The sequence below is a fragment of the Streptococcus suis genome (assembly GCF_016775005.1).
Taxonomy (GTDB): Bacteria; Bacillota; Bacilli; order Lactobacillales; family Streptococcaceae; genus Streptococcus; species Streptococcus suivaginalis.
In genome coordinates this window covers 1-50,452 of record NZ_JAEUXI010000009.1, presented here as the reverse complement: position 1 = coordinate 50,452, position 50,452 = coordinate 1, and the positions used below count along the sequence as shown (strand labels likewise).

Genomic DNA, 50,452 nt, shown 5'->3' with positions numbered 1-50,452 from the left:
TTGGTGCCAATCGCTTACTTCCCAGCCTTTTAAATAATACTCTCTGCGGGTTTTATCAACTATTCCCTTAACTTTTCTGTACTCTGATGAAAACATATAGTCTACCTCTTCCTATTTTTGTTTTCATTCTACTAACAATATCATCTCCTGAACAGGACATAAATGTCCGATTACTCTTAGATACCAAAAAAACTAAACCTTTACTGGTCTAGTTTTTCTTTTAGAGATTGTAGATAAATTTCTTCCCCATAATCACGCATTTGTAAGCCTTCTTCTGCAAGGATCACTAGTTCTTTTGATAGCTGATGCATCTGAGACTTTGTGGTTGAATCAAGATACTTTTTAGAAAATAAATGACGCATTTGTGGGATATCAAATTTTTGCTCTCGGTACAGCAAATGGTTGGAAATCAATTTTTCTGCCTTTGTACGATTAAAGAGCAGCCCTAATTGAAAGGCAGTTGGTACAAAGCTCTGGTCAAATGGTTGTGCGCAAACACTTCTTAGCTCGACTGTGCTACGGGTTGTTAGCAGCTGATAATGATAGGCTCGATGATATTGGATGTCTTCGTTTTGTGGAATAAGAGCCCTAGTTTGTCCCAAAAGATTTGTAGCTTGGATGCTCTCTGCTTGAAAATAGTCAGAGACGGTCATTGGAGGAAAGTAGTAATCGACCCCGTCTCGTTTGCAGCAAAACATGGCGGACTGATCCAATACATCGAGGTAATCATCCAGCTGATCAAATCCCCAATCAAATGGCCCAACATTTTTGGAAATGACCCCGTGCATCGATTTTTCCCACAAGAAGTCACGTGCAATCGTCAGTCCTTGAACAATCTCATCTTGACCTGAATTGGCAAACAAATAGGCCTTAACAGGTTCCAAAAGGTTAAAAAAATTCAATACCGGCAGGACGGATGTTCGATCCACATCAAATTGCACTTGATTACCATGTATAAAGCCTGCATAGTCTAGAAAGGCATGACAATCCTTTCTAGACTTTCCAAGGGCCAAATAAGCCATTAGAAGCTTGTAGCGGCCTATCGGTATTGGACTGTAATCATTCTCCTTCCAATAAGGATGAAGCCCCTTGCCTTGTAGTTCATAGCCCTTTTCACTTAGAATACCTTGAATAATCGGAAGATAGTCTTGAAATCGATCTGCGATTTGGTGAAGATTACTTGCTTTTTCGAAAGCAATTTCAAGCGTAGTATAAGTGACTTCAAAAACCAGCATGTCTTTTGCTGGCGTCTGAATTCCGATAATATTTCCTGCATCATCCCATGCAGTTGCAATTGCTTGCAAGGGGGCCATCAAGTCACTCAGTAAGGAAACCATGTCTTGGCTCTTAGTTCCTCTACCAGCTTTTGAAACGATGGGAAACTCTAGTTCTACTCCGATGTATAGTTCTTTTTCTTGTGGAATCGGCTGAATGTAACGCTTAAATAATAATTGTTTTGATAGAGACAAGGTCCTCTCCTTACTTAAAAACGCCTGCTTACAAAATCATTCTATTTTAGAGTGATTTCGTAAACAAGCGTTACGTCTATTCTGATGAGTGTTACCGCTGGGCAGAAGCCCAGCAGTAGACCAGAGCTAGACTAAGAATAGCAACTATTCCATCATCATAACACTCAACAAAATTGATGATTATTAAACTAATTCGATGATAGCCATTGGGGCTGCATCGCCACGACGTGGTTCAGTTTTAAGAATACGAGTGTATCCACCGTTGCGTTCTGCATAACGAGGTGCGATTTCTGAGAACAATTTTTGAAGTGCTGTAGTAGAAGTGTACTTATCAGTAGCTTCATCATAGTTTTCAGATGCGATTTCGTTACGTACAAATGCAGCTGCCTGACGACGAGCGTGCAAATCGCCACGTTTACCAAGTGTGATCATTTTTTCAACTGTTTTACGGATTTCTTTAGCACGAGCTTCAGTTGTAACGATTGATTCGTTGATCAAAAGGTCTGTCGTCAAATCGCGCAACATTGCTTTACGTTGTGAGCTAGTGCGTCCTAGTTTACGGTATGCCATGATTTCCTCCTATATTATTTATCTTTCTTCAATCCAAGACCGAGATCAGCCAATTTAACTTTGACTTCTTCAAGACTCTTACGGCCAAGATTGCGTACTTTCATCATTTCTGGCTCAGATTTCTCTGTCAAATCAAATACAGTATTGATTCCTGCACGTTTCAAACAGTTGTAAGAACGTACTGAGAGATCCAATTCTTCAATTGTGCGGTCTAACATCTTATCATCGGAAGCCACTTCAGTTTCTTTCATCACTTCTGCAGATTTTGCAACCTCAGTTAAGTCTGTAAAGAGACCCAAATGTTCCATCAAGATACGAGCAGATAAGCCAAGGGCATCTTCTGGCACAATTGTACCATTGGTCATGATTTCAAGTGTTAGTTTGTCAAAACCATCATTGCTACCAACACGAGCTGGTTCAACTTGGTAATTAACTTTTTTCACTGGCGTATAGATCGAATCTACAGCAAGTGTACCTACTGGTGCATCATCTTTTTTGTTTCCTTCAGCAGGAACATAGCCTCGACCTGAATTTACTTTAAGAACTGCTTTGAAGCTAGCGCCTTCAGCAATAGTGAAGAGATGATGATCAGGGTTTACAATTTCAATATCACTGTCTGTTAGAATATCGCCTGCAGTTACATCTGCTGGACCCACCACATCAAGTTCAATCGTCTTTTCGTCTTCGACATAAGATTTTACAGAAATCCCTTTGATGTTAAGAATGATTTGCATAACATCTTCACGAACACCTGGAACGGTATCGAATTCGTGCAATACTCCCTCGATTTTAATTGAAGTTACAGCAGCACCTGGAAGAGATGCCAAAAGTACACGACGAAGAGAATTTCCGAGAGTTGTGCCGTAACCACGCTCAAGTGGTTCGATTACAAATCTACCAAAATCTTTATTTTCATCAATTTTTGTTATAGTTGGTTTTTCAAACTCAATCATTTCCTACTCCCTCTTAAACGAAAAGCTGTGTATGGTTTGTATGATTATACACGGCGACGTTTTGGAGGACGAGCACCATTGTGTGGTACAGGAGTCACATCACGAATTGCTGTTACTTCAAGACCAGCGGCAGCAAGAGCGCGGATAGCAGACTCACGACCTGAACCTGGGCCTTTAACGGTAACTTCAACTGTTTTAAGACCGTGTTCTTGTGCAGATTTAGCAGCAGCTTCAGCAGCCATTTGAGCAGCAAATGGTGTAGATTTACGAGAACCTTTGAAACCAAGAGCACCAGCTGATGACCAAGCAAGAGCGTTACCATGCACATCAGTAATCATAACAATAGTGTTATTAAATGTTGCGTGAATATGAGCAATACCAGATTCGATATTCTTTTTCACACGACGTTTACGTGTTGGTTTAGCCAATTTTTCTACCTCCTATTTTATTTTTTCTTACCTGCGATCGCAACAGCTTTACCTTTACGAGTGCGGGCATTGTTTTTAGTGTTTTGTCCACGGACAGGAAGTCCACGACGGTGACGGATACCACGGTATGAACCGATTTCCATCAAACGTTTGATGTTCAAGTTAACTTCACGACGGAGGTCACCTTCAACTTTGATTGCATCAACTTCACGACGGATAGCGTCTTCTTGATCAGGTGTCAAGTCTTTTACGCGAACATCTTCTGAAATACCTGCAGCAGCAAGAATTTTCTTAGAAGTTGCGAGACCGATACCGTAAACATAAGTCAATGAAATAACTACACGTTTGTCATTTGGAATGTCAACTCCAGCAATACGAGCCATGTTTTCTCCTTTCTATTTCTTAACCTTGACGTTGCTTGTGTTTAGGGTTTGCTGGGCAAATCACCATAACACGACCATTACGACGAATAACTTTGCAGTATTCGCAAATTGGTTTGACCGATGGTCTTACTTTCATGTTTAATCCCTCCAAGTATTTCGACTATTTAAAGCGGTATGTGATACGGCCACGCGTCAAGTCGTAAGGACTAAGCTCAACAGTTACACGGTCACCGACTAAAATACGGATGTAGTTTTTACGGATTTTTCCTGAAACAGTTGCAAGGACTTGGTGTCCATTTTCCAACTCAACAGTGAACATAGCATTAGGCATAGTATCGACTACTTTACCTTCAATTTCAATCACATCTTCTTTTGCCATGCAAAAGTATCCCCTCTCTAAATTTCGATTTGATGCCCTCTGAACACAGAGGTAACAATTATAAGTCAGACTAGGCTATTTTATCATGTTTGTCAACAAAACGCAAGCCTAATCCCTTTAATTATTTCAAATTTGTTAAAACTGTATCGATTGCAGCAAAAACCACTTCGATATCTTGATCGCCTTCGATATCATGAACCAAACCTTTGTTTCGGTAATGGTCGATGATTGGCTGACCTTGTGCAATATTGACTTCTAAACGGCGTTGTACAGATTCCGGTTTATCATCTTCACGTTGGTAGAAATCCTCTTCTTTATAATCACCAACTGGTGGATTGAAGATTTTGTGGAAGGTTTCTCCCGTTTCTTTATGAATGATACGGCCGCTTAGACGCTCCACCAATTTTGCTGGGTCGATTTCAATGTTAATCACCCCTTGCAATTCAATGCCCAAATCTGCCAAACTTGCATCCAAGGCGTGTGCTTGCTCAATCGTGCGTGGATAACCATCCAACAAGAAACCTTTTTCTTTGATGTCATCTTGTAGCAAACGTTCTTTAACAATACCGTTGGTCACTTCATCTGGTACTAAATCGCCCTTGTCGATGTATGACTTAGCCAAAAGTCCCATTTCAGTTTGATTGGCCATTGCTGCACGGAACATATCTCCAGTGGAAATATGAGCAACATTAAATTTTTCAACAATCTTTGCGGCTTGAGTGCCCTTGCCTGCACCTGGTAAGCCCATGATTAAAAGATTCATGACAAACTCCTTATTTTGTTTTCACATAAATTTGCCACAATTGACAAACTTATCTAAAAACAAAATAGGAGCTAGACGACTAACAATCGTCACTTCAGCTCCTATTTCAAAATTCCCTAAAAGGGAAGTGACTAGCGTACTAGTCTGTAATTTCCATAAAACCTACATATTTTCTCTTAAGAAGGTAGCCTTCCAATTGCTTGATACCTTCGATACTTGTCATGATGACGATGATCAGACTGGTACCAAGGAAAGCGATGTTTGAAGATAATCCAAATAGATTTTGAGCCAAGATTGGAAGAAGGGCAATGAAGCTCAAGAAGAGTGAGCCGATCGCTGCCAATCGTTTCAAGAGGGTTGAAAGATATTTCTCTGTTCCATTTCCTGGACGAACACCGTGGATGTATGCAGCACTCTTTTGCAAACTTTCAGCAGTTTTCTCAGGGTTAACCTGAACAAAAGTATAGAAGAAAGTAAACAAAATGATGAGCAGGGCATAAACAACCATACCTTTAACGGTTGAATAATCAAAGTATTCCTGAATATTCAATAACCAACCAATACTACGGTTTTGACTTGCTAAGAATTGGATGATTGAAGTTGGAATCGCAGTGATGGAACCTGCAAAGATAACAGGGATAACACCAGCTGGATTCAGCTTCAACGGCAAGTAAGAACTAGATGGTGCACCTTGGGCACGTTTGGTGTACTGAATTGGAATTTTGTATTCAGCTTGTTGAACAAAGGTTGTAAAGTAGATTACCACTAAGATCAAAACTACCAAAATCGCTACATAAATCGCAGACTCTACTAAACGACTAGATTCAATGTTGATGAAGCGATCTTCATAGATTTCATAAAAGGTTCCTGGCAATGATGAAATGATACCTGCAAAGATTATCATTGATGTACCATTTCCATAGCCCTTATCAGAAATCAACTCACCCAACCAGGAAACGATAACCGATCCTGTTGTCAGAATAGATCCGATAATGAGATAGGTTTTCCAATCCAAAGGCATGGATGTCAACTTAGCACCTGAGAGGGCATTAAAGCTGGCAGTAATACCGATTGATTGAACAAAGGCCAAAACAACTGAAATGTATCGAGTAGCTTGATTTAGTTTTCGCCGACCGACCTCTCCTTGTCTGCCCCATTCTACAAATTTTGGAAGAATATCCATTTGTAGGAGCTGAACAATGATGGATGCGGTAATGTATGGACTCACTCCAAGTGCAAATACAGAAAAGTTACGCATGGCGTTACCAGAGACCAAACTCAACATGTTCAAAAATGGTACATTTGAGAGGGCCTCTAGGCTTTTTGCATTTACACCTGGAACAGTAATGTGAGTCCCGATTCGGAAGACAAAAAGGATAAACAAGGTAAAAAGAATCTTTTTACGTACGTTTTTGACCTTTAAGGCATCTTTTAAAAGTTTAAAAAACATAGGCTGTCACCTCTTAGATGACTTCTACTGAGCCACCTTTAGAAGTGATTGCTTCTTCAGCTGATTTAGAGAATTTAGCAGCTTTAACTGTCAATTTCTTCGTCAATTCGCCGTTACCAAGAATCTTAATTCCTGATTTTTCAGCTTTAACGATTCCAGCTTCGATAAGCACAACTGGTGTTACTTCTGCACCATCTTCAAAAGCGTTCAATTGATCAAGGTTAACGATTGCGTACTCTTTAGCGTTGATGTTTGTGAAACCACGTTTTGGAAGACGACGGAACAATGGAGTTTGTCCACCTTCAAAACCTGGGCGAACACCGCCACCGCTACGAGCTTTTTGACCTTTTTGACCACGGCCAGAAGTTTTACCGTTACTTGATGATGTACCACGACCTACACGGTTGCGGACTTTACGAGAACCTGTTGCAGGTTGCAATTCATGAAGTTTCATTATTTTTTCTCCTCTTTTTTCAATGCTAGCGCCTGTGGAGACCAAAGAGTCTTCTTCCACAAACTCGCCACTATACTGACAGTAAGTCGCAAAGATTTCTCTATGCGACTTCGTCAATTGTTTAATTATTTAGAAGTTGCACAAACTAGGTTTGGCAAAACCAAGTGCAATGACTTAGTTTACTTCTTCGACAGTTACCAAGTGAGAGATAGCGTTCACCATACCAAGGATAGCTGGGTTATCTTCCTTAACAACTGAGCTGTTCAATTTACCAAGTCCAAGTGCAACAACTGTTTTACGTTGTTCTGGTTTGCGACCGATTGGAGACTTAGTCAAAGTGATTTTAATTTGAGCCATGAGTATCTCCTTTCTTATGCTAAATCAGAAACTGAAATGCCACGAAGTGCAGCCACTTCTTCAGCACGTTTCAATTGTTTCAAACCTTCAACTGTTGCGCGAACGATGTTGATTGGTGTGTTTGAACCAAGTGACTTAGAAGTCACATCTGCGATACCTGCCAATTCGATTACGGCACGAGTTGCACCACCGGCAGCAACCCCAGAACCTTCTGAAGCAGGTTTCAACAATACACGAGCACCGCCAAATTCTGAGCGAACTTCGTGAGGAATTGTTGTACCAACCATTGGTACTTCAATCATGTTTTTCTTAGCAGATTCAACTGCTTTACGGATAGCTTCTGGTACTTCTTGAGCTTTACCAGTACCGAAACCTACGCGACCGTTACGGTCACCAACAACCACAAGAGCTGCAAAACGAAGACGACGTCCACCTTTAACAACTTTTGTAACACGGTTGATGGCTACTACGCGTTCTTCAATTTCAACTGCGTTATCTTTGAATGCCATTTCTTAGTGTCCTCCCTATTAGAATTTCAATCCGTTTTCACGAGCTGATTCAGCCAAAGCTTTCACACGTCCGTGATAGAGATATCCACCGCGGTCAAAGACCACTTCAGAAATACCTTTAGCTACCGCGCGTTCAGCAACGAGTTTACCTACAACAACAGCTTGTTCTGTCTTAGTACCTTTTGAAACTTCTTTATCAAGAGTAGAAGCGCTTGCGAGCGTTACACCCGCTACGTCATCAATCACTTGAGCGTAGATGCCTGTATTAGAACGGAAAATGTTCAAACGTGGGCGAGCAGCAGTTCCAGAGATTTTACCGCGAACGCGACGGTGGCGTTTTTGGCGGATTTTGTTTTTATCTGGTTTTGAAATCACAATATTCACCTCTTAATGTATGATTCTGTTTCTTACGAAACAATTTGAGAAATAGTCAGCCAGGTGGCTAAGCCACCTCAGCAAGCTATTATTTACCTGTTTTACCTTCTTTACGGCGAACGAATTCACCAACGTAGCGGATACCTTTACCTTTGTATGGCTCAGGAGCGCGAAGGCTACGGATGTAAGCTGCTGTTTGACCAACAACTTCTTTGTTGATACCAGACACGACGATTTGTGTTGGTGTTGGAACTTCAAATGTAATACCTTCTGGTGCAACCACTTCATCTGGATGTGATTTACCAACAGCAAGTGTCAATTTGTTACCAGCCAATTGAGCACGGTAACCGACACCACGCATTTCAAGTTCTTTTTTGAAGCCTTCAGAAACACCAACAACCATGTTGTTGAGGTTAGCACGGCTAGTACCGTGAATAGTCTTCATTTCTTTTGAATCGTTTGGACGGTGAAGAGTAACTTCTGTACCTTCCACACGGATTTCAATAGCAGTTGGGAATTCACGAGTCAATTCCCCTTTAGGTCCTTTTACAGTTACCACGCCGTTGTTTTGAGCAAGCTCAACACCAGCAGGCAATGTAATTACTTTATTACCAATACGTGACATATTTCTAAATTCTCCTGTTAAATTATCAAGCCGTCTAGCGACTAGTTTTCACGGGGTGAACAAGATACAAAGCCGTTAAGCAACTCGAAGAAAAATAGGAAACTCGACTGCTGATGCTTGAGCATCTAAGGAGAGTTTATCTTTTTTCAAAGAGTTGTAGGCATGTTCAATTAGTGAATCTTGTTCTAGTTTGGTTTTATGATACCTTTAAATCAGATTATTAGATTTGAACCCGAGCTGTGACCTGTGTGAAAAAGATAAATCAAACTTGAATACAAGTATTCTTCGTTTGATTTCCTATTTTCACTTGGGTCACTACGCTCTTGGTATCATCCAATTACCAAACGTATGCGATAACCTCACCACCAACGTTCTTTTGACGAGCTTGTTTGTCAGTCAAAAGACCTTCTGATGTTGAGATGATTGCGATACCAAGTCCGCTAAGAACTTTTGGAATATCTTCACGTTTTGAGTAAACACGAAGACCTGGTTTTGAAACGCGTTTCAAGTTAGTGATAACTTTTTCACCGTTTGGTCCGTATTTCAAGAATACACGGATGATGCCTTGTTTGTCATCTTCGATGAATTCAACGTTTTTCACAAAACCTTCGTTTTTAAGGATTGTAGCAATACCTTTTTTGATGTTTGATGCAGGTACTTCAAGCACTTCGTGTTTTGCTTGGTTAGCGTTACGAATACGTGTCAAAAAATCTGCAATTGGGTCAGTCATAACCATTTGTTGTTTCTCCTCTTACTAGCAGTTTGATTGGATCACTTGCTAGTTAATTCATGATACAAAGGGCGCTAAAAGCCAAAGTGAAAATAGAAAACTTGACGAAGAAACCTCGTTTCTAGGAAAGTTTGTCTTTTTCACACAGGCTTTCGCCCGTGTTCAAATTGACAAGCAAACTTTGTATCGGGTTTATTTATACAATTGAGTTCGAGCTACAACCTTAGCAAAGAAGATAGATTTTCCTAGAAGTAAACTTCATCGTCAAATCTCCTATCTTCGCGTTGGTTGCTAAACGCTCTCACATCTTATCTTACCAAGAAGCTTTTGTTACGCCAGGAATTTGTCCAAGGTAAGCCAAGTCGCGGAAGCATACACGGCACAATTTGAATTTGCGGTAAACTGAGTGTGGACGTCCACATTTTTCACAGCGTGTGTAAGCTTGTGTAGAGAACTTAGCTGGGCGTTTGTTCTTAGCGATCATTGATTTTTTAGCCATTTATTCTCTCCCTCTTATTTTGCAAACGGCATACCAAGGCCAGTAAGCAATGCACGTGATTCTTCGTCAGTGTTAGCAGTTGTAACGATAACGATATCCATACCGCGAGTTTTATCAACATCGTCGAAGTTGATTTCTGGGAAGATCAATTGCTCTTTCACACCAAGTGTGTAGTTACCACGTCCGTCGAATGACTTAGTTGGTACACCGTGGAAGTCACGTACACGTGGAAGTGAAACTGTAACCAATTTGTCCAAGAACTCATACATACGTTCGCCACGAAGAGTTACTTTCGCACCGATCGCAACACCCTCACGAAGACGGAAGCCGGCGATTGATTTCTTAGCTTTAGTGATAAGTGGTTTTTGACCTGAAATCAAAGCCAATTCTTGAGCAGCTTTCTCAAGGTTTTTAGCGTTAGAAACAGCGTCACCAACACCCATGTTCAAAACGATCTTATCAACTTTTGGCACAGCCATAACTGAAGAATAGTTAAATTGTTCAGTCAAAGCAGGAACTACTTCATTAAGATATTTTTCTTTTAAACGATTTGCCATTATACTTCTCCTTTCCTTCGTGATTAATCAAGCACTTCGCCTGATTTTTTGTTGTAGCGAACTTTTTTGCCGTCTACAAACTTGTAACCAACGCGTCCTGCAACACCATTTTTGTCAAGAACTTGAACGTTTGACACATGGATTGGAGCTTCTTTTTCAACGATAGCGCCTTGAGGGTTTTCGCTGTTTGGTTTTTGGTGTTTCTTAACGATGTTAACACCTTCAACAATAACTTTGTTTACTTTTGGAAGTGCTGTTACAACAAGAGCTTCAACGCCTTTGTCTTTACCAGCGATTACGCGAACTTTATCGCCTTTTTTTACAAACATTTGATTTCTCCTATGATTTCTTACGCCCTAATGGGCACCCTGGTTAGTAATGTAACCAGGGGACTTAGTTTGTTAGATTTTAAATTAAAGTACTTCTGGTGCCAATGAAACGATTTTCATAAAACCGCCATCACGCAATTCGCGTGCCACTGGGCCAAAGATACGAGTTCCGCGAGGGTTTTTGTCTTCACGGATGATAACTGCAGCATTCTCATCGAATTTGATGTATGAACCATCAGCACGACGAGCACCTGTCTTAGTACGAACGATAACGGCTTTAACAACGTCACCTTTTTTAACCGCACCACCAGGAGTAGCTTGTTTTACTGAAGCAACGATGATGTCGCCGATGTTCGCGAATTTACGTCCTGAACCACCAAGAACTTTGATTGTCAAGATTTCACGTGCGCCACTGTTGTCAGCAACTTTCAAACGAGTTTCTGTTTGAATCATGTCAATTTTCTCCTTTCAGGTTGATTAAATGATAACTGCCTCTTCCACAACTTCTACAAGACGGAAACGTTTTGTAGCTGAAAGTGGGCGAGTTTCCATGATACGAACGATATCGCCTTCTTTAGCAACATTGTTTTCATCATGAGCTTTGTACTTTTTAGAGTAGTTAATACGTTTACCATAGACTGGGTGGTTACGTTTAGTTTCAACTACAACTGTGATTGTTTTGTCCATTTTGTCAGATACTACGCGTCCAACAAGAACTTTACGATTATTGCGTTCCATTGAAATTCTCCTTTCCCAATCTATTATTTAGTTTCAGATTGCACAGTCTTGATACGTGCAATTTGTTTCTTCACTTCGTTCAAACGAGCAGTTTGCTCAAGTTGACCAGCAGCAGCTTGGAAACGAAGTTCGAAGAGTTCTTTCTTCAATTCGTTTTCTTTCTTAGCAAGTTCTTCTTGAGAAAGGCCACGAAGTTCTTTTACAAAATCTTTAATTTCTTGAAGTTTCATGTCTTCTCCTTATTCTGCTTCACGTTTTACGAATTTAACTTTAACTGGCAATTTGTGACCAGCAAGGCGGAATGCTTCGCGTGCAATTTCTTCAGAAACGCCAGCTACTTCAAACATAACCTTACCGCGTTTAACTGGAGCTACCCAACCTTCAGGAGCACCTTTACCAGAACCCATACGTACACCGATAGCTTTAGCAGTGTATGATTTGTGTGGGAAGATTTTAATCCAAACTTTACCACCACGTTTCATGTAACGCGTCATAGCGATACGGGCAGCTTCGATTTGGCGGTTTGTAATCCATGAGCTAGTAGTTGCTTGAAGACCGTATTGACCAAAGTCTACTTGTTTTCCACCTTTAGCTTCACCGCGCATTTTTCCACGGAATTCACGACGGTGTTTTACACGTTTAGGTACTAACATTTGTTATTTACCTCCTTTAGTGTTTTTACGAGCTGGAAGAACTTCACCACGGTAGATCCATACTTTGATACCAAGTTTACCGTAAGTTGTCAAAGCTTCTTCCCAAGCGTAGTCGATATCCGCACGAAGTGTATGAAGAGGAACAGTTCCTTCTGAGTAGCCTTCTGCACGGGCAATATCAGCACCGTTCAAACGACCAGAAACTTGTGTTTTGATACCTTTTGCACCAGCGCGCATTGCACGTTGGATAGCTTGTTTTTGAGCACGGCGGAATGCCACACGTTGCTCCAATTGACGAGCGATTGACTCACCAACAAGGTGTGCATCCAAATCAGGTTGTTTGATTTCGATGATATTGATGTGTACTTGTTTACCAGTCAATTTGTTCAATTGAGCACGAAGTGCATCAACGTTGCTACCAGCTTTACCGATAACCATACCTGGCTTAGCAGTGTGGATAGAAACGATTACTTTATTTACAGCACGTTCGATTTCGATTGTTGATGTTGATGCATCAGCCAATTCTTTTTTGATAAAGTTGCGGATTGCAAGATCTTCATGAAGGTAATCCGCGTATTCTTTTTCAGCATACCATTTAGCATCCCAATCACGGATGATGCCAACACGCATACCAATTGGATGTACTTTTTGACCCACGTTTTTACCTCCTTATTTCTCTGCCACAACTACAGTGATGTGAGCTGTGCGTTTGTTGATTGGTGAAGCAGAACCTTTCGCACGTGGACGGAAACGTTTCAACGTTGGTCCTTCGTTTGCGAATGCTTCGCTGACTACCAAGTTAGCTTTTTCCAAACCAAAGTTGTTTTCAGCGTTAGCGATTGCTGAGTTCAAAACTCCCTCGATAATGCCTGCAGCTTTGTTTGGTGTGAATTTCAAGATTGCGATTGCGTCTGCTACGCTTTTGCCACGGATGTTATCCAAGACAAGACGTGATTTACGAGGTGAAACACGTACTGTGCGAGCAGTTGCTTTAGCTGAAGTAATTTCTGCCATTGTGTTTTCCTCCTAAATTATTTACGACGAGTTTTCTTGTCGTCAGCAGCATGACCTTTGTAAGTACGAGTTGGTGCAAATTCACCAAGTTTGTGACCTACCATGTCTTCTTGAATGTATACAGGTACGTGTTTACGTCCATCGTAAACTGCGATTGTATAACCGATGAAACTTGGGAAGATCGTTGAACGACGTGACCAAGTTTTAATTACTTTTTTCTTTTCGTCGTTTGCTTGAGCTTCAACTTTTTTCATCAAATGCTCATCGACGAAAGGTCCTTTTTTAAGACTACGTCCCATTTTAGTGTTTTCTCCTTTAAAATATGTACCACAGCGGCTTGCCCGCTTAGCGGGCTACCGAGTTGGCGGATGATATAGAATGCTAAGCAACTAAGAATAGATTATTTTTGGTTGCGACGACGAACGATAAGTTTGTCAGATTTAGCTTTCTTGTTACGAGTTTTCAAACCAAGAGCTGGTTTACCCCATGGTGTAGATGGTGCTTTACGACCAACTGGTGCTTTACCTTCACCACCACCGTGTGGGTGATCGTTAGGGTTCATTACAGAACCGCGAACTGTTGGACGGATACCTTTCCAACGGCTACGACCTGCTTTACCAAGGTTAACAAGGCCATGTTGTTCGTTACCTACAGTACCAACAGTAGCACGGCAAGTACCAAGAATCATACGAACTTCACCTGATTGAAGGCGAACAAGAACGTATTTACCTTCTTGACCAAGAACCTGTGCAGATGCACCAGCAGCACGAACCAACTCACCACCGCGACCTGGTTTCAACTCAATGTTGTGAACAACAGTACCGACTGGGATGTTTGCAAGTGGAAGTGCGTTACCAACTTTGATATCTGCTTCTGGGCCTGAAACGATGCGTTGACCAACTTCAAGACCTTTAGGAGCAATGATGTAAGCTTTAACACCGTCTGTGTAGTGTACAAGAGCGATGTTTGCTGAACGGTTTGGATCGTACTCGATAGTTTTAACGATTGCTTCAACGCCATCTTTGTTACGTTTGAAGTCTACCAAACGGTAGAAACGTTTGTGACCGCCACCTTGGTGACGAACAGTGATGCGACCGTTGTTGTTACGACCAGCTTTGCTCTTCAAAGCAACAAGCAAGCTTTTTTCTGGAGTACTTGTTGTGATTTCAGCGAAGTCCAAAGAAGTCATGTTACGACGGCCATTTGTCGTTGGTTTATAAACTTTAATACCCACGTTAATTCCTCCTTTGATTATTCAGCGTCAGCTGTAGCGAACAATTCGATCGCTTTTGAATCAGCAGCCAATGTGATGATTGCTTTTTTCACTTTGTTTGTGCGACCTACATAACGACCTACGCGTTTTGTTTTAGGTTTCACGTTGATTGTGTTAACATTTGCAACTTTAACACCCTCGAATGCAGCTTCAACAGCTTGCTTGATCAAGAGTTTGTGCGCACGAGTGTCAACTTCAAATACATACTTGCCTGCTTCGAGTTGGCCCATTGAGCTTTCTGTGATGACAGGTTTTTTGATAACATCATACAAATTCATTATGCAAGAACCTCCTCAATTTTAGAGATAGCTGCTTGAGTTACAAGAAGTTTGTCTGCATTTGCGATGTCAAGTACGCTTGCAGTTGTTGCAGTTGCAACTTTAACTCCTGGGATGTTACGAGCAGAAAGAGCTGCGAATTCGTTGCCTTCTTCAAGAATAACAAGGACTTTAGAATCAATGCTCAATGCTGCAAGCACTTTTGCAAATTCAGCAGTTTTTGGAGCTGTGAATTCAAGTGAGTTAACAGCTACAAATTTGTTTTCAGCAACTTTTTCTGAATAAACAGATTTAAGCGCCAAGCGACGAACTTTTTGTGGAAGTTTGTACGCGTATGAACGTGGAGTTGGTCCGAAGACTACGCCACCGCCACGCCATTGTGGTGAACGGATAGAACCTTGACGAGCACGTCCAGTTCCTTTTTGACGCCATGGTTTGCGTCCGCCACCTGAGACTGCTGAACGGTTTTTAACTGCGTGAGTACCTTGACGAAGGCTAGCACGTTGGCTGATGATTACATCAAACACAACTGCTTGGTTTGGCTCGATACCAAAGATCGCATCGTTAAGAACTACTTCACCAGCTTGTTTACCAGTTTGGTCAAATAATGTTACGTTTGCCATTTCGACTGATTTCCCCTTTCCTTATTATTTACCAGCTTTAACTGCTGACTTGATAGTGATAAGAGATTTCTTAGCACCTGGTACGTTACCTTTGATAAGGATAACGTTCTTTTCTGGAACAACTTGTACCACTTCAAGGTTTTGAATTGTTACACGGTTGCCGCCCATGCGACCTGCAAGGTTTTTACCTTTGAATACACGGTTAGGTGCAACAGGACCCATAGAACCTGGACGACGGTGGTAACGAGAACCGTGAGCCATAGGACCACGTGATTGACCATGGCGTTTGATAACACCTTGGAAACCTTTACCTTTAGATGTACCAGTTACATCAACAACATCACCAGCTGCGAAAGTTTCAACTGTAATTTCTTGTCCAACTTCCAAGCCTTCAATGTTTTTGAATTCACGAATGAAGCGCTTAGGAGCTGTGTTAGCTTTAGCTACATGGCCTTTGGCAGGTTTGTTGCTCAATACTTCACGTTTGTCATCAAAACCAACTTGAACTGCCGCATAACCGTCAGTTTCAACTGTTTTCACTTGAAGAACAACGTTTGGAGTTGCTTCGATGACAGTAACAGGGATAAATTCACCAGATTCAGTGAAGATTTGAGTCATTCCCACTTTTTTCCCTAAGATTCCTTTTGTCATGAGAAAAATATTCCTTTTCTTATTTTGTATTAAAAAGTTTTTAACGAGCGTTTTTCATGCTCAAATCAAGATACACAGGGCGTCAAACTCAAAGTGAAAATAGGAAACTTGACGAAGAAACCTCTGTTTCTAGGAAAGTTTATCTTTTTCACACGGAGTTTAGCCCGTGTTCAATTATGAACACTTGCTTGTCTACCTTGTTACTTGATTACAATTTGATTTCTACGTTCACACCACTTGGAAGATCCAATTTCATCAAGGCATCAACTGTTTTTTGAGTTGGGTTAACGATATCGATCAAACGTTTGTGTGTACGCATTTCGAACTGCTCACGAGAATCTTTGTACTTGTGAGTCGCACGGATGATTGTGTAGAGGCTACGTTCTGTTGGAAGCGGAACTGGACCTGCTACTTGTGCACCTGTACGAGTTGCAGTTTCAACGATTTTTGCAGCAGCTGTATCAAGTGTACGGTGTTCGTACGCTTTCAAGCGGATGCGGATTTTTTTGTTTGCCATCTTTGTCTCCTTTTCGTCTATTTAAGATAATAGGCTAGCTCCACAAGAAAACCAACACGGGTCGCGTGGCAATGCAACCGAGCGTGTCGCAACCTCTTGCATCAAAGCTACAGCCGTAATTTTTACGGCACTAGAACATTCTACCAGATTCTATTAACCAATGCAAGAGATTATGCTTTCTTTTTTAAAAAATCTTAAAAACTTTTTTCTGGTATCTCAACCGAGCCAACTTCTTATCTTTTTGATTAATTATAATAGAAGAAAACAAACAGAAAACAGCCGGCAACTGCCAACTGTTTTCAAGGAGATTATATGAAAAAGATAGGCCAGCCGTCTGAGCTTTAGCTCTTACAGGTGAAGATACTGAAACTATTTCAGTAAAAGTGTACTAATTCTAGCTTGACAATAGTATAGTACATCTTTCTTAACGAAATCTAAATTCTTTTTTCTTCCAACTCGATCATATTAAGTTGCGGCCACTTACTCTTCCAATTCTTTTTGACAAGCCGATTCCGATAAAGTTGCATACGTTTCGGATGTTCTTGAAAATACGGTGTCGGTCGGACACGATAATAGAAAATATCTTCTAGACCATAGGGACAAAATATTTCTACTCGTCCGTCCTCTAAGAGACGAGCGCCGATTGCCGTACACCGCTCGGGATATTTGCTCATAGCATCCTTGTAGGAGAGATAGGGTTTAGTTTCTGGGTTATGCTAGTGCATATAGACTTGATTTTTGACTTCCCACTGATAGTTCGGAAACGTCTGACGCAAGTTCTTCTCAATCGCCAGCGTTTCTTCATAGGAAACCGTCACATCATGGAAAATCACATCCACATCCGTTTCTGGATCAAAAGCTCCGCCATTCCACAAAAAATTTCGTATGGTCCCCGCACAGAGCCAGGCATCTTTCAGTCTCAAAGAAGCAATAATCCCCAGAATGATTTTCATGTCCTGGTCTGCCAACAAGGCCTTTTCAACATCTCGTTCTTTCATAGATCCATTATAACAGAAAACCCAGCACGGTGACTGGGCTTTCAAGGAGATTATATGAAAAAGAAAAGTTTTAGGATAAGGATAGTATAGCCCGATTAGCTTAAGATTTCCTTAATCCTCAAATAATTCTTTGATTTCTAACAAAGCTTTGATGTTTTGATTCTGCTCCACACCATCAATTTGCAGGTTGATACTATGAATCCCTGCGTTGATAGCTGTTTCTACATCGAGCAAACGATCACCGATATAGTAGGTCTTTTCCTTATCCAGTCCGTATTTTTCGATGAGAAATAGCAGAGCTTCTGGACTTGGTTTGCGGGCAAAACCAGAATCGCTGGTCAAGATTTCTGTGAAATGGTGACGGACACCCAAATCCTCCAAAACTTGAAAAGCATTGTCACTCTTGTGTGTATAAACGAAATTTTGAATTCCTTTCTCTGCTGTCCAGTCCAGAATTTCACGCGCACCAGCCATCAAGGGAATCTGCGTATTTTTCTCCTTCAAGGAAGTCGCACGCACACGATTGAGCTCATCGCTATCCAGACCGTACTTGTCCGCATCACGCACTAGCAAATCCTTGACAGAATAGCGAAGAATGAAATTCCTTACTTCTTCACGGTCAAAAGGAAGACCAAACTGCTCGTAGGTTTCCTGTATGCCAGCCAAAATCGCCTCATAAGAATCCAAGAGCGTTCCGTCCAAATCCCAAATAAATGTCGGTGTCATCTTATCTCCATTCATATGCTTGATAGGGCTTGTCCAATTGGTAACCCAATTTTTCAGCCAGTTTCAAGGAAGTCAGAGTATGGGCATCCCAGCTAGGATAGAGATTACGGTCTAAACAAGCTAAGATTAACTGAGCAGCACAAGCTCTAGCTAAACCCAAACCTCGATAGTCTTCCCTAGTATCCACTTCTATCTCAATCCCACCTAAATAACTGGCATAGGATGAGGCACCTGACACCACCTGTTCCTTATGCAAGACGACATAGCCTAGACCCAAGTCTAAAAACTGCTCCACATCAGCATAATTGCCCACCAAATCGCGTGACCAGTCTTCCACCTGACAGGCATCATACAGATTACGGTCAATCACTTTCAGGTCAAACTCTCCAGGTAGGGCATCAATCAGTTTCTGCAAATGCCCAAGGTCAAAACTAGTATCTTTTTTCGTAGCATAACGGGTAAAGGACCGGATTCTGTCTCCGTAAGTCCCTTCTATCAAGTCTGACCAGGCTTGGTTTTGAGGGACTAAAATAATATCCTTTCTCTCACAAATTTTTAGCAAGTCCGCATTTGGTTTTCCAGCCAAAAAACCAAAGAAGCTCTGCCGTCCATAGAGAGCTAGGGCTGACTGGGGAAACTGGGTATTATCGACATGAATCTGTCCCATTCTGCCTTCTAAACAGGTCCAAATAATTGCCTCAGGCCAAGCTCCAAATAAACTGGCTACTTGTCTCATCTGCTCTGCCATTATTTTTCCGTATAGGGATAACCCAAGTGCTCGTAGGCCTTGGCTGTCGCAACCCGCCCCGTCCGTGTCCGCATGAGAAAGCCCTGCTGAATCAGGTATGGCTCATACATATCCTCCACCGTTTCACGCTCCTCGGCGATATTGACCGACAGGGTGTTGAGGCCGACAGGACCGCCGCCGTACATCTCAATCATGGTCCGGAGAATCTTCTGGTCCACGTAGTCCAGCCCCTCTCGGTCCACGTCCAGCATGGTCAAAGCCTTGTCCGTAATGCTATCGTCAATCAAGCCGTCGCCCATAATCTGTGCAAAATCCCGCACCCGCTTGAGCAGGCGGTTGGCGATACGAGGGGTCCCACGGGAGCGACGGGCCAGCTCGATCGCTGCTTCATGGGTAATCTCCATGTCAAAGATATCCGCTGTCCGCTCGACAATCTCGGTCAAATCAGCCAGTTCGTAGTATTCCATGTGCCCGGTGATACCAAAACGGGCCCGCAGGGGATTGGACAGCATACCCGCACGAGTCGTCGCTCCAATCAGGGTAAAAGGCGGCAACTCCAAATGCACAGAGCGGCTGGCCTCTCCTGCTCCAATCATGATGTCAATGTAAAAATCTTCCATAGCAGAGTAGAGAATCTCCTCAACCGCCATGGGCATGCGGTGGATTTCATCGATAAAGAGGACATCCCCTGGCTCCAAATCATTGAGAAGGGCCACCAAATCACCTGCCTTTTCAATGACAGGACCACTGGTCTGCTTGATATTGACGCCTAGTTCGTTGGCAATGACAAAGGCCATGGTGGTCTTACCCAGACCCGGAGGACCAAAAAGAAGGGTATGGTCCAAGGCTTCATCACGGAGTTTTGCCGCCTCGATAAAGATTTTCAGCTGGTCCTTGACCTTGTCCTGACCGATGTATTCATTTAATTTCTGCGGACGCAGGGTACGCTCAACGTATTCCTCGTCCTGCATTTGTTCCATATCTAAAATTCTAGTCATGGGACTATTATAGCACAAAATGAAAATACCAGACTCAGTGAGTCCAGTATTCTCAGGAGATTATCTGAAAAAGATATGCCAGCCGTTTGAGCTTTAGCTCTTACGGATGACGATACTGAAATTCATTCAGTAAAAGTTTTGCTATTTCTAGCTTGGATATAGTATAGCGCGCCAAACTTAAGAGAAACTAAAACAGAATTCATTTTATTTATTTTCCACTATTCGCAAAAATCGCTCTAGATAGTGCGCATCTAAATCGTTGTATCGACTGCCTTCTGCTGAACTTTCTTTTGGAATGCCCAGATTCATCAGTCGGTAATCAAATTCCTCTAGTTCGATGTAGGTATCAGCTGGCACTAAATCCTGATTGGCAGTCGGCTGCATAAACACAATTTCTTTTCCGTCAAGCTGAATACGGTAGCTAAACTGTCCCTGTCTTTCAGCTTCATCCAAGGTAAATACCTTGGTTCCAAATCCTGCCCAGACTGACTTTACATCACTGTAAAGATATTCCTTGGACGGTGCCAACAGATTGATGTCAATAATCTGGCTATCTGTCACTACTGTTGTGGTGGAAAGGAGCAGAGCGGTCAACAAGATACAGCCACCTGCCAGACCCCAGCCGTATTTCCAAGGCAGCTTCACCAGCCTCGCCAGTTTTCCCAAAAGAAAAACGAGAAAAGCCATAATAAATACCATGGAAACCTTGCCCAGACCAATCGAATACTCATAGAAGAGCCAGTCGCTTGGCAGGAAGAAGGTTTCTGTCAGCCAGCCGACGAAGATAAAGTAGCTAATTCCACCCACAAGGGAAATTAGACCGATTGGAAGCCACCAGGCTTGACTACGGTTCTTCTGGCGGACCTTGTCCCGATGTTTCCACCAAGTCACGAGGTAGTCTCGCCAGAGGAGCGTTATCCAAGCAGTTGCTAGTAGGGAAACCACGGCTAGTAGGAAAAGATTTTCCTGACGGCCCTCTTGAATTCGGATAAACAGCCAGAGGATCGGACCTGATAGCATCATGGTCTGCAAGAGGGTCACCCATAGGCTTGGTAATAAGGCATCTTCTAGGTCTTGTTTTAATTCTTGGAATTCACCGCTTTCCACAAAAGCAATGGAGTCCTGTGCTTCTTCCAACCAGTCGTCTTTCTTACCCAGATTCTTGACTACCTGACCAAGCAAGTCAACCTTGTCCTCCAATTCCTCTACTTGCTGGTGGATTTCTTGCTGCTTCTCACGCAGGGCTGATTGCAATTCCTCCTCCGACAAGGTTAGAAGTCCTTGAATCTCTGCTAGGGAAAACTCAAAATAGCGGAGCAACTTAATCAAGCGGAGTTGCTGCACATTTTCCTCTGAATAATCACGGTAGTCGTTGAGTGGATTTCTCGCCACTTCAATCAAGCCCTTTTCTTCATACAAGCGTATCGCCTTGGTTGACAAGCCTGTCAACTTCTCCACATCCTTGACCTGCATCTCCGTCCTCCACACATATTGATAGTCCTAGCATACACCATTCCCCTAGGGGTGGGTCAAGACTTTTTTGATTTTTTATACAAAAACAGCCGACTTCACTTTGCCGACTGTTTTCTGGAGATTATATGATACCTAGCTCTTGTCGCTTGCGACTTAGAGCTAGGGACACCTTTAGGTGAAAAGATATGCCAGCCGTTTGAGCTTTAGCTCTTACGGATGACGATACTGAAAATCATTCAGTAAAAGTTTTGCTATTTCTAGCTTAAATAGAGTATAACTCTCAAAACTTAAGGGAAACTAAAAAATTCTCTGGAAAATCCAAAGAATTTTAATTTTTTATAATCCAAGTCGTTCAAAGATGTCATCAACCCGCTTAGCATAGTAGTCTGGGTTGAAGAGTTCATCGATTTCTTCCTGACTGAGTTTGGCTGTCACACGCTCATCTGCTTCAAGAAGAGGCTTGAAGTCCACTTGATTGTCCCATGACTGTGCGGTTTTTGGTTGCACCAAGTCATAGGCTTCCTCACGGGTCATACCTTTTTCAATCAAGCTAAGCATGACACGCTGGCTGTAAATCAGACCAAATGTTGAGTTCATGTTGCGAATCATGTTTTCTGGGAAAACAGTCAAGTTCTTGACGATATTACCAAAACGGTTGAGCATGTAGTTGATGAGGATAGTCGTATCCGGCGTGATAATCCGCTCCGCTGACGAGTGGGAAATATCGCGTTCGTGCCAGAGAGCCACATTTTCAAAAGCCGTCACCAAGTGACCACGCACCACTCGAGCCAGACCGGTCATGTTTTCAGAGCCGATAGGGTTGCGTTTATGGGGCATAGCAGAGCTGCCTTTTTGGCCTTTGGCGAAATACTCTTCGACTTCGCGTTGTTCAGATTTTTGTAGCCCACGGATTTCTGTCGCCATACGCTCGATAGACGTTGCAATCAAGGCTAGGGCTGAGAAATATTCTGCGTGGAGGTCACGAGGAAGAACCTGGGTAGAAATTTCCTGCGGACGAATGCCCAATTTGCCACAAACATACTCTTCCACAAATGGAGGAATGTTGGCAAAGTTACCAACCGCACCTGAAATTTTACCAGCCTCAACGCCCTTAGCTGCTACATCAAAACGCTCCATGTTGCGTTTCATTTCGCTATACCAAGTCGCTAATTTAAGACCGAAGGTCGTTGGCTCCGCATGGACACCGTGGGTCCGCCCCATCATGATGGTGTACTTGTGCTCACGAGCCTTGTCAGCGATGATATTGGTAAAGTTTTCAAGGTCACGACGGATGATGTCGTTGGCCTGCTTGTAGAGATAGCCGTAAGCCGTATCCACCACGTCGGTCGAGGTCAGACCATAATGGACCCACTTGCGTTCCTCACCAAGACTTTCCGAAACCGCACGCGTGAAAGCCACCACATCGTGACGAGTTTCCTCTTCGATTTCTAAAATGCGGTCGATGTCAAAAGTCGCCTTCTCACGAATCAAGGCCACATCTTCCTTGGGAATCTCACCCAACTCAGCCCAAGCCTCATCTGCGAGGATTTCCACCTCCAACCAAGCCTTGTACTTGTTCTCTTCACTCCAAATAGCCGCCATCTCTGGGCGGGAATAACGATTGATCATATTGTCTCCTTAATATATATCTTCGTCCAAAGCTAATTGATAAACTCTATATGTTGACATAAAAATTTTGTCAATTAAAACTAATATCGCAAACCATACAAAATAATTTCTCGACTCATCGGTCTCTAATTGGAGAGTCTTTAGGGTAGGTAAATTATCTTGATAAGATATTACATTATGTGCTATTCTATTTCGTTGATTATACAAAATTTCATACTTTTCTACTAAAACATTTCCAAATAAAGAATAATTATTCTTTTGCTTAGGCAAGAGTTGATTCAAACAAATTATTTTTTTTGAACCTTCATTATAAAAGTAATCAAAGTTTTTTTCCTTCCAAACCGCTAGATTTGTGTCTGCAAATATTTCAATAATCTTATTCACAGTACTGTCCCTAAATTCCTTTTTTGCCAAGCTTGCATATAGTTTATGAATCTCAGACTCCGAAAGAAGAACTTTAAGCATTTTTATTATTTCATCGAAGGATTTTTCTTGAAAGAATGTTTTCAACAATTTACGACATAACTCATTAAACTTTGATTCCTTTATTACATTTTTTAAAGTTTCGAAGATTTCATCAGCTGTGTTTTTTCGTTGCTCTATTTTCTCTAACTCAATGTTTAATGATAAAAAATCAGAGTCACTCAGAAACTCTTTTATTATTTCTAAAACTTCACTATTCGTATTTTGGGATAATTTTTTTTTAGCTAGTTGGAAAAATATCTCATTAACCCTGTCTTTATCTGATTCTGATCCAAATACATCTTTTAATACTATCCTTGTTTCTTCGATAATATCAATATCTTCTTTTCCAAGAAAATCTTCTTTTATTACTTCAAATACTGACTTATGGAAATCGATATCATTGTTTATATTCGCAATGCTCTCTTGAAGTTTTTGAAAAATTGTATTTTTCGCTCTATATGTTGAATGCTCCGCCAATCCGTAATCATTTGCCAAAAGACTTCTTCGATAGGCAAAATCATTTGTCGCTATTTCCCAACTAATACACTTCATCTTCTGCTCTTGAAAGCCAGTCATCTTCAAAAATAAAGATTGCATAATATAGTCACTGATAGAATATGATTCAATACCTTTACCGATACCGTAACTAGCTACAACTGCTTCTTCTAATACAGAAGTTATAGGTGTCAATATAAACTTATCGTGCTTACTCATTGTAGATACTTTCTATAAATTCCTTCAGAGCTACTCATTCTACTTCTCAAATGCTTCAACGCACCTGGATTTCTAGCATGCAAACTATCCGATTTGAAATTTTTTATCGCCAACTCTAAATCTAAAATAAGGTGTGAAATTTTAGACCTATCTATTTCTTTTTGTTTAAAAATAATATATTCTAACAAGCCAAAAGCAACAACATCCATATCAATTATCGAGTTGAAAACAATCTTGCTATGAATAGTTTCAAAAAGTTCAGCAGCTTTTTCAACTTGTTCAGTATATTCACCACTCATCACATAATTCGGTAGCACAGCGAAAGTCTCTCCCCCCTCTCCGTCAACTACGAAATAAATAAATTCCTCATACAGAGCCTCCATTTTTCTAGCGTAGCCATATCCAACTCTATTTATATTATCTTTTTTTATTCGATGTGAAATAAGGGCTATGTATCTCACAAAATCCATCTTAGCATCTTTAACAGTAATTTTATTAGTAAATTTAGGCTCAAAAAAATCTGCAAGATCATCTTTTAAGTAGTATAGCGACTTCCGACTTTCTTGAGGTAATAATCTCTCACCTTGAATATTTATATTTCGGAAAACAGATGAATAATATTTTTGTTGTTTTGAAAAAAAATCCTCATCCCTCTCGAAGCTTTCCTTTTGAGGTACCAAATAAGAAAAACCTAAATAATGAGATTTTAAAAACTCCTCGTCAATTGTATCAATTTGCTCGTAATTTCCATCTGCAATCTTATCTAATATTTTTTCTCTATTATTTCCTTTTTCTGTTAATAATTTGAAAGTCCATTCTAATATATTATCAAAATCTTCTGCCTCATAGTCCAAATCATTTTCGTCAACCATAGCCTCGATTTTCTTTTTAAACTTTTCTTTATCTGGAAAAACACCTAGATAACTCAAAAAGATACTCGTTAAACGCTGTTGTCCATCTAAAATTAGATTTAGCGTTTTTTCTCCATTATCATATGCTCCAATGGTTACCGGTGGTACAAACTCTCCATTTCTTAGACTCTCAATTAACTTGCTGGATTTTTCCTTTTTCCACACAAACAGTCTTTGGTAGTCTGGCAACACAATATTTTGTTTTAAAATCAGTTGCATCCAATGATATAAACTATATTCTCCATAGTAAGTTTTATTTTTCATCGCTACCTCTTCTAAATATTTTTAAAACTCCTCAACACTGTAGATGTCATCCCCCAACACCGTCACGTGTCCCATTTTGCGATTGTGCTTTGCTTCTAGTTTACCATAAAAGTGGGGATGGGCGGTAGGGTTTTCTTGAAGAAAGGTTTGGACTGCTTCCATGTCTTGTCCGAGGACGTTAATCATAACTGCTGGAGAGAGCAGGCGGATAGGAGGTAGAGGCTCCCTTAAAATGCCTCGGATATGGGTATCAAACTGTGAAAAATCACAGGCTTCAATGGAATAATGTCCCGAATTATGTGGTCGAGGAGCAATTTCATTGACCAGAATGTCTTGCCCTGCCACAAACATTTCAACGCAGAAGGTGCCTGCCAAATGGAGCTTGTCTGCGATTTGCAGGGCCATGGTTTTGGCTTTTTCAGCTAGTTCATCTGAAATACGGGCAGGCACAATAGTCTTGTAAAGAATATTATTGCGGTGGATATTTTCCTGCACAGGAAAGACGGTATAGTCGGAGCCATTCCCAGACACAAGGACGGAGATTTCCAGGTCAAAATTCACAAACTCTTCCAAAACACACTCGGCAGAGTTGGCTAACTGACTAGCCTCTACCAAGTCCGCCTCTTCTCGAATGACCTTCTGGCCATGTCCGTCGTAGCCCCCAGTGGCTGTTTTTAAGACGTAGTTTTTGCTGAGGTCCAGACCTTCTAGGTCTAGGCTAGATGTGACGACTTTGTAAGGGGCGACTTGCACGCCAGCTTTTTTGGCCAAAAAATCCTTCTCAAAAATGCGGTTTTGGGAAATGCGGAGGAGGTCTGTCCCTTGAGGGAGCTGGCCGTCCTTGATGACCGCGTCCAGTCCGTCGGCATCAACATTTTCAAACTCGTAGGTCAGGACATCGCACCGCTCCGCCAGCTGTTTGAGAGCCGCTACATCGTGATAGGGAGCGACGATGACCTCGCTGACCTTGGAGGCTGGGCAGTCCGCTGCAGGATCCAGCGTGATCACCTTGTGGCCCATGTAAATAGCGGAAATGGCCATCATCTGCCCTAGCTGACCGCCGCCGATAATTCCGATTGTCTTAGATGAGGTCATCTGTCATCGCCTCCGCAATTTTTTCCTGTTCCTTGGCAAAATCTGCCAGCTGAGCTGCAATGGTTTGGTCTTCAATAGAGAGAATGCGAAGAGCTGTCAGAGCTGCATTGGTCGCACCTGCTTCACCGATTGCCATAGTCGCAACAGGCACACCGCCCGGCATCTGCACGATAGAATAGAGAGAATCCACACCGCTGAGGGCACGGGACTGGACAGGGACACCGATGACAGGCAGGGTGGTCTTGGCTGCTACCATACCTGGCAAATGAGCCGCACCGCCCGCTCCTGCGATAATGACCTTGATGCCACGGCCACGCGCCTCTTCGGCATGACGGAACATGAGGTCTGGCGTGCGATGAGCGGAGACCACTTTCTTTTCATAGGCTACGCCAAATTTGTCCAGCACTTCGGCTGCTTTTTTCATGGTTTTCCAGTCAGAACTAGAGCCCATGATGATGGAAATTGGAATATTCATGCTTGTCTTTCCTTTTCTTTGTCCCTTATTTCACGGCCTTGCTTCCAATATCTGTCCGATAAAAGAGGCCTGTCGTATCTTGTTTCTTCAGCTCCGAGTAAATTTTTTCTTGGGCTTCTTGGACGGTATCTGCTGTGGTGACTAGCATATAAACTCGACCGCCTTTTGATAGCAGTGCTCTGCTATTTTCCGCAAAACGAGCCCCTGCATAGTAGGTCGTGATATCGCCTTCAGTCTTCGCTGGCAAGGTTACGCCTTTTTCGTAGTCCAGAGGGTAACCGTTTGAAGCCACGACAACGCCCAGCGTCACGCCGCTTTCCAGCCAAGTCAGCTCAGTCGGACGTTTGTGGAGGATGTCGTCGATGTTCTGAGCAAAGTCAGAGGTCAAGCGAGGTAGGATAATCTGAGTTTCTGGGTCGCCAAAACGGGCGTTAAACTCGATGACCTTGGGACCTTGGTCGGTCAGAATCAAACCAGCATAGAGCACGCCCATATAAGACCGCCCTTCCGCAATCATGCCGTCCAGAATAGGCTTGACAATGGTGTCAACCGCTGTGTCCACCACGCTTTGAGGCAGGTGGGGAACAGGAGCGTAAGCCCCCATACCGCCTGTGTTGGGCCCCTGGTCGCCGTCAAAGGCACGCTTGTGGTCCTGGGCTGTCGGCAGGATATAGAACTGGTCGCCATTGACCAAGGCAAAGAGGGAAAACTCCTCGCCCGCCAAGAACTCCTCGATGACCACGCGGGCACCTGAGTCGCCGAACTTGTTGTCCAAGAGCATCTCCCGTGCTGCTTCGACCGCCTGCTCGACGGTTTCCGCCACGACCACGCCCTTGCCCAGGGCCAAACCGTCCGCCTTGACCACGATTGGAGCCCCCTGCTCTTCGATGTAGGCTTTTGCTTCTTCGAAGTTGGAAAATGTGCCAAAGGCTGCTGTTGGAATGCCGTATTTGACCATGATTTGTTTGGCAAAGTCTTTTGACCACTCCAGCTCCGCGGCTAGACGACTCGGACCAAAAGCTTTTAGTCCCGCCTGTTCAAAATCATCAACGATACCTGCTGCTAAAGCATCGTCTGGTCCCACAAAGGTCCATGCAATGTCATTTTCCTTAGCAAAGTTGATTAATGCAGAATGTTCGGAAATTCCGATATTGACCAAGTCAATACCATCTAAAATCATTCCTTCATTTCCAGGAGCGACAAAGACCTGTTCTACCTGATCAGACTCTAACAATTTCTTTGCAATCGCGTGTTCACGACCACCAGATCCAACAACCAAAAGTTTCATTTTTCATACCTCAAAAACGGATTTTATACTCTTATTTTAACAAAAATATTCAGTTTATCCTAATTTACCTGGATTTTTTTATTTTTTCTCAATTTTTACCGAACAATTAGGTAGGAGGTAAAAAAATGAAAAAATACACATCATTTTTATGTTCAACAGCTATCCTAGCTGCCAGTCTACTTTCAGTATCTGTCGCCCATGCCACTAGCGATACAAGCACCCCGGCAACTACAGTCGGGCAGATTGAAAACACAGCAACCACCAGCGCTCCGGTGATACAAGTGGAAAACATCCGAAAAGGTAGCTTAGACATTACCATTTCAAATATCCCGAGCACTATTCATGAAATACGTATTCCTGTTTGGTCCAGCCTCAATGGCCAAGATGATATCAAATGGTATTCCATCATTACACAAGGAAGAACAACTATCACTCAATCCATTAATCTTTCCGACCATCATCAACAAGCTGGAAATCTGAACATCCATCTGTACTCAAAGGATTCTCCCTCAAGTAGCCTTGTATTTCAAGGAGAAAAAATTCATGAAGTTCAAACATCCGATTTATTACTTCCAACAATTTCCATACTAGCTGTTCAGAAAGGATATTTGGATGTTGAAGTTGCCAATATCCCAACAAGCTTTACAAATATTGAATTACCTGTTTGGTCTTCAACAAATGGTCAAGATGACCTTAAATGGTATAAACTAGAAAAAAATAGTTTAGGAAAGTATGTAACTAGAATTCGTTTAAAAGACCACAACTTTGATGCTGGCACATATAGCTTCCATTTGTATGGAAAACCAACTAACGAACAAAATAAAAAATATATTGCGGCAGCAACATTTTCTGTTCAACCTTCAGAGCTTCCTATTATTGATCAACCAAGTGTTACCATTGATTCGATTGATTCAACAAAGGGAACCTATACAGTAACTGTTAGTGAAAAAGAATTTTCTAAAAAGATTCAAAAAGTAGTTGTCGCAACTTGGTCTACCAACAATCAAAGTAATCTAAAATGGAGAACAGCTACCTTCGAATCTGGAAATTATAAATCTAAGATTGATTTTAACGACCATTCTTCACTACGCGGTACATATCACAACCATGTCTATGTCACCTATACCGATGGTAGTAGGGTTGTTTACCATGCAGATTCCATCAATCTTTCCCAAGCCTATTCAAGAGTAAACATTGGCACTAAAACCTCATCTTCCGCCATCTCTATCAATATTACAAATGTCAATAATCCTGAAAAATTGAGATTCGCTGTTTGGTCTGGGATTAATGGACAAGACGACCTTAAGTGGTATTCTCCATCCAAATCAGCAAATGGAACTTACACATACTCTGTTCCCACTTCAAGTCATACTGGTTATGGTAACTACCATGTTCATGTCTATCAAGGAAACGTTTGTGTCGGTACAAGTACATTCCAGTTAAATCAACCCCAAACAACAACTGTAAGTACCCCAAACAAATATCCTGTGGGGCAGTGTACCTGGGGGGCGAAGCAACTTGCTCCTTGGGTTGGCAACTATTGGGGAAATGCGAAACAATGGCTTTCTTCAGCTAGAAATGCTGGATTTCAGACTGGTACAACACCACGTGTTGGTGCTATCGCTGTCTGGACTGGAGGGGGTTATGGACACGTAGCGGTCGTAACAGAAGTTTCTAGTACAACGCGCATTCGAGTTAGGGAATCAAATTACAATTACAACCAAAATATCAACGACTACCGTGGTTGGTTCAATCCTGTTGCTGATGGTGTCACAGGATACATTTACCCATAACAAAAAGCTCCATTGGAGCTTTTTTGATTATTGATTAAAGGAAACATGGACGTGGTCATAGTGATTTTCTGTGATGCTACCACGATCAGGCATCAAATTCCAGGTATAGGCAGGACCATAAATGCTGGCAAATGGTGAGTAAAAACGCTGCTTCCAAATGATATAGGAAATTTTCTTCGAAGCCATATTGGCAATACTATACTCAGCAATCTGATCTCCAAGGCTTGAACTCTCGGGAACCATAAAATCAAGGGCCAAACCTGAACCATGGTCTCCAGAATCACCAGCTCGGTAACCACCAACAGTAGTCAGCCCAAAGAGAGCCTTCACTTCATCTTTATAAGCAATGACGTGCGCTTGCAAACCTGCATTTTCAGCGCTTGAACTGATGATTGTATTTGTTGCAGTTGCTGTCGAAGTAGATGACGATGTCGTTGCTGCTTCTTGTGAAGTAAGGCTATCAGTCGATGCAACAGTAGCCGGCGCGCGCTCTTCAGTGGCGGGAGCTACTTGAGCAACAGGAGTCTCCACAGAAGCTTCTTGCTCTTCTGTTGCAGTCTCTACCGTCGGTGCTTCCGTTGAACTTGGCTCTGCAGCCTCTTCTTCGCTCGCATCCGTTGTCACTTCTACTTGATTCAAATCAACTGTCTTATTTTCAACAACCACTTCATTAGACTTGCTTTCAATAACAACCTCATTCATTTGCAAATCAACCGTCGCTTCAACGGTTTCCTGCGGATTTTCTGGCGCAGGCGTCACAATTTCAATCTCTGTAACCTGATGATTGGCATCTAAGGTCGTCGTCAATACAGTATCTGGGAAAATCAAGTCTAGGTTCGTAATTTGATTAACTTTGGCTAACACTTCCATATCAATCGCCATCGCATTCGCAATTGTACTCAGCGTATCTCCGTACTGAATGGTGTAGGTTTCCTTACTACCACTTGCAATAATATCAGCTGAAATCTCATCTACCGAACGTGGCGTCCAATTCAAGGTGTCGGCCTTCACTTGACTCGAGAACATAGTCAAAGCCATTGTTGATGCTAAAAAAATTCGTTTATTCCATTTCATATCGAAACCTTCTTTTCTGTTTGATGGTTCTAATAGTAACTGAAACTTTCCTGAAATTCAATGCTTTCTAGCCTGATTTAACCCAACTGTAGTTTCTGACTTAGACTCGACATTTTTTGACATCTCACCAACACATTTGTCACTAATTCGTTATATTTGTTACAAAAAGAAACTAGCCCGAAATTCCAAATAAATCAGGTATTTTTGCATTTTTATTAAAGGGAAATCAAAAAGACTCGCTTTCAACGAGCCTATAAATTGATATTAAAAAATTTTTTTGTTAATCGTAGAAACATTGTTTTTTCCAGCTCTGCCTTTATCACTAGGTGTTTTTGCAATTGTAAACGTATAGCGATTATCTCCAAAATAGATTAACTTATAATGTTTCCCTTCTTCTCGTATATCAAATCCTAAATTTTTTAAAGAATTTCTTAATTTTGTAGTCATTCCTGTATAGTTACTTAGTAAATCCTTAACAGTATTACTTTTTTCTTCCAATAATGCTTGAAAATTATTCGAAGCAACAATATCAGATATAATTGTAAACCGTCTGGAATCTGGATTCATTTTATCTAAATTACTATTCAATACTGATAAAATAAACTCTTTTACCTCATCTACAAAAAATTCCTCCTCAGCTCCCATATCAATTACAGAAGTTCCTGATTGTAAACCGACCTTCGCTTTTAAACTTTGATTTTCAAAAATTAATCTGTCGTTCCGCTGAGTCAATTCACTAACTTTTAATTCTAATGCCTTCAATTCTTCATCAAACTCTTCTAGTATTGATTCGGTATCTTTTTTCTCTATTAACGCCGCATTTCTTTTTTGTTTTTGACTTTGCAACTTATCATATAACAACGCATTATTGACACCTTGCCAGGTTGACAATACATCGATTTTCAATGTATTATGGTAATTTAGAACTGAATTTACTATTCTATTACGGAGCGAAATATTTCCATTTTGATAGCTGCTATATATGAAGCGCTTATTTGGAATTACTTGGTTTGGAAAATAAATCCCCACAGCTCCCAAATAATCATTCTTACCATTGCATAGCTCTCTTAATTGCGAATTAGTACTAGTTGTATTTTGAACAAAAACATGTGCAACTCCTTTTAGTGTTCGAGCTAATTTACAAACATCCAACGGAAATTGATTGCTACTTGTTTTTGAAACATACACAACTGGGAGTCTAAAATCAGAATCACCATTAATGATTGAAGCTAAGTCTTGAATATTTTTTTCAGTGATTTCAATTGGAACATCACTTATTTTTAATTCCTTATCATCTTTTAAATACCCCTCTCTAATTAACAGAGTTATAAAATACGGGGTCGCAAAAGAATAGGTAATCTCTTCTGCACTATCTGTGAAACTTCTATCAAGAATAACCGACATTTTCATCGTATCAAAATTCATAACATAGTCAGTATCCCATATAATTCCATTTTCATTTTTTTCAAAACGAACTGCAATTATATTCTTATTCCGATACTCCTGAATATCTAGCCATAAATTTTTGTCGGTGAATTTAATATTTCGCTCTCCACACCAATTAATCCCTGAAATAACATTATCTGTATGGGGGCTACCTTGATTCCATTTAATCACTAACTCAATAAATTTATCGTGAGTTAAAGATTCATCAATATTTAAAATTGTTGAGAATAATAACATACCTTCCCCTTAACTATAAAAAATGATCAACCAATATCTAGTTTTATTCTAACATAAAATGATAAGTAACCAAAATAAATCTAATAAAGAATTTTTATAAAAACCACCCCAACTTCTCCAGCTGGGGTGCTATACTTATTCCAAATTTCTCAATGTCTAAAATGTCTGACTCCTGTAAAGACCATGGTCAAGCCATACTTGTTGGCCATGTCAATGGAGTCTTGGTCACGGACAGAGCCACCCGGCTGAATGATAGCCTTGATTCCTGCCGCAGCGATTTCTTCCACATTATCAGCGAATGGGAAGAAGGCATCCGACGCCAAAACGGCTCCTTCCAAACGGTCCTTGGCTTGCTCGATGGCGATACGGACGGACGCTACACGGTTGGTTTGCCCCGGTCCCACGCCCAAAGTCATCTTGTCATTGGTGATGATGATGCCGTTGGACTTGACGTACTTGGAGGACTTCCAAGCGAACTCCATGGCCGCCCATTCTTGCTCAGACGGTTGACGCTCGGTCACCACCTGCCAGTCCGTTGGGCTTTCCACCACCACGTCCTGATCCTGCACCAAGAGCCCGCCGACAATGCCTGTGAACTCTTTTTCAACTTCGCTCGCATCCTGTGCATCAAAGGCCAATTCCAAAATCCGAAGATTTTTCTTTTTATTGGTCAAAATAGCTAGCGCTTCTGCCGAGTAACTCGGTGCGATGATGATTTCTAAGAAAATCGGGTGCATCTTTTCAGCCGTCGCAGCATCCACTTCCCTGTTCAGCACGACAATGCCTCCGAAAATCGACACTGGATCAGCCTCATAAGCATAATCCCACGCCTTTTCAATAGTATCTGCTTGTCCGATACCACAAGGATTCATATGTTTAAGAGCCACAACAGTTGGACGGTCCTTGAAATCACGGATAATCCGAATAGCCGCATCCGCATCACGAATATTGTTGAAAGACAGCTCCTTACCATTTAACTGCTTGGCAGAGGCAATAGAATAGTCTGTTGGTAGGGCATTTTGGTAGAAATCCGCATTCTGTTGAGGATTTTCTCCGTAACGCATAGGCTGATTGAGGTCGTAGGTAATGGTAAGTTTTTCAGGCTTTTCTTCACCAACTTGCTTGGTGAAGTAATCTGCAATCAAGGCATCGTAGGCTGCGGTGTGACGGAAAACCTTGGCAGCCAATCGCTGACGCGTTGAGTAGGTCGTCTGTCCCTGCTCTGCAATTTCCCCTAAAACCGTCGGATAATCTGCCGGATTCACCACAACGGTCACGCTGGCGTGGTTCTTAGCTGCCGAACGAAGCATAGAGGGACCACCGATGTCAATATTCTCCACCGCCAAATCATAGGTCACATCTGGACGTAAAATAGTCTCTTTGAAGGGATAAAGGTTGACCACCACCAAGTCAATCAAGCCGATTTCATGGTCGCTGGCTGCTTGTAGGTGGCTGTCCAAATCCCGACGAGCCAGCAAACCACCGTGTATTTTCGGATGAAGAGTCTTGACACGACCGTCCATCATCTCAGGAAAACCTGTCACATCGTCAATGGCGATAGTAGTTACACCAGCCTGATCCAAGGCAACCTTTGTACCTCCTGTCGAGATGATTTCCCAACCAAGTTTGGTCAATTCCTGGGCAAACTCCACAATGCCCGCCTTGTCTGATACGCTAATTAACGCACGTTTTGTCATGATTTCTCCTTCACTATATTTTATCTTCAGCAGGATCTACTTTAAACCAATGTTCCGGATTTCTTATACACTGCAGAGCAGGTGTTCTTTTAATTACTTCAGTCTTTGTCTTACCGTCAGAATAAGTTATCTCTTTAAATTCAATAGGCTTATTAAAAAACTTCATTTTTCCATTACAGATTGGGCAGTTATCAATTTTTATCTTTTCAAGAGTGAGCCTTTTCCCACCACCACTAATTGCATAATTAAACATCAAAGGATATCTAGTCTGTTTACTAGTAATCGATCGTAGCGAGAAAATAATTATTGTAATTAAAAAAAATCCAATAAAGACGAACATGTAAGTTTGATTATTTCCGATTTCTTCTTGTTTACCATTCAACCATTTTAGGACAGGTTCGAAAACTTTGAATATCGAAAATATGCTCCCTAACGAGCCAAAGAAACCCAACCATGATAGGACCGCCATTGTAATAGGACTTCTCCAAATTGGCTCAGGCTCATAAGTAGCAATTGTTTCCGGCTGATTTTGATTGATTTGAATATTAATATCTCCACCAGCATTGTTATTCCAATTATTAAAACTATTATTCATAATCTCTCCTCACTGCCCCCAACTCCTCCAAGACCGCTGGATAAAGTTGGTATTCCGCTTCATGTATTCTGGCTTCAAAGTTTTCCAAAGTGTCATCGACCAGTCTGGGTACTCGGACTTGCTGGATAATTTGGCCTGTGTCAACGCCACTGTCAACCCAGTGGACTGTTACGCCACTTTCAGATACGCCTGCCTGCCAGGCATCTTCAATCCCATGGGCTCCTGGAAATTCTGGCAAGTAGGCTGGGTGGATGTTGATAATCCGACCTTCGTACTGAGCCAGCAAGGTCGGCCCCACAATCTTCATATACCCCGCCAATACCACCAAGTCAATCTGGTATTGGTCTAGCAGTTGGATGATAGCTTCTTCGTAGGCCTGCTTATCTGCAAACTCTTTTAATTCAAAAGCAAAGGCAGGCACCCCTAGTTTTTCAGCTCGTTCCAAGACATAGGTGTTTCTACGGTCTGAAAAGACAAAAGCTACTTCAAACTGCTCTGCGATGACTTGAAAATTGGAGCCATTGCCTGATGCAAACACTGCTATTCTTTTCATTTGATGACCACACTCTTATCTTCCTTGGCGATGATGCGACCAATGGTGTAAACTTCCTCGTCAACTAGTTGACAGACACTGTCAACCTTGTCTGGACTGACAGCCAGAACTAAACCGATACCCATGTTGAAAATTTCAAACATTTCTTCATGTTTGATTTGGCCGTATTTTTCAAGAGCTGTAAAGATTGGAAGGACTGGAATCTTATCTTCTTCAATCTCAGCTGCGAGATTATCAGCAAACATACGGGGAATATTTTCGATGAAACCACCGCCTGTGATATGGGCAATACCATTGACCAGCCCTGCTTTTACTAAAGGCAATACCTGCTGGACATAGATGCGTGTCGGCTCTAAGAGGACATCCTTCAGAGCTCTGCCATTGAGCTCTGGCAACAGAACGTCGCCAGAAACATCTGCAAAAACGCGTCGGACCAAAGAATAGCCGTTGGAGTGGATGCCGCTGGAAGCTAGGCCGAGGAGAATGTCGCCCTCCTGGACCTTACTGCCGTCGATAATCTGGGACTTCTCCGCAATGCCGACGGCAAAGCCAGCCAGGTCATAGTCATCCTCTCCGTACATACCAGGCATTTCAGCCGTTTCACCGCCAATCAGGCCGCAACCAGCTTGGACACAGCCTTCAGCCACACCGGCCACCACCTGCTCCAGCTTGGCTGGTTCATTTTTTCCTGTCGCGATGTAGTCGAGGAAGTAAAGTGGCTCCGCACCTGCAGCGATGATGTCGTTGACACACATAGCCACGCAGTCCTGACCAATGGTGTCGTGCTTGTCGTACTGAATCGCCAACATGAGCTTGGTGCCGACGCCGTCTGTCCCTGATACCAAGACTGGCTCTTTGACATCCAGTTTGGTCAGATCAAACATCCCGCCAAAACCACCGAGGGCTCCCATCACACCCAAGCGTTCTGTCCGAGCCACGTGCTTCTTGATGCGTTCGACAACTTCATATCCAGCTTCGACGTCAACGCCCGACTGGGCGTAGGCATTTTTATTTGTCATTTTGATTCCTTTCAACAGTTTACAGGTCTGTCAAGTAACATTGACACCTCGGTCACTTACTTGACGTTTTCAATGTAGAAACTCGTTTTCTCTTCTAGGCTACGGAGGTATTCTTCCTCATAGTCATAGAGAGGCGTTGGAAATTCTCCATCAAAGTAGGCTACACAGAGCCCGCCTTTGGGCGCATCAGTTTCGATGCCGATGGCCTCAATCATCCCCTCAAGAGAAAGGTAGGTCAGACTGTCTGCCCCGATAATCTCACAAACTTCCTCAGCAGTGTGGTTGGCTGAAATCAGCTCCCGACGGGTCTGAATATCAATGCCATAGAAACACGGGTACTTGAGTTCTGGGCTACCGATAGCCACATGAACTTCTTTTGCCCCTGCATCACGAAGAAGCTGGACAATGCGGCGGCTAGTTGTACCGCGAACAATAGAGTCGTCAATCATGACCACGCGCTTGCCTTTGACAACACTTGAAACTGCTGACAACTTCATGCGCACACCCTGCTCCCGCAATTCCTGGGTCGGTTGAATAAAGGTCCGCTGGGTATATTGGTTTTTAATTAGCCCCATTTCATTTGGCAAACCAGATTCCTCTGCAAAGCCCATAGCCGCAGATAGGGAAGAGTTTGGCACACCGACCACAATGTCTGCTTCCTGTTGAAATTCCTGGGCCAAACGACGCCCCATGTTTTTTCTAGCTGTATGGACATTGACACCATGGATAACGGAATCTGGGCGAGCAAAATAGACATACTCCATAGAGCAAACAGCCAGTTGCGTATCTCTTGTATAGCTATCATATTGAATTCCTGAATCATCAATGACAACAATTTCACCAGGCTCCACATCTCGCACCCAGTCAGCCCCCACAACTTCAAAAGCACAAGTTTCACTAGCAACAACCCAGGCACCATTTTTCATTTTGCCTATTGAAAGTGGTCGGAAGCCATTTGGATCCAGAGCTGCGACCAGCTTGTCTTCCAGCATAATCAGGTAGGCAAAGCCACCTTTAACAGTATTGAGGGCTTCCTTGATTTTGCCCATAAAGTCTGGATTGTGACTGCGGCGAATCAAGTGCATGAGAATTTCAGTGTCAGAAGAAGAAGAGAAAATAGAACCATTTTTTTCAAGTTCAGCCTTCAAACTAACCGCATTGGTCAAATTCCCATTGTGTGCCAAACCCACCTGCATATCTGCAAAATCAAAGAGGAAGGGCTGGATATTATTGATAGAAGCAGAGCCAGAAGTTGCATAGCGGACGTGACCAATGGCAGCCCTTCCAGTCAAGGCTTCTAAATCTGCTGGATTTTTGAAGACTTCTGCAATCAGGCCTGTTCCGCGATGGCGACGTAAATGCCCACCATCATTGGCTAAAATCCCTGCCCCTTCTTGTCCACGGTGCTGCAAACTATGGAGCCCAAAATAAGTAACCTGAGCAGCCTGCGGATGTCCCCAGATGCCGAAAACACCGCATTCTTCATTGAGTGATTTAACTTCGTATGTCATATTTATTTTCCTGTAAAATAGCGAACCGCTGAGACAAAGAGTCCTTGGTCTTTCTTACCTGGAATGTTTTGGAAAAGACCGTCCTCGTACCGCTCCGAATGCCCCATTTTTCCGATGATTTGACCGTTGCGGCTGGTAATGCCCTCAATTGCATGACTGGATCCATTTGGATTGTACTTAGAATCCATACTTGGCTGACCAGTAAAGTCAACGTATTGGCTGAAAATTTGACCATTATCCCGCAAGATAGCGAACTCCTCGTCTGTCACCACGAATTTCCCTTCCCCGTGAGAAACTGGAATAGCATGAATATCGCCGACATGAACACCCGCCAACCACGGAGAGTTGACATTGGCAATCCGTGTTTCCACCATTTTGGCAACGTGCTGGTTGGCATCGTTGTAGAAGAGGGTCGGACTGCTTTCACCCGCCTCCTCAAAGTTTCCATACGGCAGCAAGCCCGATTTGACAAGGGCCTGGAAGCCATTGCAGATACCGATGATGAGACCACCTTTTTCGATAAATTGGTCAATAGCAGAGCGGACCTTGGCGTTTCGTAAGATGGTCACGATAAACTTGGCAGACCCATCTGGCTCATCCGCAGCCGAGAATCCCCCTGCGAAGAAAAGAATATTGGCCTTGGTAATATTGTCAACCATGGTGTCAACCGACTTTTCAATGCTCTCTGCATCCAAGGTCACAAATGGAACAAGATTGACTTTTGCACCAGCCTGTTCAAAGGCCTTGGCAGAATCATATTCTGAGTTGGTGCCTGGGAAGACTGGGATATAGACTATCGGCTCCTCGATAATTTCTTTAGCTTGAATAACTGCTGTATTGGCTACCGCCGGAACATCCTGCAACTCTGTCGCCTGTTCAAATTCCGTTGGGTAAACCTCTTCTAACTTACCTTCAAAGGCTACCTGCAAGTCCTGCCCTACTAGGTTGACACCATTGACAAGGAGTGTAAAGTCAGCGGTGGTTTGTCCAATTTTCACAGCATCTGGAATGTCTTCTTTCGATGTAAAGACAAATCCGCCAAGCTGACCTGTCAAGCTGGTTTCAAGATCTGCAAGTTCGACTCTTGCTCCGATTTGGTTTCCAAAGGACATGAGGGCTAGACTTTCTAGAACACCACCGTACTTGACTGCACTCGCAGCTGTAATCGCATAAGCGCTCTGCCATTTTTCAAAAGCCTCAAAATTAGACTTGATCAGGGCAAAATCAATATCTTCCGACAAAGTCTGACCTGGTAAGTAGTAAATGTGCTCGCCAGCCGTCTTGAACTCAGGCGAGAGGACCTTGCGGCTGTCTGCCGTGGTCACACCAAAGGCAACCAGGGTTGGCGGAACTGTCAAGTCCTCAAAGGTACCAGACATGGAGTCCTTGCCACCGATAGAAGGCAGGCCAAGCTGAATCTGAGCCTCGATAGACCCCAGTAGAGCGGCTACTGGCTGACCGAAACGATCCGCCTGCTTGTCCATGCGTTGGAAGTATTCTTGATAGGAGAAGCGAGCCTTGGACCAGTTAGCCCCTGTTGCCACCAAGCGAGCTGTCGCTTCAATGACCGCATAGGCAGCCCCGTGGTAAGGTGACCAATCTGCCAGATAGGGATGATAGCCCTGAGCCATGACAGAAGCCGTTGTCGTCACACCGTGTTGGACAGGTAGTTTCTGCACCGAACTTTCTGTCGGAGTTAGCTGTTGGCGACCTCCGAGTGGGTGGTTGACGGTTGAACGACCAACAGATGAGTCGAAAATCGTCTGCAAACCTTTTTGACTAGCATGGTTGATGTCTGAAAGAAGGTCTTTCAAGTCCTCCTGTAGCGTTTCGACAGATGTTGTACGTCTTTCTGGCAAGTTGACAGAACTGTCAACTACCTTGGTATCAACGACTACACGGACACCGTTGGTGTCAAGGAAGGAACGTTCCAAATCAACAATGGTTTGTCCATTCCAGGTCATGACCAAGTTTGGTTTTTCAGTAACTTTAGCTACGACAACCGCATGAATATTTTCCTCACGGCAGGCTGCGATAAAGGTATCTACATCTTGAGGACGAACAACCACGCTCATCCGCTCTTGTGATTCAGAAATGGCAATTTCCGTTCCGTTCAAACCTGCATACTTGAGCGGAACCTTGTCTAAATCAATTTCCAAACCGTCTGCCAGCTCACCAATGGCCACGCAGACACCACCTGCACCAAAGTCATTGGATTTTTTAATTAAGCGAGTCACATCACCATTGCGGAACAAACGCTGAATTTTGCGTTCTTCAATGGCATTTCCTTTTTGGACTTCTGCACCAGCTGTTTCGACAGACTCAACTGTCTGTACCTTGGACGAGCCGGTTGCACCGCCGATACCATCACGCCCTGTTTTGCCACCCAGTAAGATGACCACATCACCTGCGACCGGCTTTTCACGGACCACATTTTCCTTTGGAGCTGCACCGACTACGGCACCCAGTTCCATACGTTTTGCGACAAAACCTGGGTGGAAATACTCACGCACATAGGTGGTCGCAAGACCGATTTGGTTACCGTATGAAGAATAACCATGTGCTGCTGTTTTAGAAATGATTTGCTGTGGCAATTTCCCTGGGCGAGTAGCTGTCAGAGGTTGGGTAATATCGCCCGCACCTGAAATTCGCATGGCTTGATAAACATAAGAACGACCTGACAAAGGATCACGAATAGCTCCACCGATACAGGTTGCCGCACCACCGAAAGGCTCGATTTCTGTTGGGTGATTGTGGGTTTCATTCTTGAACATGAGGAGCCATGACTCTTTCACGCCATCCACATCCACTTCAATCTCCACCGAGCAGGCATTGATTTCGTCCGATACTTCCATATCATCCAGACGACCGTTGGTCCGCTCATAGCGACCAAAAATGGTCGCCATATCCATAAGCGTCTGCGGCTTGTCTGTCCGACCTAACTCTGTTCGCATAGCCAGATACTTGTCATAAGTCGCCTGCAATTGCTTGTGGAATTTTGAAGCTGAAAAATCAATAGACCTCAGTTCTGTTTCAAACGTCGTATGACGGCAGTGATCACTCCAATAGGTATCCAAGACCTTGAGTTCTGTTTCAGTTGGTACTCGCCCGATTGAACTGAAATAGTCTTGAATGAAGAGCAAGTCCTCCACTTCCATAGCCAAGCCAGCCTCACGCTTGTAAGCCGCAAATTCTTCCGCCCCATAGCTAGCAAAAAAGTCCAAGCTTGGAATAGTCGCATCTGACACCGAGAACTCCTGAGCCACCAAAGGAGCATCCAAGTCCTTGAACCGCGAATCCACAGGGTTGAGCAAATAGTTCTTAATAGCAGCTAACTCTTCTTCCCGCACATCGCCATTCAAGATATAGAGCTGACCTGTATTGACTCGCACCTTCTGACGACTGCCCAATAAGAGAAGGGCCTCCTGACTGCTGACAGCCCGCTGATCGAACTGTCCAGGAAGAGCCTCAATCGCAAAATAAACAGCCCCCTCCAAGCCCAGTTCCGCTTCCGACAAGACCTTGTCCGTCACCTGCTCGGTAAAGATATGCTTGATCGCCTGCTCCAGCAAGTCCTCCTCCAGATGAAAGACATCATACACCTGCACCAGACGTACACTCGTCAAACTCGTCAGCTGCAAATTATGGGTCAACTCCTTACGAAGAGCCTCCGCCTTAATCTGAAAATCTGCCTTCTTCTCAACAAAAATCCGCTTCGCCATTTTTTCCAATCCTTACTTCACTTCTTGTAACTTTGCCAATACGACCTCGTAAACCTCGGTCAATTCCCCGAGACCCCGACGGAAAACATCCTTGTCCAGATGGTTGCCATCCGCATCCCATAAACGACAATTATCAGGTGAAAACTCATCCGCCAATAAAATCTGACCAGACAAGTCGACCCCAAATTCTAGCTTGAAGTCCACCAAAGTCAGCCCAATCTGCGCAAACAAGTCCTTCAAGAATCCATTGATTCGTCTTGTTTCTTCCTTGATATAGGCAATTTGATCCTGACTAGCCAGTTCTAGAAAGGCAATATGTTCATCGTTGATAAAAGGATCGTCCAATTCATCTTTTTTATAGTAAAATTCTACGATAGGAGTAGGTAAGGCTATCCCTTCCTCCACCCCAAAGCGTTTTGAGAAAGACCCAGCGGTCACATTTCGCAAAACAACCTCAAGAGGAATGATCTCCACCTTCTTATTCAACTGCTCCGTATCCGACAAGCGCTTGACAAAATGCGTCTTGACACCAGCTTCATTCAACTTTTCAAAAATCAAGGATGAAATCAGATTGTTGAGCCGGCCCTTGCCCACAATCTGTTCTTTCTTACCACCATTAAAAGCCGTCGCCTGATCCTTATAGACCGCAACAATCTGGTCACTGTCAACTGTAGCGTAAATGTCTTTGGCTTTTCCTGAATAGAGAAGGTCTGTTTTCATGAGAATGTTCGCCTTTCATAAAATATTCTAGTCTTTTCGTTTATTCTATCACACAACATTCGTGTTAACAAACAAAAATCTAAAATACTATCGAATAAAAAGAAAAACGCCCGTAATCTACGAACGTTCTTTTAATTGACTCCAAATAAAATCCACAATATCTGCTAATGTTTCAAAGCGCTCAATCGCTGCATCTGGAACATCGACACCAAACTCGTCTTCCAAGGTCAATACGAATTCCATAATTTCCACTGAATCCGCAGCTATATTATCTGCTAAAGAAGATTCTGCCTGTACTTGAAAATCATCGCCCTTCTCCTCTTGGATAATAGCAACAACCCGCTGATAGACCTGCTCCCTAGTCATGACTTTCCTCCACTACTGAAAATTTGGCAACCGATTTTTCGACAATGCCAGCCTCCAAAATGGAACGTGTCTGCTTGATCGTATAGAAAATCGACTGGGCATCGCTAGACCCATGCGCCTTGATGACAGGTGCCTTCAGACCAAGCAAGACAGCACCGCCAGCAGTTTTATAGTCCATAGCCCCCAAGGCCTTTTTCAAGGTTGGCTTGACCAAAAGACCACCTAATTTGGCACGCAGACCACCATTCTTGATTGAGCCAGTCAACTGACCGACAATAGATTTTGCAGTCCCTTCAACTGTTTTCAGCACAGCGTTTCCCGTGAAACCATCCGTCACGACCACATCCGCCACGCTGTTAAGCAACTCACGCGCCTCCACATTTCCGATGAAGTTAATCGACTTGTCTTCCGCCAAGAGTTTATAGGCTTCTTGGTGAACTGGCGTGCCCTTGGTATCTTCCGTACCGTTGTTCAAAAGTCCCACACGAGGTTGTTTGACACCACGCACGTGCTCCGCGTAAAATGAGCCAAGAATACCATACTGATAGAGGTGATGAGCTGTATTTTCAGCATTTGCCCCCAAGTCCATCATATCAAATCCCTTACCGTCCATAGTTGGCAAAGTAGACATAAGACCTGGACGGTCGATGTTCTTGATGCGACCGACGACAAAGACGCCTGCCGCCAAAAGAGCACCTGTATTTCCAGCTGACAAGATTGCATCTGCCTGACCATCCTTGACAGCCTTGGTCGCTAGGACCATAGAAGCATCTTTCTTACGACGAATAGCCTTGACAGGCTCATCATCTGAATTGATTTTCTCCTTCGTATGGACGATGCTAACACGCTCTGTCGCTGTCAAATACTGCTTGATTTTAGCCTCATCACCATAAAGTTGAATATCAATGTCTGGAAAGGCAGCCAAGGCTTGATTTACACCTTCTACCACTGCCTGAGGGGCGTGGTCCCCACCCATAGCATCTACTGCAATACGTTTCATTCTGTTTCCTCATTTTCTGTTCTTGGTTTCATAATCTGCCCCCAAGAAGACAAATCATCTATAAATTTCTTGGATTTCAAGTGAATCCCCACATATTCCTCGTACAGCTGGTCAATAAAAAGCCGTAATTTTCGTTTCATCTCAGGCTTGATGGAAATGGTTTCCAGCTCATCAAAGGAAATAGCCTGAAATTGATCAAGTAGATAGGGAACATTGGGATCCAGATAAGCCCGTCGCTCATCTTGTTGATAGTGTTGCGGACACAAGACACCGCTGTACTTGTAGGAATAGTCAAAAGGCAGACCGACCCGGTGACAAAAAGCACACTCGTGAAAATTCAGACTGACGCCAAATCTTCCCAAAAGTTGAATTTCAAAGATATTGGTCAAGACTTCGTAGTCCAAACCTGACTCCATCAAGTCCAAGGTCTTGACCAAAAATGCAAAGAGAGCTGAGTCATAGACCTTGTCCTGCAAGGCCGCATCTGCCAAGGCCAAGATATAGGTGGCATAACTGAGCTTGAAAATATCGCCGTTAATATTCTTAAATGGCTGTACCTGATGAAAATCTTCGATATAAGACAGACCATCATCATTGATTTTGACAATAAAATCCGCATAAGTCAAAGGCTGAATAGAAGCTACCAGCTTGGACTTAGAGGCATGTTTCACGAAAAACATTCGCTTGCCAGCCTTCTCCGTAAAAATCTTAACCAGCTTGTCATCTTCTCGAAAATTCCGATTGTAAAGGACTAATCCCCTAGTTTCAATTCGTTCCATTTTCTTCCAGATATTCCTTCAAACGAGCCATAGCTGTTTGAATTTTCTCCATACTTGCTGCATAGGAAATTCGCACATAGCCCTCACCATATTGACCAAAGGCCGCACCTGGAATAAAGGCCACCGCTTTCTTTCTCGCAAAGTCTTGCAAGAAGCTAAAAGAATCTTGATTGTAACCCGCAGGGATTTTGGCAAAGATGTAAAAAGCTCCATCAGGCTTGATAATTTTAAAGCCTAAGTCCGTCATCTTCTCGATGATGTAATCCCTACGCTTGACATACTCCGCTCGCATCGGCAGAGCATCATCCTTACCATTTTTCAGGGCCTCAACTGCACCATACTGCATAGCAGTTGACGCCGCTGTCACAAGATACTGATGGCTCTTGATAATTTGAGCGATGATGGAAGCCTGACTCATAATCAAGCCAATCCGCCAACCTGTCATGGCATGGGACTTGGACAAGCCCTGAATTAAAATGGTCTGCTCTGGCAAAAATTCCGCAATCGAAGTATGGGGCTGACCAGTATAAGTCAACTCCGCGTAAACCTCATCCGACAAGACAAAGACAGGATACTTACGCAAGACATCCGCAAAGGCCTGAATCTGCTCACGAGAGTAAGTCACCCCCGTTGGATTGGCAGGATAGTTGAGAATGACAGCTTTTAGCTTATCCCCCTGCTCAATAATCGCCTCTTCCAACATCTCAGGTGTCAACACAAAATCATTAGCTGTCGTATCGATTTCAACAACATCTGCTCCCACCATATTGACAATTGGTTCATAACCAGGATAGGCAGGGGCAGGTAGAAGCACCGTATCCCCAGCTTCCAAAATAGCAACTAAACTCGCTGATAGAGCCTCCGTCGCACCAATCGTAGAAAGAATTTCTGTTTCTGGATTGTAGTGCAGGTTATATTTTTCTGCTACAAACTCAGCCGCAGCCTGACGCAACTCCAAAAGACCAGCCATTCCTGTATAGTAACTCTGGTTAGCATCAATGGCGGCCTTGGCCGCTTCTTTAACATGATCAGGCGTTGTAAAATCAGGCTCTCCCAAGGTCAGTTTCAAAATCCCTGGAACATCCGAAATGGACTGATCAAACTGACGAATCATCGAAACCTCAATCCGATTCAAATTCTTATTAAAACGGTCATGTAACTTCATAGCTGGCCCCCTTAAACTCATAATTGTATGCGAACTAAAAAGCTAGTGATTTAGATATAGTCATTTGAATTAACTTTGATACAGCGTTACTTTCGGCCTGCCGTACTCTACGAAAGTAACTAGCTTCGCAAGTCTTATCTCCAACCTAGAACAGCCTGCACCTCAGTTCCTTGTCTGAAAGCTAATTCATTCGACTATAAATCCCCTTGAAGTTCTACCGACTTCCGCGCAGATTTTTTAAAATCATACGCTTTTCTTAACGTTCTCATTAATTATATAAGAACATTATACCAAAAAGAAGAGCCTGACGGCTCTTCCAACTATTATTTGGTAATCTTTGTTTCAAATAAAGGTGATAGTGGACGTTTCTCATGGATACGAATAATGGCATCCGCCAGCAAATCAGCTGTTGAAATATGCTCAATCTTCTCAATCAAACGTTCTTTTGGAATCTCAATAGTATCCAAGACCACCAGTTTTTCAATGGCTGACTTGGTGATATTGTCCATAGCTGGTCCTGACAAAACAGGGTGAGTACAAGATGCATAGACAGCTGTTGCACCAGCTTCCGCCAAGGCATCTGCTGCATGACAAATAGTCCCTGCCGTATCAATCATATCATCAATTAGGATACAAGTCTTGCCCTCGATGTTTCCAATGATATTCATAACTTCAGATGTATTCATCTTATCAACACTACGACGCTTGTCAATAATCGCAATCGGTGTTTTCAAAAACTGCGCCAGTTTACGCGCACGGGTCACACCACCATGGTCTGGTGAAACCACCACATAGCCATCGCCTGTCATCCCGCGACGCTCAAAATAATCCGCAATAAGTGGTGCCCCCATCAAATGATCCACGGGAATGTCAAAGAATCCTTGAATCTGGGCAGCATGAAGGTCGATGGTCAACAAACGATCCACTCCAGCAGTTTCCAGCATATTGGCAACCAATTTTGATGTGATTGGCTCACGAGCACGAGCCTTACGATCCTGACGAGCATAGCCGTAATAAGGAACAACAACATTTATCGACTCAGCAGATGCCCGTTTCAAAGCATCTACCATGATCAAAATTTCCATTAAATTATCATTTACAGGTGAACTAGTAGATTGAAGGATGAAAACGTGACTGCCACGAATTGATTCTTCAATATTTACTTGAATTTCACCATCTGAAAATTGACGAACACTTGATTTCCCCAAAGGAATTCCAATTTTTTTTGCAACCTTCTCTGCTAACTGTTGATTGGACGAAAGTGCAAACAACTTTAAGTCGGTAAACGCCATGATATCCTCCTAGATTTTTCTACTCTACTATTTTAAACCTTTTTAGACCAATTTTCAAATAAAAATAGAACGCCAATGACGTTCTATTCACTACGAATTAAGGATAGATATACCCAGCGATGCCCGAAGAAGCCGAATTAAACCAACCACGGAAGTTACCAACATATTGGTTCCCGTTATAGTTTGATTCCACAACTTGGATTTGAGATCCATTTACAGCTGTTACAACCGCAACGTGTCCGTATGCACCAGAAGTCCAAACTGCTACCGCGCCGACTGCTGGTGTTGAACCTGTTCTAAAGCCTGCTGCAGATGCTGAGTAGAGCCACTGGTTAGCATTACCCCAGTAGTTGCCAACCCAAGGAGCGACTTGTTTTGCACCCCAAGTACATTGACCGATAGGGTATGTATTACCACTGCTGCTATTGCTTGCTGCTACAGAAGCATTATTTGATGTTGTTGTAGTTGTTGTGCTAGGAGCCACAGTTGTAGTGGCTACCGCAGCCTGAGTAGTGCTACTTGCTGCTGGAGTAGATGTAGTTGTTGCTGGTGCGCTAGATTGTGCTGTTGCTGCCGGAGCTGACGTTTGAACAACTGCTGCTACAGCTTGCTGTTGTTGTTGCGCTAACTGAGCTTGCTGTGCTTCATATGCTGCCTGCTCTTCTGCTGCCTTACGTGCTGCTTCTTCTGCTGCTGCTTTTTGAGCCAAGAGAGATGCTTTTTCATTTTCAGCGGTTGCTTTTTCAGCTGCAAGGTTCAATTGAGCAACTTTAAGAGCTGCCTCTTGTGTTTTCAATTCTTGAGCTGCATCGTCCAATTTTTTCCAGTTTGCTTCAACGGTGTTGATTGCCTCCTGGTTAGCTTTTTGTTTTTCTTCAATCGCAACTTTGTCAGCTTTTTGTTGTTCCAACATACGGTTGTTTGCTGAAACGATTTCACGCATTGCATTTACACGTGACAAAGCGTCAACGATATTTTTTGAATCAAGGATTGTATTGATGTAAGAGCTTGCTGATCCATCTGTCTGAGCACTACGAGCTTGCTCTTTCAAAGCAGCATCGCGAGAAACGATATCAGCAGCCAAACGTTCGATTTCAGCACTCAAAGCTTTTGATTCTGCTTCAAGGCGCTCATTCTCAGCAGTCAATTCTGCTTGCTCTGCAACGATAGCATCTACTTGAGCTTGAAGAGCATCAACCTGCTCTTGAGCAGCTTGTTGTTGAGCTGTAATTGCGTTGATCTTTGCATCTTGTGCAGCAATTTGACTATCTGTGTTTGCTTGCACTACAGCTACATTTCCTGCTTGGGTCAATACGATTGTACTCAATAACAATGTAGCCATGATTTTTTTCTTCATACGAATGAACTCCTCTAAACTCTTCTATTCTTTATGACAATACCATTTTAACAAAAAAATTGCGTAAATATATTACGCAATTATTACATTTCTATGTCTTATTTGTAATTCCAAAAAGTCGATTTAACAAAGGATTTAAGAAGACAAATAAGAGGCTATTAAAGACCAAAGTCGGAAATAAGTAATACATGATAAAAATAAATACCGACAGATTTGTCATTCCAAATAAACGAGCCAAGACAAAACTAGAGGTTTCAAAAATGAAGGTCCAAATCACCAAGAGTGAAAGACTTGAAAACCAACGGAATTGAATTTTTTCCAAGAGAAAGGCTGTGAAAAAAGCCATTAAAGGAAAAATACAGGTCGCCATTCCCAAAATATTAAAATAATAGATATCGTACAAAAGCCCAAAAAAACTGAACCAAGCAATCAAGCTAATCATTGAAAAATACGGTATGGTATACAGAGCTACAATAAAAAATAATTGACTGCTAACCAACCAGATACCTGGTGTAAAATTCCCCAATAAATGAGTAATTTGCCCATCTAAAAGAAAACTGACAAACAAAATCAAGGGAGAAAATAGAATAAGCTGGCGGTACTTCATCATGACATCACCACCAATACGGAATAAATAGTTGAAAAATCGGCAGTTGGTTCGATGTATACTTGACGATTCAAATTCCCAGAACTCGTTACAACTTCACTAACTTTACCAATTTGGATATTCGCCGGGCTAGTTCCTGCCAGGTCACTCGTTACAACAGCGTTACCAGTCGTCAAATCAGCGCTGCTATTCAATTGTGAAACAATCAATCGATTACTATCTGTGTCGTAGCCTGATAAAATTCCGTAAACATCCGTATCCCCATTCTCAATACGAATAGCAATCTTCTTCAAGCCATCGGAATTCGTCAATAATGAAACAGCAGCTGAATCATCGTATACTTTTTCAACCATCCCAATCAAGCCACCATTCGCCATCACCAACTGCCCTTCCAAAATCCCACTACTGCTCCCTACGTTAATCGTTAACGAATTAACCCATGATGCAGGATTACGTACTAAGACATTTGCAGAAAGAAAGGTTGTCGACTGATTTGAAGAAACGGTTCCCAAATCAGATTGAAGGGCAGCTAACTCTTCTCTTAAAGAAGCATTCTCAGCTTTCAAGGAATCCACCTCTGCAAGACCTACCTTCAATTCCTTATTCTCTTGATAAGTATTCATCAAATCAAGAACAGCATCCTTCTGAGCTGAAACATAATGTACAGGAATTGATAAAACTGAGTGAATAGCATCAAGCGAAGAATGTACAAAAGGTGTGATATATGGAATTGTAACAGATTGCTGAATCGACAAAAACAGCAAAGAAAAAGAAAGTACAAAAAAAAGCGATACAGCAACAATAACCTTAGCAAAACGATTCATAGAAAAACCTCAAACATGAAAAAGATACAAGAAAACGAGAATATCAAAAGATAATCTCGTCTAGTACGGAGAATAAGGGATTCGAACCCTTGCGCCAGTTACCCGACCTAACGATTTAGCAAACCGTCCTCTTCAGCCTCTTGAGTAATTCTCCAATATATTAATGGGCACGAGTGGAATCGAACCACCGACCTCACGCTTATCAGGCGTGCGCTCTAACCATCTGAGCTACGCGCCCAAGGTAAGAACTTGGGTATATGGCGCGAGACGGAATCGAACCGCCGACACATGGAGCTTCAATCCATTGCTCTACCAACTGAGCTACCGAGCCAAA

At 42.7% G+C, this 50,452-nt stretch carries 58 protein-coding genes, 3 tRNA genes and 1 pseudogene; 1 reads left to right on the top strand and 61 read right to left on the bottom strand.

The features are described from left to right. Positions 1–200: 200 nt before the first annotated feature. From JNG37_RS09285 to purD, 41 genes and pseudogenes are all read right to left on the bottom strand, one after another. A complete protein-coding gene (locus JNG37_RS09285) occupies positions 201–1,469 on the bottom strand; it encodes a glutamate-cysteine ligase family protein (RefSeq protein ID WP_202848324.1) in 1,269 nt (422 codons plus the stop codon). Between the two features lie 183 nt (positions 1,470–1,652). Beyond that, a complete protein-coding gene (rplQ, locus tag JNG37_RS09280) occupies positions 1,653–2,039 on the bottom strand; it encodes a 50S ribosomal protein L17 (RefSeq protein WP_000331493.1) in 387 nt (128 codons plus the stop codon). 14 nt (positions 2,040–2,053) lie between these two features. Then, positions 2,054–2,992: a DNA-directed RNA polymerase subunit alpha gene (locus tag JNG37_RS09275; protein WP_172043752.1), complete on the bottom strand. Its 939-nt coding sequence runs from the start codon at positions 2,990–2,992 to the stop codon at positions 2,054–2,056. A 44-nt stretch (positions 2,993–3,036) separates the two neighbouring features. Continuing rightward, complete coding sequence (gene rpsK, locus JNG37_RS09270) at positions 3,037–3,420, bottom strand: 30S ribosomal protein S11 (protein WP_003080097.1); 384 nt, start codon at positions 3,418–3,420, stop codon at positions 3,037–3,039. A gap of 17 nt (positions 3,421–3,437) precedes the next feature. Next, a complete protein-coding gene (rpsM, locus tag JNG37_RS09265; RefSeq protein WP_099832346.1) occupies positions 3,438–3,803 on the bottom strand; it encodes a 30S ribosomal protein S13 in 366 nt (121 codons plus the stop codon). A gap of 19 nt (positions 3,804–3,822) precedes the next feature. Further along, positions 3,823–3,939, bottom strand: a complete 117-nt coding sequence (rpmJ, locus tag JNG37_RS09260) for a 50S ribosomal protein L36 (RefSeq protein WP_001808836.1) — start codon at positions 3,937–3,939, stop codon at positions 3,823–3,825. Between the two features lie 24 nt (positions 3,940–3,963). Next, positions 3,964–4,182: a translation initiation factor IF-1 gene (infA, locus tag JNG37_RS09255; RefSeq protein WP_002936627.1), complete on the bottom strand. Its 219-nt coding sequence runs from the start codon at positions 4,180–4,182 to the stop codon at positions 3,964–3,966. A gap of 121 nt (positions 4,183–4,303) precedes the next feature. Beyond that, positions 4,304–4,945, bottom strand: a complete 642-nt coding sequence (locus JNG37_RS09250; protein ID WP_172043753.1) for an adenylate kinase — start codon at positions 4,943–4,945, stop codon at positions 4,304–4,306. A 139-nt stretch (positions 4,946–5,084) separates the two neighbouring features. Then, positions 5,085–6,395 (bottom strand): preprotein translocase subunit SecY, encoded by a 1,311-nt coding sequence (secY, locus tag JNG37_RS09245; protein ID WP_172043754.1) that lies wholly within the window; start codon positions 6,393–6,395, stop codon positions 5,085–5,087. A 13-nt stretch (positions 6,396–6,408) separates the two neighbouring features. After that, positions 6,409–6,849, bottom strand: coding sequence for a 50S ribosomal protein L15 (gene rplO / locus JNG37_RS09240; RefSeq protein WP_202848323.1), 441 nt, complete (start codon positions 6,847–6,849; stop codon positions 6,409–6,411). Between the two features lie 174 nt (positions 6,850–7,023). Beyond that, positions 7,024–7,206: a 50S ribosomal protein L30 gene (gene rpmD, locus JNG37_RS09235; protein ID WP_172043755.1), complete on the bottom strand. Its 183-nt coding sequence runs from the start codon at positions 7,204–7,206 to the stop codon at positions 7,024–7,026. 14 nt (positions 7,207–7,220) lie between these two features. After that, positions 7,221–7,715, bottom strand: a complete 495-nt coding sequence (gene rpsE, locus JNG37_RS09230; protein ID WP_002936639.1) for a 30S ribosomal protein S5 — start codon at positions 7,713–7,715, stop codon at positions 7,221–7,223. An 18-nt stretch (positions 7,716–7,733) separates the two neighbouring features. Beyond that, the gene (gene rplR / locus JNG37_RS09225; protein ID WP_002936641.1) at positions 7,734–8,090 is read right to left on the bottom strand and encodes a 50S ribosomal protein L18; all 357 of its coding nucleotides are present in this window, start codon (positions 8,088–8,090) and stop codon (positions 7,734–7,736) included. 88 nt (positions 8,091–8,178) lie between these two features. Continuing rightward, complete coding sequence (rplF, locus tag JNG37_RS09220; protein ID WP_002936644.1) at positions 8,179–8,715, bottom strand: 50S ribosomal protein L6; 537 nt, start codon at positions 8,713–8,715, stop codon at positions 8,179–8,181. Between the two features lie 337 nt (positions 8,716–9,052). Further along, positions 9,053–9,451 (bottom strand): 30S ribosomal protein S8, encoded by a 399-nt coding sequence (gene rpsH, locus JNG37_RS09215; RefSeq protein ID WP_202848322.1) that lies wholly within the window; start codon positions 9,449–9,451, stop codon positions 9,053–9,055. Between the two features lie 307 nt (positions 9,452–9,758). Further along, positions 9,759–9,944, bottom strand: coding sequence for a type Z 30S ribosomal protein S14 (locus JNG37_RS09210; protein ID WP_002936651.1), 186 nt, complete (start codon positions 9,942–9,944; stop codon positions 9,759–9,761). Between the two features lie 14 nt (positions 9,945–9,958). Further along, positions 9,959–10,501 carry a 50S ribosomal protein L5 gene (gene rplE / locus JNG37_RS09205; protein WP_002936653.1) on the bottom strand — a complete coding sequence of 181 codons (543 nt, stop codon included), beginning with the start codon at positions 10,499–10,501 and terminating at the stop codon, positions 9,959–9,961. Between the two features lie 23 nt (positions 10,502–10,524). After that, entirely contained in the window at positions 10,525–10,830 is a 306-nt protein-coding gene (gene rplX, locus JNG37_RS09200) for a 50S ribosomal protein L24 (protein WP_014637292.1), read from the bottom strand. An 84-nt stretch (positions 10,831–10,914) separates the two neighbouring features. Next, positions 10,915–11,283, bottom strand: coding sequence for a 50S ribosomal protein L14 (rplN, locus tag JNG37_RS09195; protein WP_002936658.1), 369 nt, complete (start codon positions 11,281–11,283; stop codon positions 10,915–10,917). Positions 11,284–11,307: 24 nt separating this feature from the next. Then, a complete protein-coding gene (gene rpsQ / locus JNG37_RS09190; protein ID WP_000440801.1) occupies positions 11,308–11,568 on the bottom strand; it encodes a 30S ribosomal protein S17 in 261 nt (86 codons plus the stop codon). A gap of 23 nt (positions 11,569–11,591) precedes the next feature. Continuing rightward, a complete protein-coding gene (rpmC, locus tag JNG37_RS09185) occupies positions 11,592–11,798 on the bottom strand; it encodes a 50S ribosomal protein L29 (RefSeq protein WP_002936659.1) in 207 nt (68 codons plus the stop codon). A gap of 9 nt (positions 11,799–11,807) precedes the next feature. Then, positions 11,808–12,221: a 50S ribosomal protein L16 gene (gene rplP / locus JNG37_RS09180; protein WP_002936660.1), complete on the bottom strand. Its 414-nt coding sequence runs from the start codon at positions 12,219–12,221 to the stop codon at positions 11,808–11,810. A 3-nt stretch (positions 12,222–12,224) separates the two neighbouring features. Next, a complete protein-coding gene (rpsC, locus tag JNG37_RS09175) occupies positions 12,225–12,878 on the bottom strand; it encodes a 30S ribosomal protein S3 (RefSeq protein WP_044689746.1) in 654 nt (217 codons plus the stop codon). A 12-nt stretch (positions 12,879–12,890) separates the two neighbouring features. Further along, positions 12,891–13,235 (bottom strand): 50S ribosomal protein L22, encoded by a 345-nt coding sequence (gene rplV / locus JNG37_RS09170; protein ID WP_002936662.1) that lies wholly within the window; start codon positions 13,233–13,235, stop codon positions 12,891–12,893. 17 nt (positions 13,236–13,252) lie between these two features. After that, positions 13,253–13,534: a 30S ribosomal protein S19 gene (gene rpsS / locus JNG37_RS09165; RefSeq protein WP_000533766.1), complete on the bottom strand. Its 282-nt coding sequence runs from the start codon at positions 13,532–13,534 to the stop codon at positions 13,253–13,255. Positions 13,535–13,635: 101 nt separating this feature from the next. Then, positions 13,636–14,469: a 50S ribosomal protein L2 gene (rplB, locus tag JNG37_RS09160; RefSeq protein ID WP_002936663.1), complete on the bottom strand. Its 834-nt coding sequence runs from the start codon at positions 14,467–14,469 to the stop codon at positions 13,636–13,638. A 17-nt stretch (positions 14,470–14,486) separates the two neighbouring features. Further along, entirely contained in the window at positions 14,487–14,786 is a 300-nt protein-coding gene (locus tag JNG37_RS09155) for a 50S ribosomal protein L23 (protein WP_004195491.1), read from the bottom strand. Further along, positions 14,786–15,409 (bottom strand): 50S ribosomal protein L4, encoded by a 624-nt coding sequence (rplD, locus tag JNG37_RS09150; RefSeq protein WP_004195490.1) that lies wholly within the window; start codon positions 15,407–15,409, stop codon positions 14,786–14,788. The genes JNG37_RS09155 and rplD overlap by 1 nt, the downstream gene beginning before the upstream one ends. A 24-nt stretch (positions 15,410–15,433) precedes the next feature. After that, positions 15,434–16,060 carry a 50S ribosomal protein L3 gene (rplC, locus tag JNG37_RS09145; RefSeq protein ID WP_011921686.1) on the bottom strand — a complete coding sequence of 209 codons (627 nt, stop codon included), beginning with the start codon at positions 16,058–16,060 and terminating at the stop codon, positions 15,434–15,436. Positions 16,061–16,268: 208 nt separating this feature from the next. Beyond that, positions 16,269–16,577, bottom strand: a complete 309-nt coding sequence (gene rpsJ, locus JNG37_RS09140; protein ID WP_014735259.1) for a 30S ribosomal protein S10 — start codon at positions 16,575–16,577, stop codon at positions 16,269–16,271. A 434-nt stretch (positions 16,578–17,011) separates the two neighbouring features. Beyond that, positions 17,012–17,575 (bottom strand): annotated as a pseudogene (locus JNG37_RS09135) (nucleotidyltransferase family protein). 111 nt (positions 17,576–17,686) lie between these two features. After that, positions 17,687–18,301: an HAD-IA family hydrolase gene (locus JNG37_RS09130; protein WP_202848321.1), complete on the bottom strand. Its 615-nt coding sequence runs from the start codon at positions 18,299–18,301 to the stop codon at positions 17,687–17,689. Between the two features lies 1 nt (position 18,302). Continuing rightward, entirely contained in the window at positions 18,303–19,049 is a 747-nt protein-coding gene (locus JNG37_RS09125; protein ID WP_202848320.1) for a GNAT family N-acetyltransferase, read from the bottom strand. Beyond that, on the bottom strand, positions 19,049–20,047 hold the full coding sequence (ruvB, locus tag JNG37_RS09120) for a Holliday junction branch migration DNA helicase RuvB (protein WP_202848319.1): 999 nt from the start codon (positions 20,045–20,047) through the stop codon (positions 19,049–19,051). Before ruvB ends, JNG37_RS09125 begins: the two co-directional genes overlap by 1 nt. Before the next feature lie 204 nt (positions 20,048–20,251). Then, positions 20,252–21,520: a MerR family transcriptional regulator gene (locus tag JNG37_RS09115; RefSeq protein ID WP_202848318.1), complete on the bottom strand. Its 1,269-nt coding sequence runs from the start codon at positions 21,518–21,520 to the stop codon at positions 20,252–20,254. Positions 21,521–21,856: 336 nt separating this feature from the next. Continuing rightward, on the bottom strand, positions 21,857–23,149 hold the full coding sequence (purB, locus tag JNG37_RS09110; protein WP_202848317.1) for an adenylosuccinate lyase: 1,293 nt from the start codon (positions 23,147–23,149) through the stop codon (positions 21,857–21,859). Positions 23,150–23,158: 9 nt separating this feature from the next. Next, entirely contained in the window at positions 23,159–24,328 is a 1,170-nt protein-coding gene (locus JNG37_RS09105; RefSeq protein WP_202848316.1) for a hypothetical protein, read from the bottom strand. Further along, entirely contained in the window at positions 24,325–25,503 is a 1,179-nt protein-coding gene (locus tag JNG37_RS09100; protein WP_202848315.1) for a DUF262 domain-containing protein, read from the bottom strand. Before JNG37_RS09100 ends, JNG37_RS09105 begins: the two co-directional genes overlap by 4 nt. Before the next feature lie 21 nt (positions 25,504–25,524). Beyond that, positions 25,525–26,598: a 5-(carboxyamino)imidazole ribonucleotide synthase gene (purK, locus tag JNG37_RS09095; protein ID WP_202848314.1), complete on the bottom strand. Its 1,074-nt coding sequence runs from the start codon at positions 26,596–26,598 to the stop codon at positions 25,525–25,527. Further along, a complete protein-coding gene (gene purE, locus JNG37_RS09090; protein ID WP_172017017.1) occupies positions 26,585–27,073 on the bottom strand; it encodes a 5-(carboxyamino)imidazole ribonucleotide mutase in 489 nt (162 codons plus the stop codon). Before purE ends, purK begins: the two co-directional genes overlap by 14 nt. Positions 27,074–27,098: 25 nt before the next feature. Next, positions 27,099–28,361 (bottom strand): phosphoribosylamine--glycine ligase, encoded by a 1,263-nt coding sequence (gene purD / locus JNG37_RS09085; RefSeq protein WP_202848313.1) that lies wholly within the window; start codon positions 28,359–28,361, stop codon positions 27,099–27,101. A 125-nt stretch (positions 28,362–28,486) separates the two neighbouring features. On the opposite strand from purD, the gene JNG37_RS09080 reads away from it, so the two are divergent. Continuing rightward, entirely contained in the window at positions 28,487–30,154 is a 1,668-nt protein-coding gene (locus JNG37_RS09080; RefSeq protein WP_202848312.1) for a GBS Bsp-like repeat-containing protein, read from the top strand. A gap of 27 nt (positions 30,155–30,181) precedes the next feature. Here the strand turns inward: JNG37_RS09080 and JNG37_RS09075 are convergent, their stop codons facing one another. The 20 genes from JNG37_RS09075 to JNG37_RS08980 all read right to left on the bottom strand — a co-directional run bounded on the left by JNG37_RS09075 (position 30,182) and on the right by JNG37_RS08980 (position 50,449). Beyond that, the gene (locus JNG37_RS09075; protein ID WP_202848311.1) at positions 30,182–31,228 is read right to left on the bottom strand and encodes a LysM peptidoglycan-binding domain-containing protein; all 1,047 of its coding nucleotides are present in this window, start codon (positions 31,226–31,228) and stop codon (positions 30,182–30,184) included. A 264-nt stretch (positions 31,229–31,492) separates the two neighbouring features. Continuing rightward, complete coding sequence (locus tag JNG37_RS09945; RefSeq protein WP_238336317.1) at positions 31,493–32,911, bottom strand: hypothetical protein; 1,419 nt, start codon at positions 32,909–32,911, stop codon at positions 31,493–31,495. 149 nt (positions 32,912–33,060) lie between these two features. Then, positions 33,061–34,608 carry a bifunctional phosphoribosylaminoimidazolecarboxamide formyltransferase/IMP cyclohydrolase gene (purH, locus tag JNG37_RS09065; protein WP_202848310.1) on the bottom strand — a complete coding sequence of 516 codons (1,548 nt, stop codon included), beginning with the start codon at positions 34,606–34,608 and terminating at the stop codon, positions 33,061–33,063. A 13-nt stretch (positions 34,609–34,621) separates the two neighbouring features. Further along, complete coding sequence (locus JNG37_RS09060) at positions 34,622–35,203, bottom strand: hypothetical protein (protein WP_014637258.1); 582 nt, start codon at positions 35,201–35,203, stop codon at positions 34,622–34,624. Then, positions 35,196–35,756: a phosphoribosylglycinamide formyltransferase gene (gene purN / locus JNG37_RS09055; RefSeq protein WP_202848309.1), complete on the bottom strand. Its 561-nt coding sequence runs from the start codon at positions 35,754–35,756 to the stop codon at positions 35,196–35,198. The genes JNG37_RS09060 and purN overlap by 8 nt, the downstream gene beginning before the upstream one ends. Continuing rightward, positions 35,753–36,775, bottom strand: coding sequence for a phosphoribosylformylglycinamidine cyclo-ligase (gene purM / locus JNG37_RS09050; RefSeq protein ID WP_202848308.1), 1,023 nt, complete (start codon positions 36,773–36,775; stop codon positions 35,753–35,755). The genes purN and purM overlap by 4 nt, the downstream gene beginning before the upstream one ends. A 56-nt stretch (positions 36,776–36,831) precedes the next feature. Beyond that, complete coding sequence (purF, locus tag JNG37_RS09045) at positions 36,832–38,286, bottom strand: amidophosphoribosyltransferase (protein WP_105209063.1); 1,455 nt, start codon at positions 38,284–38,286, stop codon at positions 36,832–36,834. A gap of 2 nt (positions 38,287–38,288) precedes the next feature. Then, positions 38,289–42,008, bottom strand: coding sequence for a phosphoribosylformylglycinamidine synthase (locus JNG37_RS09040; RefSeq protein ID WP_202848307.1), 3,720 nt, complete (start codon positions 42,006–42,008; stop codon positions 38,289–38,291). A 12-nt stretch (positions 42,009–42,020) separates the two neighbouring features. Then, entirely contained in the window at positions 42,021–42,728 is a 708-nt protein-coding gene (purC, locus tag JNG37_RS09035; RefSeq protein ID WP_202848306.1) for a phosphoribosylaminoimidazolesuccinocarboxamide synthase, read from the bottom strand. A gap of 117 nt (positions 42,729–42,845) precedes the next feature. Beyond that, positions 42,846–43,094 (bottom strand): phosphopantetheine-binding protein, encoded by a 249-nt coding sequence (locus JNG37_RS09030; RefSeq protein ID WP_172021837.1) that lies wholly within the window; start codon positions 43,092–43,094, stop codon positions 42,846–42,848. Then, entirely contained in the window at positions 43,087–44,094 is a 1,008-nt protein-coding gene (gene plsX / locus JNG37_RS09025) for a phosphate acyltransferase PlsX (RefSeq protein WP_202848305.1), read from the bottom strand. The genes JNG37_RS09030 and plsX overlap by 8 nt, the downstream gene beginning before the upstream one ends. Then, positions 44,091–44,873: a DNA repair protein RecO gene (gene recO, locus JNG37_RS09020; RefSeq protein ID WP_202848304.1), complete on the bottom strand. Its 783-nt coding sequence runs from the start codon at positions 44,871–44,873 to the stop codon at positions 44,091–44,093. The genes plsX and recO overlap by 4 nt, the downstream gene beginning before the upstream one ends. Beyond that, the gene (locus JNG37_RS09015) at positions 44,860–46,038 is read right to left on the bottom strand and encodes a pyridoxal phosphate-dependent aminotransferase (RefSeq protein WP_202848303.1); all 1,179 of its coding nucleotides are present in this window, start codon (positions 46,036–46,038) and stop codon (positions 44,860–44,862) included. The genes recO and JNG37_RS09015 overlap by 14 nt, the downstream gene beginning before the upstream one ends. A gap of 323 nt (positions 46,039–46,361) precedes the next feature. Beyond that, entirely contained in the window at positions 46,362–47,330 is a 969-nt protein-coding gene (locus JNG37_RS09010) for a ribose-phosphate diphosphokinase (protein WP_202848302.1), read from the bottom strand. 97 nt (positions 47,331–47,427) lie between these two features. After that, a complete protein-coding gene (gene pcsB, locus JNG37_RS09005) occupies positions 47,428–48,687 on the bottom strand; it encodes a peptidoglycan hydrolase PcsB (RefSeq protein WP_202848301.1) in 1,260 nt (419 codons plus the stop codon). A 91-nt stretch (positions 48,688–48,778) separates the two neighbouring features. Beyond that, on the bottom strand, positions 48,779–49,297 hold the full coding sequence (locus tag JNG37_RS09000; protein ID WP_202848300.1) for a rod shape-determining protein MreD: 519 nt from the start codon (positions 49,295–49,297) through the stop codon (positions 48,779–48,781). Further along, positions 49,294–50,118: a rod shape-determining protein MreC gene (mreC, locus tag JNG37_RS08995; RefSeq protein WP_202848299.1), complete on the bottom strand. Its 825-nt coding sequence runs from the start codon at positions 50,116–50,118 to the stop codon at positions 49,294–49,296. The genes JNG37_RS09000 and mreC overlap by 4 nt, the downstream gene beginning before the upstream one ends. Positions 50,119–50,184: 66 nt before the next feature. Next, positions 50,185–50,272, bottom strand: a tRNA-Ser gene (locus tag JNG37_RS08990). Positions 50,273–50,282: 10 nt separating this feature from the next. Continuing rightward, positions 50,283–50,356, bottom strand: a tRNA-Ile gene (locus JNG37_RS08985). 20 nt (positions 50,357–50,376) lie between these two features. After that, a tRNA-Phe gene (locus JNG37_RS08980) sits at positions 50,377–50,449 on the bottom strand. Positions 50,450–50,452 lie beyond the last annotated feature (3 nt).

What these genes read in the sequence shown, in the direction of transcription:
- rpsS (WP_000533766.1), bottom strand. Translation starts at nt 13,534, where the DNA reads ATGGGACGTAGTCTTAAAAAAGGACCTTTCGTCGATGAGCATTTGATG.
- JNG37_RS09060 (WP_014637258.1), bottom strand. Translation starts at nt 35,203, where the DNA reads ATGAATAATAGTTTTAATAATTGGAATAACAATGCTGGTGGAGATATT.
- JNG37_RS09075 (WP_202848311.1), bottom strand. Translation starts at nt 31,228, where the DNA reads ATGAAATGGAATAAACGAATTTTTTTAGCATCAACAATGGCTTTGACT.
- rplV (WP_002936662.1), bottom strand. Translation starts at nt 13,235, where the DNA reads ATGGCAGAAATTACTTCAGCTAAAGCAACTGCTCGCACAGTACGTGTT.
- JNG37_RS09125 (WP_202848320.1), bottom strand. Translation starts at nt 19,049, where the DNA reads ATGGCAGAGCAGATGAGACAAGTAGCCAGTTTATTTGGAGCTTGGCCT.
- rpsQ (WP_000440801.1), bottom strand. Translation starts at nt 11,568, where the DNA reads ATGGAACGCAATAATCGTAAAGTTCTTGTTGGACGCGTAGTATCTGAC.
- rplD (WP_004195490.1), bottom strand. Translation starts at nt 15,409, where the DNA reads ATGGCAAACGTAACATTATTTGACCAAACTGGTAAACAAGCTGGTGAA.
- rpsM (WP_099832346.1), bottom strand. Translation starts at nt 3,803, where the DNA reads ATGGCTCGTATTGCTGGAGTTGACATTCCAAATGACAAACGTGTAGTT.
- secY (WP_172043754.1), bottom strand. Translation starts at nt 6,395, where the DNA reads ATGTTTTTTAAACTTTTAAAAGATGCCTTAAAGGTCAAAAACGTACGT.
- rplE (WP_002936653.1), bottom strand. Translation starts at nt 10,501, where the DNA reads ATGGCAAATCGTTTAAAAGAAAAATATCTTAATGAAGTAGTTCCTGCT.
- JNG37_RS09130 (WP_202848321.1), bottom strand. Translation starts at nt 18,301, where the DNA reads ATGACACCGACATTTATTTGGGATTTGGACGGAACGCTCTTGGATTCT.
- JNG37_RS09000 (WP_202848300.1), bottom strand. Translation starts at nt 49,297, where the DNA reads ATGATGAAGTACCGCCAGCTTATTCTATTTTCTCCCTTGATTTTGTTT.
- JNG37_RS09105 (WP_202848316.1), bottom strand. Translation starts at nt 24,328, where the DNA reads ATGAGTAAGCACGATAAGTTTATATTGACACCTATAACTTCTGTATTA.
- JNG37_RS09100 (WP_202848315.1), bottom strand. Translation starts at nt 25,503, where the DNA reads ATGAAAAATAAAACTTACTATGGAGAATATAGTTTATATCATTGGATG.
- purF (WP_105209063.1), bottom strand. Translation starts at nt 38,286, where the DNA reads ATGACATACGAAGTTAAATCACTCAATGAAGAATGCGGTGTTTTCGGC.
- rpsJ (WP_014735259.1), bottom strand. Translation starts at nt 16,577, where the DNA reads ATGGCAAACAAAAAAATCCGCATCCGCTTGAAAGCGTACGAACACCGT.
- mreC (WP_202848299.1), bottom strand. Translation starts at nt 50,118, where the DNA reads ATGAATCGTTTTGCTAAGGTTATTGTTGCTGTATCGCTTTTTTTTGTA.
- JNG37_RS09275 (WP_172043752.1), bottom strand. Translation starts at nt 2,992, where the DNA reads ATGATTGAGTTTGAAAAACCAACTATAACAAAAATTGATGAAAATAAA.
- purD (WP_202848313.1), bottom strand. Translation starts at nt 28,361, where the DNA reads ATGAAACTTTTGGTTGTTGGATCTGGTGGTCGTGAACACGCGATTGCA.
- JNG37_RS09015 (WP_202848303.1), bottom strand. Translation starts at nt 46,038, where the DNA reads ATGAAGTTACATGACCGTTTTAATAAGAATTTGAATCGGATTGAGGTT.
- recO (WP_202848304.1), bottom strand. Translation starts at nt 44,873, where the DNA reads ATGGAACGAATTGAAACTAGGGGATTAGTCCTTTACAATCGGAATTTT.
- purN (WP_202848309.1), bottom strand. Translation starts at nt 35,756, where the DNA reads ATGAAAAGAATAGCAGTGTTTGCATCAGGCAATGGCTCCAATTTTCAA.
- infA (WP_002936627.1), bottom strand. Translation starts at nt 4,182, where the DNA reads ATGGCAAAAGAAGATGTGATTGAAATTGAAGGTAAAGTAGTCGATACT.
- rplQ (WP_000331493.1), bottom strand. Translation starts at nt 2,039, where the DNA reads ATGGCATACCGTAAACTAGGACGCACTAGCTCACAACGTAAAGCAATG.
- rplO (WP_202848323.1), bottom strand. Translation starts at nt 6,849, where the DNA reads ATGAAACTTCATGAATTGCAACCTGCAACAGGTTCTCGTAAAGTCCGC.
- rpmD (WP_172043755.1), bottom strand. Translation starts at nt 7,206, where the DNA reads ATGGCTCAAATTAAAATCACTTTGACTAAGTCTCCAATCGGTCGCAAA.
- JNG37_RS09945 (WP_238336317.1), bottom strand. Translation starts at nt 32,911, where the DNA reads ATGTTATTATTCTCAACAATTTTAAATATTGATGAATCTTTAACTCAC.
- rpsH (WP_202848322.1), bottom strand. Translation starts at nt 9,451, where the DNA reads ATGGTTATGACTGACCCAATTGCAGATTTTTTGACACGTATTCGTAAC.
- JNG37_RS09115 (WP_202848318.1), bottom strand. Translation starts at nt 21,520, where the DNA reads ATGCAGGTCAAGGATGTGGAGAAGTTGACAGGCTTGTCAACCAAGGCG.
- pcsB (WP_202848301.1), bottom strand. Translation starts at nt 48,687, where the DNA reads ATGAAGAAAAAAATCATGGCTACATTGTTATTGAGTACAATCGTATTG.
- JNG37_RS09210 (WP_002936651.1), bottom strand. Translation starts at nt 9,944, where the DNA reads ATGGCTAAAAAATCAATGATCGCTAAGAACAAACGCCCAGCTAAGTTC.
- purE (WP_172017017.1), bottom strand. Translation starts at nt 27,073, where the DNA reads ATGAATATTCCAATTTCCATCATCATGGGCTCTAGTTCTGACTGGAAA.
- purH (WP_202848310.1), bottom strand. Translation starts at nt 34,608, where the DNA reads ATGACAAAACGTGCGTTAATTAGCGTATCAGACAAGGCGGGCATTGTG.
- rpmJ (WP_001808836.1), bottom strand. Translation starts at nt 3,939, where the DNA reads ATGAAAGTAAGACCATCGGTCAAACCAATTTGCGAATACTGCAAAGTT.
- JNG37_RS09040 (WP_202848307.1), bottom strand. Translation starts at nt 42,008, where the DNA reads ATGGCGAAGCGGATTTTTGTTGAGAAGAAGGCAGATTTTCAGATTAAG.
- rplX (WP_014637292.1), bottom strand. Translation starts at nt 10,830, where the DNA reads ATGTTTGTAAAAAAAGGCGATAAAGTTCGCGTAATCGCTGGTAAAGAC.
- JNG37_RS09080 (WP_202848312.1), top strand. Translation starts at nt 28,487, where the DNA reads ATGAAAAAATACACATCATTTTTATGTTCAACAGCTATCCTAGCTGCC.
- JNG37_RS09155 (WP_004195491.1), bottom strand. Translation starts at nt 14,786, where the DNA reads ATGAATTTGTATGATGTTATCAAAAAACCTGTCATCACAGAAAGCTCA.
- rplC (WP_011921686.1), bottom strand. Translation starts at nt 16,060, where the DNA reads ATGACAAAAGGAATCTTAGGGAAAAAAGTGGGAATGACTCAAATCTTC.
- JNG37_RS09250 (WP_172043753.1), bottom strand. Translation starts at nt 4,945, where the DNA reads ATGAATCTTTTAATCATGGGCTTACCAGGTGCAGGCAAGGGCACTCAA.
- rpmC (WP_002936659.1), bottom strand. Translation starts at nt 11,798, where the DNA reads ATGAAACTTCAAGAAATTAAAGATTTTGTAAAAGAACTTCGTGGCCTT.
- rplP (WP_002936660.1), bottom strand. Translation starts at nt 12,221, where the DNA reads ATGTTAGTACCTAAACGTGTAAAACACCGTCGTGAATTCCGTGGAAAA.
- rplN (WP_002936658.1), bottom strand. Translation starts at nt 11,283, where the DNA reads ATGATTCAAACAGAAACTCGTTTGAAAGTTGCTGACAACAGTGGCGCA.
- purC (WP_202848306.1), bottom strand. Translation starts at nt 42,728, where the DNA reads ATGAAAACAGACCTTCTCTATTCAGGAAAAGCCAAAGACATTTACGCT.
- purK (WP_202848314.1), bottom strand. Translation starts at nt 26,598, where the DNA reads ATGACCTCATCTAAGACAATCGGAATTATCGGCGGCGGTCAGCTAGGG.
- plsX (WP_202848305.1), bottom strand. Translation starts at nt 44,094, where the DNA reads ATGAAACGTATTGCAGTAGATGCTATGGGTGGGGACCACGCCCCTCAG.
- purB (WP_202848317.1), bottom strand. Translation starts at nt 23,149, where the DNA reads ATGATCAATCGTTATTCCCGCCCAGAGATGGCGGCTATTTGGAGTGAA.
- JNG37_RS09030 (WP_172021837.1), bottom strand. Translation starts at nt 43,094, where the DNA reads ATGACTAGGGAGCAGGTCTATCAGCGGGTTGTTGCTATTATCCAAGAG.
- rplF (WP_002936644.1), bottom strand. Translation starts at nt 8,715, where the DNA reads ATGTCACGTATTGGTAATAAAGTAATTACATTGCCTGCTGGTGTTGAG.
- ruvB (WP_202848319.1), bottom strand. Translation starts at nt 20,047, where the DNA reads ATGACTAGAATTTTAGATATGGAACAAATGCAGGACGAGGAATACGTT.
- purM (WP_202848308.1), bottom strand. Translation starts at nt 36,775, where the DNA reads ATGACAAATAAAAATGCCTACGCCCAGTCGGGCGTTGACGTCGAAGCT.
- rpsE (WP_002936639.1), bottom strand. Translation starts at nt 7,715, where the DNA reads ATGGCATTCAAAGATAACGCAGTTGAAATTGAAGAACGCGTAGTAGCC.
- JNG37_RS09010 (WP_202848302.1), bottom strand. Translation starts at nt 47,330, where the DNA reads ATGGCGTTTACCGACTTAAAGTTGTTTGCACTTTCGTCCAATCAACAG.